Origin of the sequence: Cognatundibacterium rugosum (assembly GCF_014284365.1) — a bacterium.
Taxonomy (GTDB): domain Bacteria; phylum Pseudomonadota; class Gammaproteobacteria; order Burkholderiales; family Burkholderiaceae_D; genus Undibacterium; species Undibacterium rugosum.
On record NZ_JACOGG010000009.1, the window covers coordinates 1 to 57671 of the forward strand.

General features: G+C 52.7%; 49 protein-coding genes. 25 read left to right on the top strand and 24 right to left on the bottom strand.

The annotated features are described in order from the left end of the window. Positions 1-360: 360 nt before the first annotated feature. The 5 genes from H8K47_RS09780 to H8K47_RS09800 all read right to left on the bottom strand — a co-directional run bounded on the left by H8K47_RS09780 (position 361) and on the right by H8K47_RS09800 (position 6731). Entirely contained in the window at positions 361-3174 is a 2814-nt protein-coding gene (locus H8K47_RS09780) for an ATP-binding protein (protein WP_186881225.1), read from the bottom strand. 5 nt (positions 3175-3179) lie between these two features. After that, positions 3180-3890, bottom strand: a complete 711-nt coding sequence (locus tag H8K47_RS09785) for a hypothetical protein (RefSeq protein WP_230410186.1) — start codon at positions 3888-3890, stop codon at positions 3180-3182. Then, positions 3887-5230 (bottom strand): hypothetical protein, encoded by a 1344-nt coding sequence (locus H8K47_RS09790; RefSeq protein ID WP_230405144.1) that lies wholly within the window; start codon positions 5228-5230, stop codon positions 3887-3889. The genes H8K47_RS09785 and H8K47_RS09790 overlap by 4 nt, the downstream gene beginning before the upstream one ends. A gap of 127 nt (positions 5231-5357) precedes the next feature. Further along, the gene (locus tag H8K47_RS09795) at positions 5358-5690 is read right to left on the bottom strand and encodes a hypothetical protein (RefSeq protein WP_186881226.1); all 333 of its coding nucleotides are present in this window, start codon (positions 5688-5690) and stop codon (positions 5358-5360) included. A gap of 117 nt (positions 5691-5807) precedes the next feature. After that, entirely contained in the window at positions 5808-6731 is a 924-nt protein-coding gene (locus H8K47_RS09800) for a LysR family transcriptional regulator (protein WP_186881227.1), read from the bottom strand. Positions 6732-6938: 207 nt separating this feature from the next. Here H8K47_RS09800 and H8K47_RS09805 point away from each other — a divergent pair, with 207 nt between their 5' ends. The 3 genes from H8K47_RS09805 to H8K47_RS09815 all read left to right on the top strand — a co-directional run bounded on the left by H8K47_RS09805 (position 6939) and on the right by H8K47_RS09815 (position 8977). Continuing rightward, complete coding sequence (locus H8K47_RS09805) at positions 6939-7589, top strand: DsbA family protein (protein ID WP_186881228.1); 651 nt, start codon at positions 6939-6941, stop codon at positions 7587-7589. Between the two features lie 221 nt (positions 7590-7810). Continuing rightward, on the top strand, positions 7811-8341 hold the full coding sequence (gene msrA / locus H8K47_RS09810; RefSeq protein ID WP_186881229.1) for a peptide-methionine (S)-S-oxide reductase MsrA: 531 nt from the start codon (positions 7811-7813) through the stop codon (positions 8339-8341). 123 nt (positions 8342-8464) lie between these two features. After that, on the top strand, positions 8465-8977 hold the full coding sequence (locus tag H8K47_RS09815) for a lysozyme (protein WP_186881230.1): 513 nt from the start codon (positions 8465-8467) through the stop codon (positions 8975-8977). A gap of 46 nt (positions 8978-9023) precedes the next feature. Here H8K47_RS09815 and H8K47_RS09820 read toward each other — a convergent pair whose 3' ends face one another. The 6 genes from H8K47_RS09820 to H8K47_RS09845 all read right to left on the bottom strand — a co-directional run bounded on the left by H8K47_RS09820 (position 9024) and on the right by H8K47_RS09845 (position 13294). Then, positions 9024-9545, bottom strand: a complete 522-nt coding sequence (locus H8K47_RS09820; protein ID WP_230405143.1) for an SRPBCC family protein — start codon at positions 9543-9545, stop codon at positions 9024-9026. 145 nt (positions 9546-9690) lie between these two features. Further along, entirely contained in the window at positions 9691-10299 is a 609-nt protein-coding gene (locus H8K47_RS09825; protein WP_212681248.1) for a dual specificity protein phosphatase family protein, read from the bottom strand. Next, positions 10296-10766, bottom strand: a complete 471-nt coding sequence (locus H8K47_RS09830) for a hypothetical protein (RefSeq protein WP_186881232.1) — start codon at positions 10764-10766, stop codon at positions 10296-10298. Before H8K47_RS09830 ends, H8K47_RS09825 begins: the two co-directional genes overlap by 4 nt. A 10-nt stretch (positions 10767-10776) precedes the next feature. Continuing rightward, positions 10777-11904 (bottom strand): MGDG synthase family glycosyltransferase, encoded by a 1128-nt coding sequence (locus tag H8K47_RS09835; protein WP_186881233.1) that lies wholly within the window; start codon positions 11902-11904, stop codon positions 10777-10779. A 170-nt stretch (positions 11905-12074) separates the two neighbouring features. Continuing rightward, entirely contained in the window at positions 12075-12710 is a 636-nt protein-coding gene (gene pdxH / locus H8K47_RS09840) for a pyridoxamine 5'-phosphate oxidase (protein ID WP_186881234.1), read from the bottom strand. A gap of 53 nt (positions 12711-12763) precedes the next feature. Next, positions 12764-13294, bottom strand: a complete 531-nt coding sequence (locus H8K47_RS09845; RefSeq protein ID WP_186881235.1) for a hemerythrin domain-containing protein — start codon at positions 13292-13294, stop codon at positions 12764-12766. 115 nt (positions 13295-13409) lie between these two features. Between H8K47_RS09845 and tcdA the strand changes: the two genes are divergently transcribed. Both tcdA and H8K47_RS09855 read left to right on the top strand, forming a co-directional pair. Then, entirely contained in the window at positions 13410-14213 is an 804-nt protein-coding gene (gene tcdA, locus H8K47_RS09850) for a tRNA cyclic N6-threonylcarbamoyladenosine(37) synthase TcdA (protein ID WP_186881236.1), read from the top strand. A gap of 59 nt (positions 14214-14272) precedes the next feature. After that, complete coding sequence (locus H8K47_RS09855) at positions 14273-14764, top strand: chemotaxis protein CheW (protein ID WP_186881237.1); 492 nt, start codon at positions 14273-14275, stop codon at positions 14762-14764. A 50-nt stretch (positions 14765-14814) separates the two neighbouring features. Here H8K47_RS09855 and H8K47_RS09860 read toward each other — a convergent pair whose 3' ends face one another. The 4 genes from H8K47_RS09860 to H8K47_RS09875 all read right to left on the bottom strand — a co-directional run bounded on the left by H8K47_RS09860 (position 14815) and on the right by H8K47_RS09875 (position 21075). Continuing rightward, the gene (locus H8K47_RS09860; RefSeq protein ID WP_186881238.1) at positions 14815-15585 is read right to left on the bottom strand and encodes an energy transducer TonB; all 771 of its coding nucleotides are present in this window, start codon (positions 15583-15585) and stop codon (positions 14815-14817) included. Between the two features lie 579 nt (positions 15586-16164). Next, the gene (locus H8K47_RS09865) at positions 16165-17205 is read right to left on the bottom strand and encodes a GMP reductase (protein ID WP_186881239.1); all 1041 of its coding nucleotides are present in this window, start codon (positions 17203-17205) and stop codon (positions 16165-16167) included. A gap of 199 nt (positions 17206-17404) precedes the next feature. After that, entirely contained in the window at positions 17405-18334 is a 930-nt protein-coding gene (locus H8K47_RS09870; RefSeq protein ID WP_186881240.1) for a metallophosphoesterase family protein, read from the bottom strand. Between the two features lie 125 nt (positions 18335-18459). Continuing rightward, entirely contained in the window at positions 18460-21075 is a 2616-nt protein-coding gene (locus H8K47_RS09875) for a heavy metal translocating P-type ATPase (protein WP_186881241.1), read from the bottom strand. A gap of 182 nt (positions 21076-21257) precedes the next feature. Here H8K47_RS09875 and H8K47_RS09880 point away from each other — a divergent pair, with 182 nt between their 5' ends. The 8 genes from H8K47_RS09880 to H8K47_RS09915 all read left to right on the top strand — a co-directional run bounded on the left by H8K47_RS09880 (position 21258) and on the right by H8K47_RS09915 (position 29624). Continuing rightward, complete coding sequence (locus H8K47_RS09880; RefSeq protein WP_186881242.1) at positions 21258-21689, top strand: MerR family transcriptional regulator; 432 nt, start codon at positions 21258-21260, stop codon at positions 21687-21689. Between the two features lie 174 nt (positions 21690-21863). Next, positions 21864-22106, top strand: a complete 243-nt coding sequence (locus H8K47_RS09885; protein WP_186881243.1) for a hypothetical protein — start codon at positions 21864-21866, stop codon at positions 22104-22106. 61 nt (positions 22107-22167) lie between these two features. Next, entirely contained in the window at positions 22168-23439 is a 1272-nt protein-coding gene (locus tag H8K47_RS09890; protein ID WP_186881244.1) for an efflux RND transporter periplasmic adaptor subunit, read from the top strand. Between the two features lie 9 nt (positions 23440-23448). Further along, a complete protein-coding gene (locus H8K47_RS09895) occupies positions 23449-24174 on the top strand; it encodes an ABC transporter ATP-binding protein (protein WP_186881245.1) in 726 nt (241 codons plus the stop codon). A gap of 13 nt (positions 24175-24187) precedes the next feature. Next, a complete protein-coding gene (locus H8K47_RS09900) occupies positions 24188-25501 on the top strand; it encodes an ABC transporter permease (protein WP_186881246.1) in 1314 nt (437 codons plus the stop codon). 8 nt (positions 25502-25509) lie between these two features. Beyond that, complete coding sequence (locus H8K47_RS09905; protein WP_186881247.1) at positions 25510-26766, top strand: ABC transporter permease; 1257 nt, start codon at positions 25510-25512, stop codon at positions 26764-26766. Between the two features lie 75 nt (positions 26767-26841). Next, positions 26842-28206 carry a sigma-54-dependent transcriptional regulator gene (locus tag H8K47_RS09910; RefSeq protein WP_186881248.1) on the top strand — a complete coding sequence of 455 codons (1365 nt, stop codon included), beginning with the start codon at positions 26842-26844 and terminating at the stop codon, positions 28204-28206. Further along, complete coding sequence (locus H8K47_RS09915) at positions 28203-29624, top strand: sensor histidine kinase (protein WP_186881249.1); 1422 nt, start codon at positions 28203-28205, stop codon at positions 29622-29624. Before H8K47_RS09910 ends, H8K47_RS09915 begins: the two co-directional genes overlap by 4 nt. A gap of 89 nt (positions 29625-29713) precedes the next feature. Here H8K47_RS09915 and H8K47_RS09920 read toward each other — a convergent pair whose 3' ends face one another. Both H8K47_RS09920 and H8K47_RS09925 read right to left on the bottom strand, forming a co-directional pair. Continuing rightward, positions 29714-30811, bottom strand: a complete 1098-nt coding sequence (locus H8K47_RS09920; RefSeq protein WP_186881250.1) for an alkene reductase — start codon at positions 30809-30811, stop codon at positions 29714-29716. A gap of 172 nt (positions 30812-30983) precedes the next feature. Next, positions 30984-31598, bottom strand: a complete 615-nt coding sequence (locus H8K47_RS09925) for a TetR/AcrR family transcriptional regulator (RefSeq protein WP_186881251.1) — start codon at positions 31596-31598, stop codon at positions 30984-30986. A 200-nt stretch (positions 31599-31798) separates the two neighbouring features. Here H8K47_RS09925 and H8K47_RS09930 point away from each other — a divergent pair, with 200 nt between their 5' ends. The 5 genes from H8K47_RS09930 (at position 31799) to H8K47_RS09950 (ending at position 39694) form a co-directional block, all read left to right on the top strand. Continuing rightward, on the top strand, positions 31799-34111 hold the full coding sequence (locus tag H8K47_RS09930; RefSeq protein WP_186881252.1) for a putative bifunctional diguanylate cyclase/phosphodiesterase: 2313 nt from the start codon (positions 31799-31801) through the stop codon (positions 34109-34111). A 281-nt stretch (positions 34112-34392) separates the two neighbouring features. Next, positions 34393-36315 carry a PrkA family serine protein kinase gene (locus H8K47_RS09935; RefSeq protein ID WP_186881253.1) on the top strand — a complete coding sequence of 641 codons (1923 nt, stop codon included), beginning with the start codon at positions 34393-34395 and terminating at the stop codon, positions 36313-36315. Between the two features lie 145 nt (positions 36316-36460). Then, positions 36461-37732 (top strand): YeaH/YhbH family protein, encoded by a 1272-nt coding sequence (locus tag H8K47_RS09940; protein ID WP_186881254.1) that lies wholly within the window; start codon positions 36461-36463, stop codon positions 37730-37732. 8 nt (positions 37733-37740) lie between these two features. After that, positions 37741-39282 carry a SpoVR family protein gene (locus H8K47_RS09945; RefSeq protein WP_186881255.1) on the top strand — a complete coding sequence of 514 codons (1542 nt, stop codon included), beginning with the start codon at positions 37741-37743 and terminating at the stop codon, positions 39280-39282. Between the two features lie 91 nt (positions 39283-39373). Further along, entirely contained in the window at positions 39374-39694 is a 321-nt protein-coding gene (locus H8K47_RS09950; RefSeq protein WP_186881256.1) for a hypothetical protein, read from the top strand. Here the strand turns inward: H8K47_RS09950 and H8K47_RS09955 are convergent. Further along, positions 39691-41994, bottom strand: a complete 2304-nt coding sequence (locus H8K47_RS09955) for a heavy metal translocating P-type ATPase (protein WP_186881257.1) — start codon at positions 41992-41994, stop codon at positions 39691-39693. The two genes, H8K47_RS09950 and H8K47_RS09955, sit on opposite strands and share 4 nt — an antisense overlap. 108 nt (positions 41995-42102) lie before the next feature. Here H8K47_RS09955 and cadR point away from each other — a divergent pair, with 108 nt between their 5' ends. Beyond that, positions 42103-42555 carry a Cd(II)/Pb(II)-responsive transcriptional regulator gene (cadR, locus tag H8K47_RS09960; protein WP_186881258.1) on the top strand — a complete coding sequence of 151 codons (453 nt, stop codon included), beginning with the start codon at positions 42103-42105 and terminating at the stop codon, positions 42553-42555. On the opposite strand, the gene H8K47_RS09965 is transcribed toward cadR, so the two are convergent. Next, positions 42532-43212, bottom strand: coding sequence for a MarC family protein (locus H8K47_RS09965; protein WP_230405142.1), 681 nt, complete (start codon positions 43210-43212; stop codon positions 42532-42534). The genes cadR and H8K47_RS09965 overlap by 24 nt on opposite strands. A gap of 239 nt (positions 43213-43451) precedes the next feature. Here H8K47_RS09965 and H8K47_RS09970 point away from each other — a divergent pair, with 239 nt between their 5' ends. The 3 genes from H8K47_RS09970 to H8K47_RS09980 all read left to right on the top strand — a co-directional run bounded on the left by H8K47_RS09970 (position 43452) and on the right by H8K47_RS09980 (position 47004). Further along, on the top strand, positions 43452-44033 hold the full coding sequence (locus tag H8K47_RS09970; protein WP_186881259.1) for a GNAT family N-acetyltransferase: 582 nt from the start codon (positions 43452-43454) through the stop codon (positions 44031-44033). Positions 44034-44152: 119 nt separating this feature from the next. Then, complete coding sequence (locus H8K47_RS09975; RefSeq protein WP_186881260.1) at positions 44153-45235, top strand: calcium:cation antiporter; 1083 nt, start codon at positions 44153-44155, stop codon at positions 45233-45235. A 92-nt stretch (positions 45236-45327) separates the two neighbouring features. Then, complete coding sequence (locus H8K47_RS09980; protein WP_186881261.1) at positions 45328-47004, top strand: M28 family peptidase; 1677 nt, start codon at positions 45328-45330, stop codon at positions 47002-47004. A 69-nt stretch (positions 47005-47073) separates the two neighbouring features. Here H8K47_RS09980 and H8K47_RS09985 read toward each other — a convergent pair whose 3' ends face one another. The 4 genes from H8K47_RS09985 to H8K47_RS10000 form a co-directional block, all read right to left on the bottom strand. Beyond that, positions 47074-48507 (bottom strand): PepSY-associated TM helix domain-containing protein, encoded by a 1434-nt coding sequence (locus tag H8K47_RS09985; RefSeq protein WP_186881262.1) that lies wholly within the window; start codon positions 48505-48507, stop codon positions 47074-47076. A gap of 66 nt (positions 48508-48573) precedes the next feature. Beyond that, the gene (locus tag H8K47_RS09990; RefSeq protein ID WP_186881263.1) at positions 48574-50895 is read right to left on the bottom strand and encodes a TonB-dependent receptor; all 2322 of its coding nucleotides are present in this window, start codon (positions 50893-50895) and stop codon (positions 48574-48576) included. A 167-nt stretch (positions 50896-51062) separates the two neighbouring features. Beyond that, entirely contained in the window at positions 51063-53375 is a 2313-nt protein-coding gene (locus H8K47_RS09995; RefSeq protein WP_186881264.1) for a TonB-dependent receptor, read from the bottom strand. Between the two features lie 150 nt (positions 53376-53525). Next, on the bottom strand, positions 53526-53840 hold the full coding sequence (locus H8K47_RS10000; RefSeq protein ID WP_230410187.1) for a DUF2946 family protein: 315 nt from the start codon (positions 53838-53840) through the stop codon (positions 53526-53528). Positions 53841-54176: 336 nt separating this feature from the next. Between H8K47_RS10000 and H8K47_RS10005 the strand changes: the two genes are divergently transcribed. The 3 genes from H8K47_RS10005 (at position 54177) to H8K47_RS10015 (ending at position 57363) form a co-directional block, all read left to right on the top strand. Beyond that, positions 54177-55640, top strand: a complete 1464-nt coding sequence (locus H8K47_RS10005; protein ID WP_408057891.1) for an APC family permease — start codon at positions 54177-54179, stop codon at positions 55638-55640. Positions 55641-55741: 101 nt separating this feature from the next. Continuing rightward, positions 55742-56212 carry a CreA family protein gene (locus H8K47_RS10010; RefSeq protein WP_186881266.1) on the top strand — a complete coding sequence of 157 codons (471 nt, stop codon included), beginning with the start codon at positions 55742-55744 and terminating at the stop codon, positions 56210-56212. A gap of 287 nt (positions 56213-56499) precedes the next feature. Further along, a complete protein-coding gene (locus H8K47_RS10015; RefSeq protein ID WP_186881267.1) occupies positions 56500-57363 on the top strand; it encodes an HDOD domain-containing protein in 864 nt (287 codons plus the stop codon). Positions 57364-57410: 47 nt separating this feature from the next. On the opposite strand, the gene H8K47_RS10020 is transcribed toward H8K47_RS10015, so the two are convergent. Then, a complete protein-coding gene (locus H8K47_RS10020; RefSeq protein ID WP_186881268.1) occupies positions 57411-57608 on the bottom strand; it encodes a hypothetical protein in 198 nt (65 codons plus the stop codon). Between the last annotated feature and the right edge of the window lie 63 nt (positions 57609-57671).

The following is a 57671-nucleotide window of genomic DNA, read 5'->3' on the forward strand; positions in this document are numbered from 1 at the left end:
CCCATCCCGAACAGGACCGTGAAACGACTCTGCGCCAATGATAGTGCTGCAACCAGTGTGAAAGTAGGTTATCGTCAGGCTCCCTTTAAAAACCCCTCGTTACAACCGTAACGGGGGGTTTTGCTTTTTACGCTTTGCTTTGTGCTTTGTGCTTTGCTGTTGGAATTCGGCTGCTACGGCGGCGAATCAAACTCAAGGATGGCAATCAGCTAAAAACAAAACAACAGACAGCCAATAACACAAAGGGAGTACGCTTGCACGTACTCCCTTTGCTGCTTCTGAAGGTTCTTTAATTTGTGTAGTATGACCGGGTTTGTACAGGGCTTGTTAGGCTGATTAAAAGCGAATCACTGAACATACTCAATGAGTTCGCTGTTTACGCTGTAATACAAAGATAGGCTGCGCCCATTCTGACTCTTTTTTCTTTTTGCTGGTGATCAGCGTTAGCTCCGATGGATCATATACATCCGTGTTGTGTGTCAGCGGGGTGGTCATCAAATACTGTGCATCGGTATTTTTAAGGAATTCACCGACCAGCTGGATATTGCGTATATCCAGATGCGCAAAAGGTTCGTCAATAAATACAAAGCCGCCCGAACCATCTTCTGATTTAAGCAGGCCTATTAGCAATATCAGTGATTTCATGACCTGCTGACCACCGGATGCTTCGCCGTCATTCATGCCTATCGGGCCTTTGCCATCGAACTTGAAGCGTACATGCAAACCAGCCTGAGCAAGCTGGATATCATCGTTTTCCAGTTTCACAGGATCGGTATGAACTTCAATACCGGCCAGCTCTCCCAATTGACGGATATTTTTGCTATAGGCTTTGATGGTGTAACGTAGCCTGTCCATGTAGGCAGCGCGTGCGTTGATCGTGGCTTCTATTGCCCGGTTATTTTGATAGCGGCGTTCATCCGTTTCTGCCTGACGTCCTTGTAACAAGGTTTGCAGACGGGTGAACTGATCGACTACTGTCGCATCGGTTTCCCAGTCGTCACGCGCCAGATTATGACTCAGACTGCGGATACGCAGTTCCACCTGATGGACATTTTCATGTTCTGCAACCAGCTCCTGGCGATGGCTGCTACGCTTCCAGGCAGCTGGCAGCTTGTTCCAGGTCTGCCGCATCTGGCGTAAAGTATCGAAGTGATGTTGACGTTCTTCAGTGTGACGTTTTTCCAGCGTGCGGCTTTGTGCTTCGGCATCCGCAATGGCTGCTTTTGCCTGCTCCCACTTCAGTTGTGCCACCGAGCGTTGTTCTGTGGCGGCTTTCAGCAGTGGCGCAATTTCACCTAAGCGGCTACCTACTTCTATCCTTTGTTGTTTCAGTGGCCGGGTATTGCGGCTAGCTTCTTCGAATTCAGCATGCCGCGCACTGAGTTCTTTTGCCGCATCCACGCCTGCCAGACGTGCTTTATAGGCACTGATTTCTCCAGCCAGCTGGCTGATTTGCATCGTCAGCACATCTTCCTGCGATTGCAGGCGTGGCAGGGCTCTTAACAGTGCTTCAAGTCGCTGGCTGCGGCCTGCATTACCAAAGCGGTAGCGTGAGACTTCGACAAATAAAGAGCGGCCACCACGTCGTTCAAAATGATAGGCATCCGGTGTGATCCATTCCTGCTGGCGTGCCAGCTTCATGCCGCTGTCAATTGAATCGACCGTCACGATGCGTTGTAATTGCTCGATCAGCCAGGCGGGTGCCTGGGCAGTGAAGTTGACTACAGAGAGCAGGCTCTTATCCTTGACGACTGGCGCACTGATGCGTTCCGGTACGATGAAGTGATTGTACTTTTGTTTTTCACCGATGCGATAAGCGGCGCTGGCGTCACTGGCCTTGTCCAATAAAATGACGGAGGTATAGGCGCGCAGCACACCCTCGATGGCAGCTTGCCATTTGGTGTCGGTGACCTCCACGATATCGGTCAGCATGCAGTGTGCGATGTCAGCTTCCGACAGTGCACGCCGCATTTGCCGGACATTTTCAGGCTCGGGCATGGAAGACTTACCCTGCAGCGCAGCGATCGTGTCCATGTCGCTCGCGATGCGCTGATTTAAGGTATCGCGTTCCTGCTTGAGGCGGGACAGGCTGGCTTCTTTATTTTCCAGATCGTTGGCGATATGCGCAACATCGGCATCCGCTTCAGCCGCCAGCTTTTGCAGACGGGTTTTCTGTTCGAGCAGGCTTTCCTGAGGCTTGAGTTTGGCATTAATCTGCTGCAGTTTTTCACGCAGCGCGCCTTCTTCTGCTTCCAGCGTAGTTTCGGCGTGTTTGGCTTCACTCAGTAATTGCGCTTGCTGCGCTAATTGCTGACGACGACCCGATAGCGCCTCATCCTGATTTTTCAGAAAACGGCGTGAGGCACGCAGTGACTCGCTGGTGGTCGCTGCTTTCGCCAGATCTTCGTGATATTGCAGTGTAGGTAAAATCGCTTCCTGCAAGTCGCGCTTTTCTTTGGTCAGGCTTTCGTACTGATGGTAGTTCGCGACTTTGAGGCGTAAGCCTTCCAGATTGGTTTTTGCCGCTTCCAGTTCAGTTTCAAATCGTTGCAATTCCAGCTCAGTATCCTGTTGATGATGTTTCGCGTCATCATAGGCATCCAATACCTCTTTATCCCCGAATACCTGAAACACCAGATCCAGTAATTGGCGCGGAGAATACTCACACAATTTATCGGTTTCACCTTGTTCCAGGGCGAGGACCTTGCCCATCGCATTGGACAAGCCTGCATGCGACAGACGTTTGCGATAACTTTCTACGCCCAGCCAGTCATTGGCATCAATAATATCTTCGATCTCGACTTTACCGCCGCGCATCAGATACTGGCGCTTCCAGTCACCGCCATTTTTTTCTATCTTGCAGAATAGTGTGACTTCATCTTCATACAGGCCGGACAGGCGGAAGGGACGATTAGAAATTTGCGGCCCAACCGCGCTGTTATCCACGACAGCGCGCAGCCATGCGGTCTGCTGCCCAGAATGGCGTGCATAGTGTTTATACGAGCGCCCCATCGAACATTCCAGTCCGAACAGGGTACGTAAGGCATCCAGCAGCGTTGTTTTTCCCGATCCGTTTTGGCCGGCAATGGTGATGATTTTGGCATCCAGCGGGATATTCTTAATACGTTGCCAGTAATCCCAATGAACGAGCTCAAGTGATTTGATATGAAACATGATGCTTAATTTTCTTCTGTATCGGTTGAGCCAGATGCATCCGCGTTGGCCACTTGATTGGTGTTCGCGATGATCGTTGCGGGTGTTCGTGCTGCTGGCAAATGGAATATATCCGACAGCGCACCATTGATGATGCGGTCCTTCAGTGTGTCGGTATCCATCAGCAGATCGAGCAAGGGGCCTTCCAGAATCAGATCTGCTTTTCTCTCAACAAAGCCCAACCTGACCAGTTGGCCGAGATTCATATCCATGCGGGTTTTCTTGCCCAGCTTGTCACCGAAGTCGGCCAGCAAAGCACGATAGGAAATGCCAATGGACGTGTCTTCTGCGCGTGGTAATGGTTTCTCTTTGCCGAACATATCGTTCTGATCTTCTTCTGCGAGCTGATGTGCTTCTTGTCGCTCACGTTTGGGCAATATGATCAGCGACCAAAGCACCACCAGTAAGGCAACGCCATCGCGCGCCAGACCAAAATTATTGTTTTGCCAGGTGTCTTTGGTACCGAATACTTTGGATTCACTATCCCGTGTGAGTGCAAGTGTCACATGGTCGGCATATACATTATCGACAAATTTCATGCCACAGGCTTTGAGTCTCGTATCCAGTTCGGCACGAAACAGCTCATCGGATAAGGCGCGTTTAACCAGTTTGTCTTCACGGCGCAAAGTTTGATGCGCGAGCAAACGCGCAATCAGAATTTGTACATCTTCAGTCATGGTGTTTCCTGAATAGGGGAGGCTGCAGTTGGTGCATCGTCTGCGCTTGGTGCTGCGACGAGACTGGCAATGGAAATCGCAGCGAGCTGCGCATCATTGAGTTTCTGCATTTTGTCTTTGGACTGGAATATCAATGGCAGCCGTGCCAGCGTGCCAGTTGCGCCTTGCAAGGCAGATTCGTTGGGATCACCCAGTAAAGGCAGCATCGATGCTCGGTAAGACGCAACGGCGAAGCTGGCGGGCAGCAGCAAATCCTGTAGTGGAATCCCTTTTGCTCCGGGCTGGATATGCTTGAGCAAATCCAGCCAGTGATCGAGTTCATGCAATGCATCATCGTTGTCATTGGCGACAGAAACCGCGTTTTCACCGGCCGGCAGAGCACCGGCCACAGCCGATACCCGGTGACTCAGTAATTCACTTTCTGCCACATCTATCATTTCAGACGGCGTGATAAACAGCGGGGTCACCGGATGTGCCAGAGCCTCATCCGCGAGTGAGGCCAGATCTTCTTTTTGCAGCAACCAGGTCTTGATATCTGTGGTCGACAAACCAGACTGGCCGAGATGCACCCGCTGTCTTTCTATCTGATTCAATGCACGCGAAAACATGCCCTGCATATTCAACAGCGCACTCTGGGCACGTCCTATCGCCTGGGCTGCTTTGTGCGTTGCCGCGTCAGCCCGTTCATCATGGGTGATGGCATGAATGATCTTAGAACCCTTTTCTACCCAGTCACAGGCGGTATGCCATTTTTTTTGTGCTGCCCGCAATTGAAATTCTGAGCCAGATGCGATGGCGTCTGAAAATTCCTCAGTCAGTTCGATCAGTCGTCCCAGTAAATGATGTAATTGTTCGACGGATACACCGCCGACTGCCTGCGCGCCTGCGACTTGCGTGAGCATGTAACTCATCTCTGCCTGGTCATTGTGTTCCTCGACCTGTATCAAAGATTCCAGTGCTGCCATGACATTGCGAGCCGTCGGCGTGATGCGGTAAACCCCGGCGCCGGAATCCCACGCCAGCAGTCCATTACCGCGTAAGCGTGACAGCACGGTTTCGAGTGCATCTGGATCCAGATAGGCCAGTTTGGCATTGATATCGGCACGGGTTAAGGAGGGGGATTCCACATCCGCCGCCAGTTCGCGCAGCACCAGCAGACGCAATAGCACTGCATTAAACCCACCATGAAACAATGCAGTAAATGCCTGTAATACAGGTTGTGCACGTTTAAGGGGGAATACAGCGGAAACGTCGTCGGGTGAAATTCCTGCTTTGAAATACGTCTGCAGAGCGAGGTCATCCCCGGTCTGGACTTGAGCATCGTCACTAAAATTTTGCATACGGCATTTTACCCGCTTGCAAGAGGCTTGAATATTGTTTTAAGTGAAACGTTTTCCTGGTTGGCTGAGCCTGAAGGCGTTCAGAATGCCCATCCAGGCATCCAGCATCTGTGTCGCCGGAATACTGCTATTCCAGTCTGCTGCGCGGATAGCGATAGCTGATCACGCGTTGATGGATGTGTTCTCGCTCTTCCTTTGAGGCACTTAACATACGTTGAACCGCATTGCGGGGAACCCGGAAATAGCGGCGCCGGTTTCCCCGCATATCCATAGTGCGCCATCCATGTGCGGTCAGCCAGTCCCATTGTTCATAGTCGATAGGGACAAACAACTGTATCTTAATTTGTTGATTGATAATCGTTGCACCGAATGCGGGCTTGGGCCCCGGCGGTGGCAGGCTGCGCTGTTGCCGTATCCGAAATAAGCTACGCAGACAATCTTTGATATCTGAGGTGTTCATACCATCCTACAATGCAGAAAAAAGTCTCTGCATTGTAGACGGTTTTATTGTTACAAATGCAATTTGCTTGTAATCCTTTGTAAGTGACGTAATACAATGCACACAGATTTACTCAAATCAGCGTTGGGTTGGTGGCAGCCATACTTTATTTTCCAAAAAACGGGTCAGTGCAACTATCGCCGCCTGCACTTTTGGTGGTTGCAGTTTACGTTTTAATGTTACGGCAAATATCCCCCCGCCATGCAAGCTCCATTCTGGCAGCAAACGTACCAGGCTTCCTTGCTGGATTTCATCAGCGACAGTGAATGAGGGGACTCGTGCAATCGCGTAGGCGTCCAAACACATGGCGACCATCGTGGTCACGCTGTCTGTCATTGCAAATGCAGACATCATAATCTTCTCTTGTGTGCCATGCCGGTGCTGCAAACTGAGCTGACACGGGTCACTCAGTCTGGTCAGGCTGATCATTTTGTGGTTCTCCATCAATTCAGCCGGGGTTTGCGGCACACCGGCCGCGCGCAGATAGACGGGACTGGCGACCAGAATTTCATCGAGATTAGCTAATTTTCGCGCAACCTGGGCAGACTCCCGTAGCCAGCCTGAACGGATAGCCAGATCGATCTGATGTTCCGCCAGATCAATAACCTGATCGGAAACGCGGATATCCAGCATCAGCTGTTTGTGGCTTGATGCCAGCGGGCCAAGCGCAGGCAGAACGATTCTGGTCGCGACGTCTGAGGCACAGGCTATTCTTAAGCGGCCGCTGATCTCACCAGAGTGTTCATGAATAATCTCTTGTGCAGATTCTGCGGTGGACAGCATATCGGCACATTTCTCGTAAAACTCCTGGCCAATTTCTGTCAGTGACAGACTACGTGTTGTTCTGTGCAGCAAGCGCACGCCAAGTTCATCTTCCAGCTGAGTTACTGCAGCACTAATGACTGAGGTCGTCAAATCCTGTGCTCTGGCCGCGGCTGAAAATGAACCGTATCGTACCACTTGCGCAAATATGGCCATGCGGCGTAGTTGGTCAAATTGCATAACACTGTTTCCTTCTTGTGGTAACAGTATCTAAGCTGAGCTAAAAAGATTTGGAAATAGCAAAATAACTTTTTTTGCAATTGTTATCAATTTAATGAAATAAGATTGTTTCGCTATACAGAAAAGAGATTTTCGCTAATACCACTATGTCAGGTATGTTGTATTGCTTACAATCCCTTACATCCTGTTTTCATGGAGACCAGAAGTATGAGCATCAAGCTGCATTTGATTTTTGATCCACTATGCGGATGGTGCTATGCGATGAAGCCTTTCTTACGTGCCAGTCAGGCTTATTTCGAAGATCGTCTGCAATGGGGGTTTCACCCTGGCCTGTTGTTTCCCGAGCCGACTATGATTTCGTCTGAATATCGCGAACACATGCTGAATTCAGATGCAAAAATTGCCGCATTGACAGGCGTTCCATATGGCGAAGCTTATGTTGATAGATTGAAACGGGATCATGCGCTGAATTATCATTCCGTACCACCAGCGGTTGCAGTTTTATCTTGCAGCCAACGCTCAGCAAATCTGGCTTTGCTGATGTTGGAAAAGATTCAATATGCGCATTATGTCGAGGGGCGGAACGTCAGTGACTTGCATGTGTTAGCCTGTTTTTCGGAAGAATTAGACTGTTCGAAAGCAACATTTCTGGATGGTTATGAAAAATCAGCGTCGTTACTCTCAGAGCAAAATAGGGCGCGCCAGGAGTTACAGCACAGCGTAGGAAATAGTGGCTCTCCCAACCTGATACTGGAAATAAATGGCAGCTTGCGCTATCTGAATTCCAGTCTGGCGTACCAGGCACCGCGCCAGTTGATTGGATTGATAGAACGTCAACTGCTGCATCAGCAAACATAATTCAGGTCCATATTCATGGGACTTAGAATGCGGCAACTCGCTGTGTCATCGGATGCTGACAGGATTGCATGCGCGAGTAATTCCATATAGACGAATCAAAGATGCTGACCGCAAGCAAGAAATGACTGCCTCTGTCAGAATAGGTGATCAAGAATGTTTGCGATGATGTGTATATCGTGCATATCGTGCAGATCAGAAGGTCTATCTGGGAGAAAATAGCGATGCGCGAATCAGCGACTTTAGGGGGCGGTTGTTTTTGGTGTTTAGATGCTGTTTACCGGCGTATTCATGGTGTGCTCAGCGTCGAGTCTGGCTATTGTGGCGGACAGGTGCATCAACCCAGCTACGAACAGATATGTACCGGTAAGACCGGGCATGCGGAAGTGGTCAGACTCAGCTTTGATCCAGCCATCATCAGCTATCGCGAGATACTGGAGATATTCTTCTTAATTCATGATCCGACGACATTGAATCGCCAGGGTAATGACGTTGGTACTCAATACCGCTCCGTGATTTACAGTCACAGCCACGAGCAACACGCCATCGCGGAAGCCGTTAAAACTGCAATGGCAGATCACTGGGATGCACCCATCGTGACTGAGCTTGCGATGGCACCCATGTTTTACCCGGCGGAAGCCTACCATCAGGATTATTTTACCCAGCATCCTCAGCAGGGGTATTGTGCATTTGTGGTTGCGCCTAAGGTGAGCAAGGCTCGCCAGGCCTTCCGGAAAATCTGGAAACAGGATTGATATTTTTCGCATTTGAGCATGGGTTTTTGTTAATATTTGCCCGGCGAAACAAGTGCTCTTGTGTCATTCTATTGCGCTGTCGTTACGCCTCTGTATTTTTCTAATTCGGCCGGAGAGTGAGCTATGGCGCTACGCAATGTGAATCAGGTAACCCTTAATCTGGTTCAGAAGTATGAAGGTATTCCAGATGGAAATTCTGCTACCCCGAATATCGATCCCTATCTGGATCCTGTTGGCATCTGGACTATAGGGTGGGGCCATGCAATAACATTTCAGGGGCGTTTTTTAAAAGGCGAAGCGGACCGGGCACAGGTGCTGGCTTTGTATCCGCAAGGCATCACGATGGTGCAAGCACAAAGTCTGTTGCAAAGCGATTTGATGAATGCGGGCCGGGATGTAGCATCGGTGGTCAGTGTCGCGTTGAATGACAACCAGTTTGGCGCCCTGACCAGTTTTACATTTAATCTGGGTATAGGCAATTTGAAGAGCTCGACCTTACTCAAAAAACTGAATCAGGGTGATTATCAGGGCGCTGCTGATGAATTCGGCCGCTGGGTGATGGCTGGAGGGAAGCCCTTCCCTGGTCTGGTTGCACGGCGAGCAGCCGAACGTACCTTATTCCTGACACCCTGTTGAATCATCAAACTGAGCTCAGCAGGCTGACAGGACGACATGGTGCGGGTTAGCGCAGTTTCGCGCGCAGCGCTTCCAGCATTTTCGGGATGCTGTCTTTACTCATGCTGTCGACGATCCAGCCCAGCCCTAACGGAACCGGCCCCGGATCGGTTTCCACTACATAACGTACTACCGTCTTTTGGACATCATTACTGACGCTGCTAAGTGACCAATAACCTTGGGTGTCTGCGATTGTTTCTTCTTGTTTTAAGCCCTCCCAAGGCAGCATTTTCCAACTCAGGTGGCAGTTAGTACCAGTCTGTTTAGGCGTCATCCTGAGTCTGTATTTTTTTGTTTTACCTAAAGGCAGTGACAGTGTGAAATCCACCTGTGAGGCATTGTCATTCAGTTTCACAACGCTGACTTTGCTGGTATTCGGCATAAAAGACGGATAACTGTCATAGGCCAGAATTGCAGCACATACTTGCGCAACGGGTGCATCTATCAGCGTCGCAGCTTCAAATCGCTTAGCGCGGCTGTCTGCTTTGCTTAAATCCAGTAATTGAACTGTATGATTGATTTTGCTCATTTCTATCTGTTCTGCCTGGCTGCTCTGACATAACGAAAACAGGCTGGACACGCCAAGCAGTGCGCGTGTGCATATCATATGCCGGAGCGGGACAGGGGAGCGATGACTATTCATAGAAAAAAGAAGTTAGCTTATGAAGACAGGATCAAGGCAGATTAACACCCTGACGGATTTTTTCTATATCTGCGCGGCGCAGATAATCGGGAATGTTTTTCCACATACTGTGATAGCCGTAGCCACCTTGAGTCAGTTCCTCCAGTGCCTGTTCTTTGGTCCAGGACTGATACAGGATGCGATACATCGCAGTGATCAGGCCGGTACGGTCTGCACCATGCTGGCAGTGCAGTAATACCGGACCCTGTTGCTGCGCGTTGCGCAAAGTACGTAGAGCCAAAATGACATTGTTATCGTTGATATCCCAGGTGTTGATACCGATACGCTGCATGCGTATACCGCTGTTTTTCAGTATCTGTTCATCTGAGTGAAACGCACGCAGGCTCACGACGGTTTTGATCCCCAGGCTTTGCAATGTGGGTAGCAGTTCTGACTGTATCTGCGCACTGCGGTAAAACTGATCATTCACTTTGAATAAATTTGCTGAGGTGTCGACCGCTTGCGCCCATTGTTGCGGACGCTGAGAATCTGTCGACGTTTGAGGTGTTGCCTGGGTTGCGGCGGCATCCTGTTGCAAGCTCAGCAGACTCAGGCACAGCATCAGTATCAGGCCGCAGGTACGCACATCGTAGCGCATCATTTTCTCCGGTACGAAAGATGAAATAAAACAATTGCCACTGCGCTTCCCAACCAGTAATCGACCGGCAAGTTCCACCACCAATGGTGATGCCAGGGCACTGTTTCCGGGCGCAAGGCATGCCAGCCAAAGGCCGGATTCATGATGAACCAGCTTGCATCTTCGATGATCCAAAATACGATGATGCAGGCAATCGTACGTGCCTGCAAGGCCAGGGACCATTGCTGCAGCATGACCATGGGAAAATGAAAAAACATCGCGATCAGCGGAAAGACCCAGGCATGGTAACCAGTCATGGCGCGGCCACCCCAGAACAGATCAAGCAGCCAGTGTTGTTCTATGCGCCAGGTTGGCAAATTCACGGCCCAGCCGGCGCTGCCCTCAATCTGAATTTCTACCTGGGCAAAAAATATCGCCAGCAAGGCAACCCAGCTCAGCGTGAGCAAGACAGAGTTTCGGATAGATGTCATGCGGACTCCGTTACAGCGCAGCTGTTACCGTTGCGAGAACGCGCGCAGCAGCATCCGGTTTGCCCAACGCCTTGGCGCGGGAATGCATTGCACTTAGTCTGGCTGTATCGTCGAGTAAGCGTTTTACGCGATAGGCGAGGCTGATGTCATCGTAGGCTTTGAGTGCCACGCCTTGCTCCAGCAGATAATCTGCATTGCGCTCTTCCTGACCAGGTATCGGCGAGTTCACAATCATAGGCAAGCCCAGCGCCAGACATTCAGAGGTGGTCAGGCCACCGGGCTTAGTAATTACCAGATCAGAGCACGCCATCAGACGCTCAACCTGATTGGTAAAACCTTGGGGGAACAGGCGGCTGGGGTAGCGCGGCACCAGTGTTTGCAAGGCTTGCAGCGCAGTCGCATTTTTTCCAGCCATCACAATCAGTTGAAACCCGGCTTGCTGACTCAGCAAGCGGGCTGCCACCTGATCCAGGCCACCCAAACCAGCACCGCCACCCATCAACAAGATCGTGGTGATATCCGCACGCAAACCGAATTCGGGTGCACAGGCTGTGCGTTCCAGCTTTTGCTGAAATGCGGGCATGATGGGTATGCCGGTAACATGAATTTTTTCAACTGGAATTCCATTTTCCAGCATACGGTCTGCGACTTCCTCACTGGCTGCAAAATAGCCAGTCATATGTTCATGCACCCACATCCGGTGCAAGTCAAAATCAGTCACTTGCACCCAGACCGGGCAATGCAGACGCTGTTTACGTATTTCGCGCGACAACATCTCAGCAGGTAAAAAATGGGTGCAGATAATGGCATCAGCCTGAAATTCTTCTATCGCTTTTAGCAGGCTGCGTGCATTCAGGCGCTCCAGAGCACGACGCAGTTTTTCCGTCGTACTGTCGCTTTGTGCTTCGTTACTCGCATGGTACAGATAGCCCCACAATGCCGGCGCCTTGTTGACCAGTTTGATATAAAAATCGGTATAAATTTTACGAAAGCCTGCAGTCACAAACTGCATCGCATCCAGATGCAGCACATCGAACTGGCTGTCATTCAGCAGCGCTGCGCTGCGTATGGCTTCAGCTGCACGTTGATGTCCGGCGCCCGCAGAGACACTCAGTAAAAGAATTTTTTTCTTACGCATGGCATGCCACCAAAAAGTCGGAATCGGGAAACAGGTGGGCAGAATACCATGCACTTGTCATTATCGCTATTTGGTAAATGCAGGATATCGCGACAAAAAAAGCCTGCCTTGTGACGGGCAGGCTGGTGTGATTTGGACATCACTTGTGCATCTCGGTCGGTGTCAAGTGATCAGGGCTGCAGACGCGAAATGCTCCAGCTGTGATCTGCATTACGGGTGTAGACGATGCGGTCGTGAAAACGAGAGGCGCGGCCCTGCCAGAATTCCAGACGCTCGGGAATCAGGCGATAGCCACCCCAATGTTTCGGACGCGGTGGGTGCTCACCAAATTGCGCGATCACGGCTTGCAGTTGCTGCTCAAGAACTTCGCGGCCAGCCACAGGCTGACTCTGCTGTGATGCATTCGCGCTTTGCCGACTGCCCAGAGGACGGCTGAAAAAATAGCTGTCGTTTTCTTCAGCGGAGATTTTTTCTACCCGGCCTTCGATGCGGACCTGACGTTCCAGTGCCGTCCAGAAAAAAAGCAAGGCCGCATGGGGATTCGTTTCCAGATCAGCACCCTTGGCGCTGTCGTAATTGGTGAACCAGCAAAAACCGCGCTCATCAAACTCCTTGATCAACACGATGCGGGATGAAGGTCGACCCTGAGCATTGACCGTAGCCAGGCTCATGGCATTTGCTTCTGCTGCATCTGCCGTCAAAGCCTGTTGAAACCAGATTCCAAACTGTGCAAACGGATCGGCCTGCACATCGCCCTCGGATAAGCTCGCTTGTCGATAATCCTTACGAATGTCAGCAATAGACATAGATTTCCTTGTTAAATAAAAAATCAGCAATTCTGGCCATCAGGCCGGTTCCGTCAAGTGATGCCACGCCGGGCTTGCATCGATGCACCCAACTGCTTCATTTGCTCTTCGCTCAACACCCTCAAAGCCATCGGTGCGATTTGTGTCTCTTCGATCTGCATATGTGCCTGGTACAGAGTCGTGAAGTCGTCTACATCTGAGGGCGATAAATCATAGCCACTGCCATCTTCCAGTGCTTCCAGCTGAGCCTGCAATCCCTTCCATTGCTGATCCATTTGCGCATGGTGTTGCAAAATAGTATGGCTAAGCTCGCTCAGCAATTCGGCATCTGCACCAGTAACAGTTGCACGCAAGGCTGGTAACAAATCGACTTCTTCATCCTGATGATGCAGCGGCGCAGCTTTGATGAAGTATTTCAGCACTGCTTTGGCAGCTTGCTGCACACTCTCATCCACGCCCCGGTCTGGCAGGTAATTGACTAATTTATCCAGTGTCGCCAGCTGTTTACGGATACGGTCATGGCAATGTTTTAACACAGCGATAGGCGTATCGAAACCGGGTGCAGCATCAAATAAGGTGCTCATAGTGACTCCTTTGGAAGAAGCAAGTTCGCATTATGCAGTAGGTACCTGGTACGTGCTTGCGTCATATCAAGCGCGCTCTTGTAAAATGTAGTCTGAATTCACCATTACTTCAATTATGCAACAAGATTCAGAAATCGACTTTGAACGTCGTTTTGGCGGTGTCGCCCGCTTGTATGGCAGTGCCGGACTGGCACGTTTTCAATCTGCACACATCTGCGTGATCGGCGTTGGCGGCGTGGGTTCCTGGGTGGTGGAGGCACTTGCACGCAGCGCAATCGCTCGTATCACCATGATAGACTTGGATAATGTCGCGGAATCGAATATTAATCGCCAGATTCAGGCCACGACCGAGACATTGGGCAAAGCAAAAATTACTGCGTTGTCGGAAAGAATACGGCTGATAAATCCCACTTGTCAGGTTACAGAACTTGAAGATTTCATTACAGCTGATAATCTGGAGCAAATGCTATCTGGGCCGTTTGATTATGTGATCGATGCGATCGATGATGTGAAAGCAAAGACAGCATTGATCGCATATTGCCGTCAGCACCAGCTTCCTTTGATCACGATAGGTGCGGCCGGTGGACAAACAGATCCGTCGAAAATAGAAATCCGCGACTTATCGCGCACCGAGCAGGAACCGTTGCTGGCGCTGGTACGTAAGCGTTTGCGGCAGAATCACGGCTTCCCACGTGGCACAAAAAACAAGTTCGGGATTGATGCCGTGTTTTCGATGGAAGTGCTGACCATGCCAGAGACGGCCGAGATGTGTGAGGTGAGTAGTGACGCTGCTGATAGTGTGGGTATTACTGGCCTGAATTGCGCGGGGTTTGGATCGTCGGTGGTCGTGACGGCATCATTTGGACTGATGGCTGCGGCGCATGTACTGCGCAAGCTGGCCGGATTAGATCAGAAATAGAGCAGTAACTACGTTAAGCGTAATCTGCACAATGGACTGAACTTTTCAGGAGGGGATCAATGAGTGAAGCCGTATTGCAGGATGAAGCCGCACAAGATGGTACCGATGAACAGGAATATCTGGCCTTTCGTCTGGGACCGGAGGAGTACGGCATACACATTTTACAGACGCAGGAAATCCGTAATCTGGAACCGCTGACCCGGATTGCCAATGCACCGGATTACTTGCGCGGTGTACTGAATCTGCGCGGTGTGATCGTACCCGTGATCGACATGCGCTTACGTTTTGCCACCGGCGAGGCCAGGATGGATGAGGCGACTGTGAATATCATTCTCAATATCCGTGGTCACGTGATTGGTATGATGGTTGACAGCGTATCTGATGTGGTCACGCTCTCTCAGGCCGCCATCAAGCCGCCGCCTGATCTGGGCTCGGTCTTTTCAACTGACTTTATCACCGGTCTGGGTGAAGTGGATCAGCGTATGTTGATTTTGCTGGATATCGATAAACTCATCAGTAGCCCAGAGCTGGGCCTGATACAGCCTGCCTGAGATGCGTGCCGGGCAGCGTGACTGCTGCCCAGCGGGCCACACTGACCTTTTTAATCCAGTTTAAAACTGAATTCTGCAACCGTCGTTTGTGCCTTCGAGACTGGCGCATACTTCCATTGGCCGGCGGCAGCAATGACTTCTTTATCAAATATTTTAGTGGGTCTGGCTTTCAGAATTTCTACCTGTGAGACCCGGCCATCTGTTTCCACATGCAATCTGGCGCTGACGCTGCCTTCCGCGATTCCGGCACGCGCAGCAGCTGTCGGATACTTGGGCTGTACCTTATTCAGCAATTTCAGAGCGGTATTTTGTTCCGGCTCAGGGGCTTTCACAACGGGTGCGGCAACTACAACGGGAGCCGCTTCTGGTGCTTTGGCGGGTGCCGCAGCGGCTGCGGTCTGTACAGGCGCAGGCGAGGCTTGTGCCGGCGCCGGAATTGGGGTTACGGTTTCTTTGATCGTATTGGCCACAGTTTTAGGCGCTACGGTTTTGCTTTCTTGTGCTTTTTTCGCTTCGGCTGCCTGCTTTTCTTTGGCTTCGCGTGCCAGTTTTTCTTCTTGTGCGATTTGGGCTGGCGTTTTCTTCGATGCCTGATCCATCCATTTGGTCACGTCGGCAGTATGTGCATGTTTGACCGGATCTTTGACCAGTCCGGTAGGTTGCGCAATATTGCTGGCGGTGTTGGCCGTACTGGCGGCATCGGCTGCCGGTGCAACAGGTGCAGGATCTTTGGAACAGGCTGATAACAACATACTGCCACACACAAAAACAAGTGCCGGCGCAGCCATGGATGGCCATGCCTTATTGACTAGCTTTTTCATATCTCTCCACCTACAAATTTGGTTTTTTTATTTTTTCAGGAATTCAGCAAAACCACCTCAGGTCCATGATGCGCGTCTGTGCGACCGATTGTCAGCGCTCATTCATGGTGGGTAGTACAGCGTTGCCTCATTCCAGTTCTGAATCTGGCATATCAGCTGAGTCGGCCTTGCAAGGATGAAAACCGGCTCACTGAACGCAATAAGATGCAGAATGCATTCTGTTTATATTGAAACTATGCTGCCACGGAAATTTTCTTATCGCAATATTCAATGAATAACAATTTTCATTCTGGCTCGCCTTCGTGCCTTGTTTTACCTAGCAGGGATCGTGCCAATTAAATATATTGTCTGTGGTAAATTTGCCGCATAGTGAGATGTTGACAGACGGAAGAGCGGGGACGGGCTGGTGCTCGTTATGGGCGCGGGGACAGCAGCATCGTAGTTACGTTTCGGGAAAAAAGAAAAAGCCGTGTTGCATTCTGGTGCAACACGGCTTTCAGGCCTTGAAGGCCGTACGAATTTAGCGCCTCAGCGCTTCGGGTTTGCTCAGGTTCAGCTCCCTAAGCGTATAGTATTGCCTCAGGACTTACCAAAGACCTCGTTCAACTGCTGAGTCACGCGGATGAAGGTGGTACGCTTGGTCAGCTCCTTGAGTTTATGCGCACCCACATAGGTGCAGGCTGAGCGTACGCCACCCAGTATGTCTTGCAGGCTCGCGTCAACAGGACCACGGTAAGGAATCAGCACTTCTTTGCCTTCCGAGGCGCGGTATTTAGCCACACCACCTGCATACTTATCCATTGCAGCGCGGCTGCTCATGCCGTAGAAGCGTTTGAATTGCTGACCATCGCGCTCGACCAGATCACCCGCACATTCATCGTGACCAGCCAGCATACCGCCCAGCATGATGAAGTCGGCGCCGCCACCAAAGGCCTTGGCCAGATCACCCGGCACGACACAGCCACCATCGGCACAAATTTGTCCACCCAGACCGTGGGCAGCGTCCGCGCATTCGATAATCGCCGATAACTGCGGATAGCCAACACCCGTCATTTTGCGTGTGGTACAGACCGAGCCAGGACCGATGCCGACTTTTACGATGTCCGCGCCAGCCAGAATCAGCTCTTCTGTGATGTCTCCCGTTACCACATTGCCTGCCATGATGGTCAGATGTGGGTAGGTATCACGGACTTTTTTCACGAAATGGATGAAGGTTTCGGTGTAGCCATTGGCGACGTCGATGCAGACGTATTCGATCGCATTATGGGCACGCGTCATTACAGTGGTGAATTTTTCAAAATCACTCTGGGTGATGCCCATGGAGTAAAACGCAGTCGATTTTTTTTCCAGCGAGCTGAAATACGCGACCAGGGTATCGACGTCGTAATGCTTATGCAGGGCGACCGATAACTGATGGCCTTCCAGTGCGTGCGCCATTTCTATGGTGCCGGTGGAATCCATATTGGCTGCGATGATAGGAATGCCGTGGTAAGTTTTACGTGAATGGCGGAATACAAATTCACGCGCTAATTCGACTTGGGAACGGGATGTCAGGGTTGAGCGCTTAGGACGTATCAGAACGTCTTTAAAGTCCAGTCTCAGGGTTTCTTCGATGTGCATAACGACTCCGTAATGCGTCTGGCGGACGCGGGAAAAGGCAGTTTTGTCGAGAAGACGAACAAAACCGTTGAGCCGTAGTTCAGTATAGTCCTGAAGCGGCCTTCGTTTGCATCAGATTTATGGATACCGGGTATCACGTATAGCGTATACCCGGCGCAGAGTCATGACTGAATCAACTCAGTTCCAAGTCGGTTTCAACTCAGTGGCAACTGCCTTTGCCTTTGTCGCTGAAGTTACTGTCACCGATAGAAATGAATTCCCATTCATAGGATTTTTCGTGCAAAACCAGCTTCAGTACGCCATGGGTATTGTTGTCACGGATTTCTGTCGTACCTTTAGGGAAAAACATAGGCGTGAGTTTGGCACCGCCTGTGCCAACGACGAAGCTGCGTATGCCGCCTTGTTCATCTCTATCGCCATTGCCATTCATCGGAGCGAAGCGCTCATAGTCGTGGTCGTGCGAAGTCAGCACGATATCCGCTTTGGCATCGGCCAGCATTTTCCAGACTGGCTGCATGAAACTGTTATTGCCGTGTCCGCCGGAGCTGTAAGCCGGATGGTGCCAGAATGCGAGTGTGCATAGCTTTTGATTGCTGCTTAATTCTTCGCGCAGCCACTCGATTTGTTTTTGCATCTGGCTGCCGCTCAGATTGCTGTTGAGCGACAGGAGATGCCATTGTCCTATGCGCTTGCTGTAATAGCCGCGCCGTTCCGGCCCTGCGATGTCACCGAAATAATTGTAATAACCGAGTGCCTTAGGTTGACCGTAGTCATGGTTGCCCGGTGAGGGCAGGGTACGCTCCTTAAAGCGACCCCAGGTCGGATCGTAGCAATTGCTGAATTCTTCCGGCTTGCCAATCGGGTAGGTGTTGTCACCCAGGGTCAGGGCATAGGCATTACTGTCTTTTTCCAGTGCAGCCAGGATCAGATCTGAAGTCCGCGCTGCCATGGTCTCACCTGCTGGCTGCTTACGGCAGTCGGCAATATCACCGGCGATATACAGCGTGAGCGGGTTTTTCAGTTTTTGGGGTTTTCTGATTTGTGCTACTTGGGATGTCTGCTCGTTAGCGTGCAGACTGGTGCTCAGTAACAGGCTGGAAAGCAGGGGAAGTAAATAATACAGTCGCATAATTAAGATCACAGGTACAGGTGGCAGCACGGCAGCGGCTAAGGCTGGCTGCCAAAATGCGTATTTTACCTGAGGCCGCTGGGCAGAACCGGATTCACTCTGCCCGCAGCGGAACTTGGATAGACTTACAGGCGCGCGCGCCGCAAACGCAGTGCATTGGTGATGACAGATACCGAACTCAGGCTCATCGCCGCACTCGCGATCATGGGACTCAGCAAGATGCCACACCATGGGAACAGAACACCGGCCGCAACCGGCACGCCTATCAGGTTATAGGCAAACGCAAAAAACAGGTTTTGACGGATGTTACGCATGCTGAGTTGGGAGAGTTTGCGCGCTTTTGCGATACCGCGTAAATCACCTTTGACCAGAACCACATGCGCACTTTGCATGGCGATGTCGGTACCATTGCCCATGGCGATACCGACGTTTGCCTGTGCTAATGCCGGGGCATCATTAATGCCGTCGCCTGCCATCGCCACCACACTGCCGGTGGCCTGCAATTGCTGCACCATGCGGAATTTATCTTCTGGCCGCACATCTGCGTGGACTTCCCGTATGCCCAGCTGGGTGGCGACCGCGTTGGCAGTGGCGGCATTGTCACCAGTCATCAGGATCAGGCGCAGACCTTGTGCCTGCAAGTCAGCGACCGCTTGCAGGCTGCTGGATTTGATGCTGTCCGCCACGCTGATCAAGGCCAGACATTGCTGACCGACTGCCAGCCCCATCACCGTGTGCGCCTGTTGCTGGGCGAGCTGAGCCTGATGCTGCCAGTAGGTGGTATCAATGCCCTGCGCCTGCAGGTAGCCGAGTTTGCCGAGAATGATAGTCTGACCGGATGCCGTGGCGCGTACACCCATGCCGGTGACAGCTTCAAACTGACTCAGTTGCACCGTTGGCAGGGCTGTATTCAGGCTTACTGATACCACATAGTGCACGATGGCTTGCGCCAGTGGATGTTCGCTCTGGCGCTCCAGTTGCAAAGCCAGGCTGAGCAGTTGTTGGCGATCAGCCGCCGGATGGACCTGGAAGCTTTGCAGACGTGGCTTACCTTCGGTCAGGGTGCCGGTTTTATCGATGATCAGGGTATTGACGCGCTCCAGCAATTGCAGGGCTTCTGCATCTTTAATCAAAATACCTTCGGATGCTCCACGTCCTATGCCAACGGTGACAGAAATCGGCGTTGCCAGTCCCAGTGCACATGGGCAGGCAATGATCAGCACTGACACTGCAGCCATCAGACCGTTAGCCAGTGCGGGTTGTGGGCCGAAAAAGGCCCACAGGCCAAACGCAGCAAGGGCGATGACAATCACCGCTGGTACAAACCAGCCCGCAACTGCATCAGCCAGTTTTTGTACCGGTGCGCGTGAGCGGCCGGCCTGATTCACCATCGCGATGATGCCAGCCAGCAGGGTGTCGCGGCCTACCCGTTCTGCACGCAGGGTGAAGCTGCCTTGTTGATTCAGGGTGCCGGCTGCCACTGTATCGCCCGCCTGTTTGGCTTGCGCTGTGGCTTCGCCGGTAATCATGGATTCATCCACATAAGATTGCCCGTCCTGCACTTTGCCATCGACCGGAATATGGGCACCCGGTTTGACACGCAATACGTCACCGACCTGTACCTGATCCAGTGCCACCTCCTGCTCGCTGCCATCGGGCAGCACGCGTAAAGCCGTGGCGGGTGTCAGCGACAGCAGCGCTTTAATCGCACTGCTGGTTTGAAAACGCGCGCGCAGTTCCAGCACCTGACCCAGCAAGACCAGGCTGATGATGACCGCAGCGGCTTCAAAATACAGCGGCACCATGCCATCCATACGGAAGGCCGGCGGCAGACTGTCGGGGGAAATCAAGGCGACCAGGCTGAACAGATAGGCGCTGCCGGTGCCGACGCCAATCAGGCTGAACATATTCAAATGACGGCTTTGAAATGAGCTGAGTGCGCGTTCAAAAAATGGTCGCCCCAACCACAGCACCACTGGGGTTGCGAGCACAAACTGCAGCCAGTTAAAGACTTGCATACCCAGCAGCCTGTGCATGGACCATGCTGGCACCATATCCAGCATGGTGAGCAGCAGCAGGGGCAGCGCCAGCAGCAGACTGATGCGGAAGCGGCGCGTCATGTCATCGAGTTCGCTGGTGTCTTCATGCATGCTAGCTTCTTTTGGCTCCAGCGCCATGCCGCAGATCGGGCAAATGCCGGGACCGATTTGTTCGATCTCAGGGTCCATAGGACACATATAAACAGCGCCCGGATCTGCCACTGCAGCAGCGGGGCGCTGTGCAGGATCGAGCCAGCGTTGCGGTGACTGACTGAATTTTTGCAGGCAGGACGCACAGCAGAAATAATACGGCTGTCCCGCATGTGTGGTTTGATGGGCAGAGTTGGCGTTGACGCGCATGCCGCAGACTGGATCGGTGTAAGCGCCCAGTGCATCGCTTTGCATCAGGTCCTGGCCGCCGCAGCATGATGATACGCCGCTGGCAGGCGCTGCTGCTGCGCTGGCAGCAGCAGGACTGCTCTGACCCAGTTGTATCACCTTCTTGGTTTTTACGTAGCGCCCTGGCTCAGCCTCGAACCGGCTGACACAGGTCGGGCTGCAGAAATAATAGGCAATGCCTTGAAAACGTGTGGTCTTCTCGCTTTTGGCGACCTGCATGCCGCACACCGGGTCGGTGTATTTTTTTTCATTCTGCTGCGCGGGCTGGTGTGCGCAGCAATCGCCTTGATGCTGATGGTGCATAAGAACTCCTGAGTCTTTGTTTTCTGTCAGGACTTAGGCAAAACAGACGCTGGCGTTGTTGCTTTCGCCCCGCCGTACAGTTGCACTGTCTTCGGCTCCGCGTCTAGCCTGCGCAATTTTTGCGTAAGTCCTGTCTGTATCATAGACTCTGTACCTGAGAACGGAGTCAAGGAGAATTTAAAATGTCAGCTAAGTCAGCGAAATCTGATCAGGATCAACTCACCATCGGCCAGCTAGCGCGCGCAGCGGGAGTGGGGGTCGAGACCATACGCTATTACCAGCGCCGTACTCTGTTACCAGTACCACAGACAAGCAGCGGTTTTCGCACCTATTCCAGTGCATTGGCAGAGCGCATACGCTTCATCAAACGCGCGCAGGAACTGGGCTTCAGTCTGGACGAGATCGGGCATTTACTGATGCTGGAAGAGTGCAATGACAAAAGCGCGATCCGCGATATCGCGCAGGACAGACTGATGCAGGTCAGATCCAAACTGGCGGATTTGCGTCAGATGGAAAGCATGTTGTCGCAACTGATCCATGCCTGCGCCACCGCCTCGCAACAGGCACAATGTCCCATCATCGAGGCCTTAGCCCATCCCTCACCGGACAACTGAACGTCGTCCGCTCAGCTGTCCGCAAGCTGTCCGCACCACTGTCCGCATTGTGTGCGGACACCATCTGCTTTCCTTAGAAAAATATAAATCCTGAATAAAAACAAACACTTGGCGTTTTCCTCTGGCCTGGCACGCATTCTGCAATAGAGTTTGCCAGCACCTGAGGAGAAACAGATGGCACTTTTTGTTGATGTTGAAAACAGTTTGCGGATAACAGCTTGCCTGCGACATCTGATGTCGTTTGTGCTGGCCGCCTGCTGCCTGTTAAGCGGCGTTCATCTGTGGTCGCAGGGCAGTCAGCGCATCACCACTACGCAGTACGTAACGCAAGCGGACAGCAGCGCGGTGCGCCTGGTGACGCATACATGGCACTGGGATGGTCTCATGTTGCAAGTACGTTACATCCGCCGGGCTTAGTCCCGATGCGATACGCAATGCAGTAATAGCCAGAAATTGAATGGAGAGGGATAGAGAAAAAATGGGTATCAGGGATACTTCACAACAGGATATGGCGATAGCCGCACCACGCTGGTGGCGTCAGCGCCGCTGGCAAATGGTTGTGCTGGCAATCGCTTTGCTGGCACTCGCGCTTTATGTCAGTCTGCGTATGCGCAGCGATAGTTCACGTTCATTTTCTATGGCACGCATCAGCGTGGCAGAAGTGAAAACCGGGACGCTGGTGCGCGACGCTGCGGTCAATGGCAGACTGGTCGCTGCCAATAGCCCAAGCTTGTTTGCTGGCAGCGCCGGCACCGTGCAATTACTGGTTAAGGCGGGTGATGCGGTCAGGAAGGGCGATGTGCTGGCTGAATTAGAATCGCCGGATTTACAATCTGAACTCAAGCGTGAACAGGCCATCCTGGATCAGCTGGAAGCCGAAATCGCACGTCAGAAAATCCTGGCACGCAAACAGAAATTGCTGGCAGTCAGAGATGCTGACCAGGCGGAGATCGAGCGGGTTGCGGCTGAGCGTGCCTTTCAGCGTATAGAAAAAGCCGGTGTGGCCGGGGTAGTACAAAAAAATGAATTCCAGCGCGTGCAGGATAACCTTCACAGTGCGGAAATCCGCGCCAGACATGCGTCTCAGGCCAGTTTGCTGGAAAGTGAGGATGTCGATCTGGTGCTGAAATCCAGAATCGCACAATGGCAGCAGCAACGTCTGCACAAGGAAAATCTGGAGCGGCGGGTGGCAGAATTACGCCTGCGGGCACCGGTTGATGGTGTGGTTGGTACGCTGGCTGTGGCCAACCGCAGTGTGGTGACTGCCAATGCTGCACTGATGACGCTGATCGACTTGTCGCAGTTAGAAGTTGAGCTGGAAATTCCGGAAAGCTATGTCGCTGATTTAGGCATAGGGATGCGCGTCGAGCTCGATATCAATGGCATTAAGGCGCAAGGCAAACTATCTGCGATGTCGCCGGAGGTGGTTAAAAATCAGGTGCTGGCACGGGTCCGTTTTGATGCTGAGGTGCCAGCCGGTTTGCGTCAAAGTCAGCGTGTGTCTGCACGTTTACTGATCGAAGAAAAAAAGAATGTCTTACTGGTACAGCGTGGCGCTTTTGTTGAGAGCGAAGGTGGGCGCTATGTGTATGTACTCAAAGACGGTATCGCCACCCGCACCCCGGTGCGCATGGGGGCGACCAGCATTGCAGCAGTTGAATTCATCAGCGGTCTCAAGCCCGGCGATCAGGTGATCATTTCCGGAACTGAGATATTTGAACAAGCCCAGGCTGTCCGCATTCACCCTTAGGAGTTACAGATGTTACGTATGAACGCATTGAGTAAGGTATATCGCACGCATCTGATCGAAACCCACGCTTTACGTGGCTTTGAAATTCATGTGCGCGAAGGCGAATTTGTTACCGTGACCGGGCCATTGGGGTCCGGCAAAACGACCTTTCTGAATATCGCCGGTTTGCTGGAAGACTTCACGGAAGGCGATTATTTTCTGGATGGCGTGAATGTGAAAGGCCTGTCTGACCGTGACCGTACCCGCTTGCGCAATGAGAAGCTGGGCTATATTTTTCAGGGCTTTAATCTGATTCCGGATCTGAATCTGTTCGACAATGTGGATGTGCCTTTACGCTATCGTGGCTTGCCCGCCGATGAGCGCAAACGTCGTATAGAAGAGGCGCTGGCGCAGGTTGGTCTGGCCTCCAGAGCGAAGCATTATCCCGCTGAATTATCGGGTGGACAGCAGCAGCGGGTGGCGATTGCACGCGCGCTGGCCGGTGAACCGAAAGTCCTGATGGCAGATGAACCGACCGGTAATCTCGATACCCAGATGGCACGCAGTGTGATGGAGTTACTCGAAGAGATTAATGCACGTGGCACCACCATACTGATGGTGACCCATGATCCCGAACTGGCGGTGCGTGCCCAAAGAAATGTTCACATCATTGATGGGCAGGTGTCTGATCTGGTGCGCTCATCCCCGACGCTGGTACAGACCGCTATTGCTGGCATTGCCAGCCAGCAGATCTGAGACAGGAGGCAGCATGTTTTCTTATTACCTGTGGCTGGGCTTTCGCAGTTTACGCCGTCATCCCTGGCTGACTGGCCTGATGATACTGATTCTGTCAGTTGGTGTGGCGGCGAGCATGTCTACCCTGACCATATTGCACGTGATGTCCGCTGATCCTATACCGTCTAAGAGTCAGCGCTTGTTCATTCCTGTGCTGGATAACGGCCCGGCGGAAGACTATACGCCGGGTGAGAAACCGCGTGAGAAGCAGTTGTCCTATCAGGATGTGAACAATCTGCTGCACAGCCCCATCGGTCAGCGTCGGGTTGGTCTGTATGGCATTGATGCTGTGATAGAAATGCCGCGCCGTGATCTGGGCGTGTTAGAAATCAATGGTATGGCAGCCAGCCGGGATTTTTTCGGCATGCTGGATGTGCCTTTTTTATTCGGTGGCAGCTGGTCGGAGCAGGATGATAGCAGTGGCCGCGATGTGGTCGTGCTGAGTCGTGCTATCGCTGAAAAAATGTTTGGCAAGACGAATCCGGTAGGCAGTCAGGTGACGATGTGGGGACGTAGTTATCAGGTCAGTGGCGTGATGGATAGCTGGCGCTCTGAGCCTAAGTTCTATCGTTACAATGGCCGAGGTTCCGCCTTCAATGCGGAAGAGCAGTTCATCGTGCCTTTCTATAGCGCGATGCGCAATGAAACGCCGCATGCCGGAAATATGAGTTGTACCGGTAAGCGCGATCCGGGCTGGCAGGCATTATTGCGTTCTGAATGTCTTTGGCTGACGTTCTGGTTTGAAGTGCGCGATGCGGCTGAGCGCAAGCAAGTACAGACCTACCTGGACGGCTATGTGAGTGAACAACAAAAAATGGGACGTTTTCCACGTCATGCTGCCAACAGCCTGTTCAATGTTCCTGAGTGGCTGGTGGAGGTGAAGCTGGTGGGCGATGACGATAAATTATCTGCCTGGCTGGCAGCTGGTTTTTTATTGTTATGCCTGGTGAATACCATCGGTTTGTTGTTGGCAAAATTTTCCAGCCGGGCCGCTGAGATTGGAGTCAGACGCGCATTGGGTGCATCGCGTCGGGATATCTTTTTCCAGGTCTTCATAGAGAGCGGTGTGATCGGCCTGGTTGGTGCGCTAAGCGGCATGCTGTTATCGCTCTTGTTCCTGAAACTGATCGCTTTACAGGCTGGATATCTGCGGGCTGTCGCGCATATGGATTGGCGTATGTTGCTGCTGACGCTGCTGATGTCTGTTGCTGCCGCCTTACTGGCTGGTCTGCTGCCGACCTGGCGTGCCTGTCAGATTTCTCCTGCCCTGCAATTAAAGTCACAGTGAGGCTAACGATGCGTTCTATCCATTCTTATTTTCCATTCAAACCGGTCTTGCTTGCATTGCTCAGGAATAAAACCGGACCATTGCTGGTCGCATTGCAGATTGCCTTAAGTCTGGCGATTTTATCGAACGCGATTTATCTGGTGAATCAACGCCTGACGATGGCGGCACGTCCCAGCGGTATCGCGCAGGAACAGGATGTATTTTATCTGCACATCAGTAATCAGCGTGCTGCCGGGCATGAGGAGCAGCTGGCCATGCAAAAACGCGAGGAACAAGTGATGCGCGCAGTACCCGGCGTATTGGGTGTGGCAAGAACCAATTCCATGCCTATATCGCAATCGGGCAGCTCCACCAATGTTGCGAGTCAGCGCACTGGTCCGGCCACTGAGGGCAATGCGGCCATGTATGTGTCGCCCGGCTCACTGATTCAGGTATTGGGTCTACACCTGACCGAGGGGCGGGATTTTTCAGCACAGGATGTGGTGGAGCTGGATCAGAATGCGGCCAGCGATTTACCGCCGTCGGTGATTATTACTCAGGCTATGGGCAAGCTCTTATTTCCGGACGCCAGTGCTTATCTGGGCAAAGAGTTTTTTTTCGGGCGCGGACCGGGTGCAAATTCGGTGCGTATTATCGGCGTGGTGGAGACGATGCAGACTTCTGGTGCGATGGAAGGTGTGGCTGGGGAAATTTCGGCGCTGATTCCTGTCAGACTGAGTAATGATGCGTATTCTGGCTATGTATTGCGGGCGGAACCGGGCCAGCGCGATCGCGTGATGCAGCAAGTGGAACAGGCTTTGCGTAAGGATAGCGTCACAGCACTGAATATCCGGCAGCGCACGGTGGATGAGATGCGTGAAGGACGTTACCGGCATGCGAAAGGCCTGTCCTGGATGTTGCTGGCAGTCTGTGGCTTGCTGATCCTGGTGACAGCCAGCGGTATCGTGGGCATGTGCAGCCTGGTGGTGAATCAGCGCAGACGGCAGATTGGTGTGCGGCGCGCACTGGGTGCTACCCGCTTGCATATCTTGCTGCATTTTCTGACTGAGAATGCGATGATCAGTTTGCTGGGGGCTGGCATAGGCTGTGTGCTGGCACTGGCGTTGAATCAGTTCCTGGTGCAGCAACTGGAAATCGCGCAGTTACCGCTGATGTATCTGGGTTTGTCAGTTGCCGTATTCCTGATATTGGGCATAGGCGCTGCATGGGCACCTGCGTGGCGGGCAGCGGCTATTGCACCGGCCACTGCTACCCGCAGCGTATGATTGCGCGTAAATAGACGACAGCGCGTCCAGGCAGGATAATAGAACTTCCTGGCCGCTGCCTGCAGAGAATAAACGATGCCTACTGTATTAATTATTGATGACAATCTGTCGGTTGCGACAGCACTTGATGTTTCCTTGTCCTTGCATGATCTGGATTGCGTGATTACCACGTCAACGGAGCAGGGGATGGATTACCTGACAATGCATAGTATTGATCTGGTGATACAGGATATGAACTTCAGCGCTGACACGACTTCAGGTCAGGAGGGAGTCGCGCTGTTCAAACGCATACGCGCGCACAGTCCCGACATGCCGGTGATACTGATGACGGCCTGGACCCATCTGGACATGGCGGTGGAATTGATCAAGGCAGGTGCGGCAGATTACATCGCCAAACCCTGGGATGATCAGCGTCTGATCACGACGGTACGTAATCTGATCGAATTGGGCCAGGCGAACCGGACACTGCAGCGCCGCAACCAGCGCGAACTCCAGCAAAAACAGGCATTGGAGGCAGACTTTGATTTATGCGGTTTGATCTGGCAGGACAGAGCGACCGCTAAGGTGCTGGAAGTGGCTTGCCAGGTAGCGCGTTCTGACGCAGCTATACTGATTACTGGGCCAAACGGGGCGGGCAAAGAGCGGATTGCCGAAATCGTGCAACGTAACTCAGCGGTGTGCGATGGGCCGTTTGTGATACTGAATTGCGGCGCCTTACCGGCCGAGCTGATCGAGGCAGAATTGTTCGGCAGCGAAAGTGGTGCCTATACCGGAGCGATGAAGGCGCGTGAAGGCAAATTTGAAGCGGCAGATGGCGGTACCTTGTTCCTGGATGAAATCGGCAATCTGCCTTTAGCCGGACAGATGAAGTTATTGCGGGTTTTGGAGACCGGGCGTTTTCAACGCTTAGGGGCGAATCGCGAGCGTCAGGTCAGTGTGCGCATCATCAGCGCCACCAATGCGGATTTGCCAGCCATGATCAAAGCAGGTCAGTTCCGCGAGGACCTGTATTACCGGCTGAATGTGATACAGCTGCATTTACCTGCTTTAGCGGCACGGCCTGACGATATTTTGCCGCTGGCACGCGCATTTCTGGGTAAGGACAAACACTTGAGTGAAGCCGCATGCGCTGCTTTGCTTGCGCATAGCTGGCCCGGCAATGTACGGGAATTGAAAAACCTGATGCAAAGGGCGCAGCTGTTGAGCAGTGCTGCGCAGATTACGGTGACGGATCTCGGACTCAGCAGTGCGGTAGCAGCGAAAGGCATCGCTGACAATGAGCCGGATAAAGCAGCGATTGAGCAGGCATTGACACAGGCTGAGGGTGTGATTGCGCAGGCCGCCGCTGCCTTGGGCTTGAGCCGGCAATCTTTGTACCGGCGTATGGATCGTTTCGGTATTCCACGCTTAGGTGCTGGCTCAGGTGCAGGCTCAGCATGAAAGACCAGGAAGCACGGCATCAGCAGCGTACCCGTCACTTTGTCTCCGTGATCTGGCGGCTGTTTGCTGCGTTTGGTAGCCTGCTGCTACTGGGTATTGCGGGGACGGCCTGGATCATGCAGATTAGGCCAGCCCAGCAGTGGCAGCAGCTAGGCTGGCTGGCCTTGTTTGCTGGCCTGATGCTACTGCTCACCATACTGCTGTTCTATACGCTGCTGGCGCCGGTGCTGGCGTTGTTCCGTGCCATCAGTGGGACTGTGCACAGCTATCGCGATGCTGACTATACCTTCAGTCTGTACTGGCCGCATCAGGATGAATTATCGCAATTGGTGGTGGCGCATAATGCGCTGGGTGACACGCTGAGGCAGCAAAGACTGGATCTGGTGCAACGTGAATTGCTGCTCGATACCATGGTGCAGAACACCCCGGTCGCAATGCTGCTGATCGCGGAGCACGGGCATATCGTCTTTGGCAATTTGGCAGCCCGACAATTATTATCCGAAGGAAAAAAACTGGAGGGACTGAGCCTGACCGCTTTGCTGGACACCTTGTCTCCTGCGGTACGTGAAGCGATGGACCGGGGCACGGATGGTTTGTTCACCGTACCTGTACTGAAATTGAATGCCAGTGCGGCGCACGATGCGGAATCAGATCATGCAGAAACGGCAGTCGATGAGGATGACGGTGAGCAGGTCTATCATCTGGCGCGCAGCCAGTTCAGCCTGAACGGCAAGTCGCATGAGCTGATTTTGTTGCGTCATCTGACCACAGAGTTGCGCCGGCAAGAGGTACAGACCTGGAAAAAACTGATACGTGTGATCAGTCATGAACTCAATAATTCATTGGCACCCATCGCTTCATTGGCGCATTCCGGTCAGGAGTTAATGCGGCGCGGACAGACTGCGCGTTTGCCAGCCATATTGGCGATGATGGAGGAAAGGGCGCACCATCTGGAGCAGTTTATATTAGGGTATGCGCGTTTCGCCAAGCTGCCTGCACCCAGGCTGGAAAGCGTGAGCTGGTCGCATTTTTTTGCTGGCTTGCACAATCAGTTTGCATTCGCCGGACCTGAGCACAGTACTGACGACTATGGATTGATGGATGCAGCGCAGATGGAGCAGGTGATGTTGAATTTGCTCAAAAATGCGCATGAGTCCGGGAGTGCCAGCGATGCGATCAGCGTCGAGTTACGACGTTTGCACGAGGGGTGGCGCATTGATGTGTGTGACCGTGGCAGCGGCATGTCGGAGATGGTGATGACGAATGCGCTGGCACCTTTTTACTCGACTAAACGCAGCGGTACCGGACTGGGGCTGGCATTAGCACGAGAAATCATAGAAGCGCATGGTGGCCGCATCATGCTCAATAACCGGCCGGGTGGTGGGTTACAGGTCAGTCTGATATTGCCAGGGCGCTGATTTGAGTCATGCTGCTGTTCCTGCCGCGGGGAGGCAGCAGGAACAGCAGCGACAGCGGTGAACATCAAATCAGCTTTCTCAGCAAGCGCTTAAGCCATGAATGGGTAATCGGTATAACCTTTTTCTTCGCCACCGTAGAAAGTGCTGCGGTCTGGGGTATTCAATTCTGCACCCGCTGCAAAGCGTTCTACCAGGTCCGGGTTGGCGATATAAGGACGACCAAAAGCAACCGCATCAGCCAGGCCACTGGCGATCAGCGCATCGGCTTCAGCAGCCGTGTAACCACCGCAGCAAATCAAGGTGCCGTTAAAGGCTTCGCGCAGCGCATGACGGAAAGTATCGGACAATTCCGCACCACCAGCCCAGTCAGGTTCTGCAATGTGCAGATAGGCGATTTGTCGACGGCTGAATTCGCGTGCCAGGTACAAGGCCATCACTTCTGCTTCGGTATCGGCGATGCCATGTGCGACAAAGTTAGGTGAAATCCGTACCCCCACCCGGTCGGCACCGATTTCAGCAATGGCTGCATCGACGGCTTCCAGTGTCAGACGTGCACGGTTTTCCAGGCTGCCACCATAGGCATCTGTACGCAGATTGCTGTTGGTCGCCATGAATTGCTGTAACAGATAGCCATTTGCAGCATGCACTTCGACCAGATCAAAGCCCGCTTCACGCGCACGGACTGTCGCCTGGCGATATTGTTCGACGATGCCAGGGATTTCCGCCAGCTCCAGCGCGCGTGGCACGTCGGTTTGTACATTGGCTGGCGTACCGTCAGGCTGAACCACGAAACATTGGCTGTTCGCTGCCTGCAATGCAGAAGCGGATACCGGTGCCTGCGCATTTTCCTGCAACAGATGATGCGAAATCCGACCCACGTGCCATAACTGCAGCGCGATCTTGCCAGCTTTGGCATGGACTGCCTGCACCACGTCCGCCCAGCCAGCTTGTTGGGCATCGGTGTAGATACCAGGTGTCCAGGCATAACCCTGGCCCTGGCGTGAAATTTGGCTCGCTTCGGTCACGATCAGACCGGCACTGGCACGCTGTGCATAGTATTCGACGTTCAGTGCACGTGGTACGTCGCCCGGCTGACCAGCGCGTGAGCGCGTCAGTGGTGCCATCACAACACGGTTTTTCAGTGTGGCTTTGCCTGCAGTCACGGGTGTCAGTAATTGATCTAACATGGGATTTCCTTTTCGAAAAAATTAACCGGAAATTAGACCGGTCGTCTAGTTTTTGCTTCAAAAAAAAGGGCCAGGCCCTGTGCTGATGTTCGCCGGTGATTTCAGATGTATTACACGAGGAATCACCGGAGTCGATATCTGTTGGTTACGCTGATGCTTACTACTTACTTGCTTACTGGCTGGATTCCGCCTGTAACAATTGCTGGGTTTGTATCCATGCAGCTTCCAGCGGCGCAGTTTGTAAATAGACTTTCGTCAGCAGCGACGCGCCTACCCATTGACCATACAGCGTGGTGGCCAGATGTTGTACATCCTGATCGCTGCGAAGCTCACCTTGTTGCTTAGCCTCGTCCAGCACCGCAGCAATTAGTTCGATCACTGTTTGCATGCCCTGAGCCAGTGCCAGTCGCATGGTTTGTGACAAATCAGAGACTTCGGCGGCGAGTTTGACTGCCAGACAAAGCTTGTGACATTGCGAATGCTGCGTAGAGCTGAGCCAGAATTCAAAATATTGCAGCAAGCGATTCGCCGGCGTATGACGCTGATCACTAAACACAGTACGCAGTTGTTGGTGGTACTCTTGGAAATAGCGCTCAATGAGGGCAACGCCGAAAGCCTCTTTAGAGGCAAAGTAGTGATAAAACGAACCTTTCGGTACTGCCGCAGCAGACAGAATCTCACTCAGTCCGAGCGCGCTGAACCCTTTGCCCAGTATCAGTTGCTCACCTGTTGCCAGGATGCGCTCACGGGTATCGTTACTATTCAATTTGGATGCGGATGTCGTCATAGTGATATATGATATTAGACCAGTCGTCTAGAGTCAAGAAAAATGAATCAGCGCGGCTAGCCCATGCGCGTGCTAGTATAGAAAAAAATGTAACAATATCTTCGCGAGGTTGGCATTCTTGTGAGAAAATGCAAAATTATTTGTTGGGAAACCTAACATTCCTTGCTCTAACCATCAATCGAAAATTCAGAATACACACTATGTTTCGCTGGCTTTTTTTAAATGAGAATACTCTCGCGCCTGCCGAAAACACAGCCTGGAAAATCAGCACACTCAGAATTATTCTGGTCACCAGTTTTTTGCTGGAAGCCTGGATTGCTGTGCACAGTGCCATCAGTGCTTACGCCCTGGGGCGAACGCAAATTGGATGGCTGGTTGTTTTTTTCTATGTGCTGAAATCTGTCGCGATCTATGTATCTTCGCGCTCTGTGAAGATGAGTGCTGCTTTGCTACTGCTGAATATGTACGGAACGGCGCTGGCCATCATCTCTATGACGCACGATCAGGCGTTGGCCAGATTAGGTTATCTGTTCATGTACACGGTGCCGGTATTTGCCAGTCTGTTTTTTAATGCAAGGGTGGCCTTGGGCTTCATGGCCTTCAATGTGATTCCTTTCACATTTTTGTTCATGGACGTGCAACTGAACCGTAACAGCAGTTTCTTTGGCGATCTGCCTGATGCGCAATTGTACATACACACGCTGTTATTTTTATCGTTGAATATTTGTATTCCACTTGCGGTATTTAGGGTGTTGCATGCGTTGGATAAGATGCTGGTCAGGATTCATGATACCAGCGGTGCGCTTGAAGTCAGTTATGTTCAGTATCGCGAAGTGTTTGAAAATGCAGGCACGGCACTTTTGCTGACGGATGCGTTTGGTCAGATTTTGCAGGCAAATCAGCAAGCCAATTTGCTATTGGGGCGTAATCCGGCAACCGATCAGGAACTCGGCTTATTTGGCTGGCTCGCGATGGAAGGCAGTATTCGTCTGAAAGTAAGTCAGGGTGAGGAAACTGGTGGTGTCAAAACCTCAGCTTACCGTACCCGCGATGGGCGTATGGTAGCACTGGATAATATCTCACAGACTTCGTCCGATCATTACATCGTGGCTTTGCGCGATGTGTCGAATCTGCACAAGATGCAGCATGCTTTGCAGCTCAGCATGGAGCGTGAAGACTATCTGAACAGTCATGATTCCTTAACCAATCTGCCAAATCGTGAGATGTTACGTCAGTATTTGCAGCGCGTGATTGCCAATCATGACGGCAATAATGTGACCGCGCTGGTTTCATTCCGGCTCAATAGTGTGCGGCATGCTAATCAGCAGTTTGGTGCGCATACCGGTGATGTGCTGTTACGTCGCTTCGCCGATGAACTGACCCAGGTATTACCGAAAAGTTGTTTCTGTGCGCGCTTGCGGAGTATTGTGTTTTCCTTCGTGATTGATCAGTTGCGAACAGCGAATGATGTTGTGCAATTCGTCAATCAGGTACGCGAAGCGATGCCTAAAGAACTGCAGGTGAATGACGAAGTATTGCTGGTGCAATTTTCTGCTGGCATTGCGCTGATACGCACAGAAGAAACCGATCCCGATGACTTGATACGACGCAGCGAAGTAGCGCTCGATACGGCGCGCCGTTCCAGTGACCAGAGTGTCACTTTATTTGATGAAGATGACGCCTTCCATATCCGGCGCAATGTGGAAATCGAAGTTGGGATTGTAAATGGCTTAAAACAGGGTGAGTTTTCACTGATGTATCAGCCCAAAGTTGATCACAATGGGCTGATTGCTGGCGTGGAGGCCTTGATACGCTGGGATTCGCCTGGTCTGGGACGCATCGCTCCGGCTGAATTTGTACCAATCGCTGAACGTAGCGGGCTGATACGGCATGTCAGTGATTTTGTGCTGGATCAGGTGTGCGCACAGATTCGTGGCTGGTTAGACGAATTTGCTCAAAGCCCGGTGGTGGCGCTGAATTTGTCGGTCAGCGACATTGCGCGACCAGATCTGATCGCGCTGATAGACAGCTGCTGCGAAAAATATGCAATCAAAACGAGTTATCTGGAATTTGAAATTACAGAAACCGGACTCATCGCCAATGAGAATCAGTCCATTACCCATCTGAATGCCTTGAAAAATCGTGGTTTTGGTATTGCGATTGATGACTTTGGCACCGGCTATTCATCGTTGTCCAAGCTCAGTCATTTTCCTGCACATACCGTCAAGATCGATCGCTCCTTTGTGGCGCAGATAGGCTATAACCGCAAGAGCGAAATGATCATTAAAGCCATCATATCGTTATCCGAAATTCTGAACTGCTCAACCATCGCTGAAGGCGTGGAAAATGAGAGTCAGGAATTATTCCTGAAAGAAGTCGGCTGTGACTATTTCCAGGGGTATTTTTATCATCGTCCACTCGATGTGCCAGCCATGAACCGTTTGCTGGCTCAGCAAAAAATACAACATCGACCGGCTATCATGACGCAGTTTCCAGCCTCGCCACCTGCCTGAGTCATTCAGCGCATATTCTTGCGTTAGTGCTTAAAGTTCCGCAAAAAAAACTAACATCGTATAAGTCCTTTACGCTGTACATACCCTCAATGTGCAGCACATCAGATGCCGGATTTCATACTTAGTTTTATATTTTGTGAAATGCAACAATTTGCCCAACATATTTCTTCAAATTCAACTACACTAAGCTCGTAGTCTGCTGGAAAGTAATGCATATCTCCCGCATTTGCTGCCAGCGCTGTTTGGTCTTTGCAATGTCTTGCTTAACCCAGGAGGTCAGGATGACTATCTTTGACAACTACGCAGCACGTTACGAACGTACCAGGGAAGAAGAGTATTCCATGCAGGAGTACCTTGAACTGTGTAAAAAAGACAGACTCGCCTTTGCTACTGCCGCTGAGCGTATGCTCGCAGCGATTGGCGAACCTGAATTGGTGGATACCCGCCACGATCCGCGCTTATCCCGTATTTTTTCCAACAAATTGATCAAAATTTATCCTGCCTTCCGTGAGTTTTACGGCATGGAAGAAGTGATAGAGCAAGTCGTTTCTTACTTCCGCCATGCCGCGCAGGGATTGGAAGAGCGTAAGCAGATACTGTATTTGCTGGGACCAGTCGGTGGCGGTAAATCCTCCATCGCTGAAAAGCTCAAATCCCTGATGGAAAAAATCCCTTTCTACAGCATCAAGGGATCTCCCGTGAATGAGTCGCCTCTGGGCTTATTCAGTGAAATCGAAGATGGCGCATTGCTGGAAGAGGATTTCGGTATACCACGCCGCTATCTGAAATCCATCCCTAGTCCTTGGGCGGTAAAACGCCTGCATGAATTCAATGGCGACATCAATAAATTCCGTGTTGTTAAACGCTATCCATCCGTGCTCAGACAGATTGCGGTGTCAAAAACCGAGCCCGGGGATGAAAATAATCAGGATATTTCTTCGCTGGTCGGTAAAGTTGATATCCGCAAGCTGGAAGATTATTCTCAGGACGATCCGGATGCTTACAGCTATTCCGGTGGTCTGTGCCTCGCAAATCAGGGCTTGATGGAATTCGTCGAGATGTTCAAGGCGCCGATCAAGGTCTTGCATCCCTTGCTGACCGCGACCCAGGAAGGTAATTTCAAAGGAACCGAAGGTTTTGGCGCGATACCATTTGATGGCGTGATCCTCGCGCACTCGAATGAGTCGGAGTGGAAGGCGTTTAAAAACAATAAAAACAATGAAGCTTTCCTGGATCGTATTTACATCGTGAAAGTGCCTTATTGCCTGCGTATTTCTGATGAAATCAAGATCTATGAAAAACTGGTGTATACCTCTTCACTGGCAGCAGCACCTTGTGCACCGGGTACTCTGAAAATGATGGCGCAGTTTGCGGTATTGTCGCGTTTAAAAGAACCGGAAAATTCCAGTATCTTTAGCAAGATGCTGGTGTATGACGGCGAGAATCTGAAAGATACCGATCCCAAAGCCAAATCACATCAGGAGTACGCCGATTATGCCGGTGTGGATGAAGGCATGAATGGATTGTCGACCCGGTTTGCATTCAAAATTTTATCCAAGGTATTTAACTTCGATAACACCGAGGTCGCGGCCAATCCTGTGCATTTGCTATATGTGCTGGAACAACAGATAGAGCGCGAACAGTTTGCACCGGAAGTAGAGCAAAAATACATCTCGTACATCAAAGAATATCTGGCTCAGCGTTATGCGGAATTCATCGGTAAAGAAATTCAGACCGCTTATCTGGAAAGCTATTCTGAATATGGTCAGAATATTTTTGACCGCTATGTCACCTTCGCTGACTTTTGGATACAGGACCAGGAATTCCGCGATCCCGATACTGGCGAGAGCTTTGACCGGGATGCCTTGAACAATGAACTGGAAAAAATCGAGAAGCCGGCAGGTATTTCGAATCCTAAGGATTTCCGTAACGAGATCGTCAATTTTGTATTGCGTGCGCGTGCCCAGAATGCAGGAAAAAATCCTGCCTGGACCAGCTATGAAAAACTGCGCACTGTGATAGAGAAGAAAATGTTCTCAAACACAGAAGAGTTATTACCGGTGATATCGTTCAATGCGAAGGCCAGTGCGGATGACGCCAATAAACATCAGGAGTTTGTTGAACGTATGGTCAGCAAGGGCTATACCACCAAACAGGTCAGATTGCTGTGCGAGTGGTATTTGCGGGTCAGAAAATCATCCTGATCCTGAAGATATCTGAGGGACTTCACTGACAAAGGGATAGGACTGAGGCCGAACCGTTATCGAGACACAGCGACAAATACAGAAAGTGTGTTTGTCGGGCTGCGCATCAACGGGTCATTCCGGCTCAGTCCTGAGGGAGAATATCTTGGTGCATCTGATCGACCGCCGGGTTCAGGGAAAAAACAAGTCTGCGCCTAATCGTGAGCGTTTTTTACGTCGTTACAAGGGGCAAATCAAAGAAGCTGTTGCGCGTGCAGTCAAAGGCCGTTCTATCACCGACATGGAGAATGGCGAAAGAGTGTCGATACCGGTCAAAGATGTCGGTGAACCTAGTTTTGGCCATGCGCGCGGCGGGGTCTGGGAGGGAGTACATCCCGGCAATGAGCAATACCAGAAAGGGGACCAGATCGCGCGTCCGCAAGGTGGTGGCGGCGGTGGCAAGGGGAAGGGGCAGGGCGGAAACAGCGAAGAAATCAGTGAAGATGATTTTGCATTTCAGCTGAGCCGTGAAGAGTTCATGAACTACTTCTTCGAGGACCTGGAATTGCCGAATATGGTGAAAACCCAGCTCACGTCGACCACGGATTTCAAAAGTCAGCGCGCTGGTTACAAAACCAGTGGAACTGCGTCCAGCCTGCATGTATTGCGTTCTTTGCGCGGCGCGATGGGGCGAAGGATTGCGGTGGGAGGCAAGTCATCGCGACGCTTAAAGCAGGCGCAGGAAGAGCTGGAAGCTGCGCTGGCAGAGCCGGTGCAGGATGGCCTGCGGATTAGCGCACTACGCGAAGAAATCCGTCATTTGCGGACCAGAATCGCCGCGATTCCGTTTCTCGATCCCTTCGATCTGCGCTACAGCAATCGCATCAAAGTTCCCAAGCCAGCCAGCCAGTGTGTGATGTTTTGCCTGCTGGATGTTTCCGGTTCTATGGATGAGCAAAAAAAAGATACTGCGAAGCGCTTCTTTATTTTGCTGTATCTGTTCCTGACACGGGCTTATGAAAAAATAGAGGTGGTGTTTATCCGTCACCATACGACAGCACAGGAAGTGGATGAAAACGCTTTCTTTAATTCGCGTGAATCGGGTGGCACGATTGTCTCGTCGGCCTTAGTCTTGCTGGAGCAAACCATACGCAACCGCTATGCGGCGGGCGACTGGAATGTCTATGTGGCGCAGGCCTCTGATGGCGATAACTGGGACAATGATTCCGTCGCTTGCCGCGATATTTTGCGTCAGCGCATTATGCCCCTGGTGCAGTATTACGCGTACGTCGAAATTACCGACGGAGAACCGCAAAACCTGTGGCTGGAATATGAACGTATTGCCGAGGAATTCGCTCACTTCGCGATGCAAAAAATTGAGAATCCTGCTGATATCTATCCTGTATTCCGGGAGCTGTTTAAAAAACAAACGAATTGAGGCCTGTCATGGACACTCAAACGCAGACTGGCAGAGCCAGACATCCGAATGCCTTACCTGATAAGTCGGAATGGACCTTCGAACTGATAGAACAGGCGCATGAAGAGATACGCCGGGTCGCCGCACAGTTTGGCTTGGATACCTATCCGAATCAGCTGGAAATTATCACCGCCGAGCAAATGATGGATGCCTATGCTTCGGTTGGTATGCCGGTGTCGTACAACCACTGGTCTTTCGGTAAGCATTTTATGTCTACCGAAAAAAGTTATAAGCGCGGACAAATGGGCCTGGCTTACGAGATCGTGATTAACTCCAATCCCTGTATTTCCTATTTGATGGAAGAGAATAGCCTGACCATGCAGGCGTTGGTGATCGCGCATGCTGCATACGGACATAACTCTTTTTTCAAAGGGAATTATCTGTTCCGTACCTGGACCGATGCTGAGGCGATTATCGATTACATGGTATTCGCCAAAAATTATGTCGCGCACTGTGAGCAGCGGTATGGTACTGAGGCGGTGGAGCTGATCCTGGATTCCTGTCACGCCTTGCAGAATTACGGGGTAGACCGCTATAAACGTCCGGCCCGGATTTCCCTGATCGAGGAAAGAGAGCGTCAGACTGAACGCGAAGCTTACCTGCAATCGCAAATCAATGATTTATGGCGCACCTTACCGCGCCGTCCTGAGGTGCAAGAGAATCAGCAGGGGCAGCAGCGCTTTCCGCGTGAGCCGCAGGAAAATCTGCTGTATTTCATCGAGAAATATGCGCCTTTGCTGGAGCCATGGCAGCGTGAAATTGTGCGCATCATCCGTAAAATTTCGCAGTATTTTTATCCCCAACGTCAGACCCAGGTCATGAATGAGGGCTGGGCGACCTTCTGGCATTACACCATACTGTATCAATTGTATGAAGAGGGTGTGGTTGGGGATGGCTTTATGATGGAGTTTTTACAGAGTCATACCAATGTCATTTATCAGCCGCCGGTCAGCAGCCGTTTTTACAGCGGTATTAATCCTTATGCGCTGGGCTTTGCCATGATGCAGGATATACGCCGTATTTGTGAGCATCCTACCGACGAGGACAGAGAATGGTTCCCCGATCTGGCCGGGGCGGACTGGAAAACTTCGCTACAGTTTGCGATGCGTAATTTTAAAGACGAGAGTTTTATTGCACAGTATTTATCGCCTAAGCTGATCCGTGATTTTCACTTTTTTTCGATATTGGATGACGATAACAAAGACAAGCTGAAAATTTCAGCCATTCATGATGAATCCGGTTATCGCTATGTCAGACAACAGCTGGCAGGACAATACAATTTGGGAAACCGCGAGCCGGACATTCAGGTCTGGGCCGTAGATATGCAGGGCGACCGCTCGCTGACCTTGCGCCATCATCAGTATTTACGGCGGCCATTGAATAACCAGACCCATGAAGTCCTCAAGCATGTCGCGCGTTTATGGGGCTTTGATGTGGTACTGGAAACCGTGGATCAGCAAGGTAAGGTTCTGGCGAAACAAGACTGTCGCTGGGAAAAAAGCAGTCGCTGAAGTCAGGTTGTTGCTGAATATCAAAAGCAGGTAGGCGCGCGCGCTGGCTTCGGATAGAATCCAGCAGATCACAATTGATGAAGAGGGCATTATGTATCTGGATCATCCGAAAATCTCGGCGACGAACAGTGAAACTGAACCAGATCGCATCGAGCGTCTGAGCCGTGTTTATGGCTATGCCATCGGCCTGGCTGATGTGGATGGCAATACCGTTTGTATCACCAAAATCGCCAAAATCCACGACCATAAAGGCGTGCTGATGGTAATTTGGTATGAAGCGCCGACCACGCAGGAAAAATCCTATTTCCTGCGTGCCTGGCAAAGCCGGGTCGGGGATGAGTCGACCCAGGTTGAGCACGCGCTGATGTTGCAGGAAGCTTTACCCGTTGCGGATGCAGAAGCGACGAATTAATTCAGTTTTGCCTTCAATAAGCGCAGACCATTGAGCACCACTAAGAGGCTGGTGCCCGTGTCTGCGAATACCGCCATCCACAGGCTGGCATGACCGCTTAATGCCAGTGCAAAAAAGATAAATTTGACGCCCAGTGCAAACGCGATATTTTGCTTGAGTATGCGTGCGGTTTGCTGTGACAGGCGTATAAATTCCGGTATTTTTTGTAAATCATTTTGCATCAGTGCGACGTCTGCCGTTTCCAATGCAGTGTCGCTGCCGGCTGCCATCGCCAAACCGATATGTGCACGTGCCAGCGCCGGTGCATCGTTGATACCATCCCCTGTCATACCTGTCACACCTTGTTGCGCCAATTCTTCAATAATCCGCAGTTTATCGTCCGGTAGTAATTCGCTGCGCACCTGTTGTATGCCAGCTTGCGCAGCAATTGCATTGGCTGTGTGGGCATTGTCGCCGGTCAGCATCAGCACTTGTACCCCCAGTTGCTGTAATTGCTGTATCGCTGCCTGACTGCTGGCACGTAACTGATCCGCAACGGCAAACAGCGCCAGTAATTGTCCTTCACGACACAGCAGTATCACGGTATACCCCTGCTGCTCCAGGGTACTGATTTCTGCGGTGAGTGGCGATGGCGCTATGCTTAATTCCTGTAGCAAGGCCTGATTACCGAGCTGATAGCTGCGCCCATCGACGCTGCCTTGCATGCCGCGTGCACGTCCGATTTCCAGCAGGCTGACCTGTTGCGCCTCCAATACCGGCAGCTCGCAGGCTTGCAGCAGGGCCTGGGCTAAAGGATGGCTGGAATGCGCATCCAGGCTGGCGGCGATCTGTAACGCAGCGGATGCACTGATACCGTCGCTGCGTATGTGCTGCAGTGTGGGCTTACCTTCGGTCAGGGTACCGGTTTTATCGAGAGCCAGATGGCGCAACTGCCGGCCCTGTTCCAGAAATACACCGCCTTTAATCACAATGCCACGACGTGCAGCGGCTGCCAGTCCGCTCACGACAGTGACTGGGGTGGAAATCACCAATGCACAGGGACAGGCAATCACCAGCAGGACCAGCGCACGATACAGGCTGTCATGCCAGCCATGTTGTAACAGTAAAGGCGGCAGCACAGCGAGCAGAATCGCGGCGATAAATACCACGGGTGTGTAGATGGCAGCGAAGCGGTCAACAAAGCCCTGAGTGGGCGCGCGCTGGCTTTGCGCATCTTGTACCGATTGTGCGATGCGTGCCAGCATGGAGCTGCCGGCGTTGGCGGTAACGCGTATTTGCAGCGCCGCACTTTGGTTAATGGTGCCGGCAAAGACCGTATCGCCAGGCTGCTTGGTGACCGGCATACTCTCACCGGTAATGGCGGCCTGATTGACCGAAGACTGCCCCTGTTCCACGACGCCATCGAGCGCGATACGGTCACCGGGGCGGCATAGCAATACGGCACCGACGACGATTTCTGCCGTCGGTGTGCTGAGCCAGCTCGCGTCCGGCTGTTGCAACAGTGCGGTTTCCGGTGCCTGTGCCAGCAAGCTGCTGATGGCATCCCGGGCGCGCTCCAGACTGGCGGCTTCTATCATTTCGGCGATTGCAAACAGGCAGATCACCATTGCCGCTTCCGGCCACTGGCCGATGGCGAAAGCACCGATGACGGCTGCCGTCATCAGTAAATGGATATTCAGTGTGAAATGGCGCAGCGCGATCCAGCCTTTTTTCAGTGTCGGCAGACCGCAAATCAGGATGGAACTCAATGCCATGGCGGCGACCGCCGGCGTTTGATCCGCTTGCTGCCACCAGGTGATGGCTTCAGAGCCAAAGGCCAGCAAGCCACCGATCGCAACCCGCCAGCGCAGTTTGCTGTCGATAGCAGAAACCGGCGTCGGCTGCACCCCGGCTTCCAGCAATTGCGGCTGCATGCCCAGTGCAACTAAGGCTGCGCTGACACGGTCAGTGTCTGGCGTACGCTGATGCACAGTCAGGATGCGGTTCAGTAAATCAAAGTCCAGTCTCAGGATATTACTGTCGCTGGACAATTGTTTGCGTATCAGCGCTTCTTCGGTCGGACAATCCATGGCCGCAATATGATAGCGGCTGCTCACCGCATTGGCGGGAGGCTGCTTGCTGCTCACAGCGTGCGTCGCCGGGGCACAGCAGGCATCGACCTGCTCTGTGTGTTCATGATCATGCTGGTGCGCATGTTCATGTTTGTGCTCATGCTCATGTTTATGTCTATGTGCATGGTCATGCTGATGCGTACATGTGAAACCGGTGGCGTGGGTATGGTCGTGAGTTGATTGCGTCATGTGAGCGTGCCTGTAACGGTAGAATGAAATCAGTGTAGACTCTGGAGTCGCTACAGGGTCAAGCTTTTTTTGCGGATTCAATTTCGGCATTAACACAGGGAGTGCAGTATGCGTATCAGTGAGCTGGCAGCGGCAACCGGGGTCGATCTGGAGACGATTCGGTATTATGAAAAACAGGCCTTGCTGCCTGAGCCTGAGCGTGAGGCGAATGGTTATCGCCGCTATGGCGCACTGCATCTGGAGCGCTTGTCGTTTATCCGGCATTGCCGCGCGCTTGATATGCCTTTGGCCGAAATAAGGCGTCTGGTGGCATTTATGGTGAGTCCGGCTGAGGATTGTGGGGATATTAATTTACTCATCGAACAGCAGATTGCGCGGGTCAGAGCCAGGCTGGCCAGTATGCATGCGCTGGAGAAGCAACTGTGTAGCTTAAGAGCCAGTTGCGATGAAAGACATCAGGGGAAGGAATGCGGCATTCTGCATGAACTGGTCGCCGCAGCGCATGGCGAGGCTTGTGCCTGCCATGCGGATACAGAATCAGCGCGCCAGGTCGCTGAGTAATTCAGATACACCTGCCCAGCCGATTTCTATGCCGATACAGACCAGAATAAACGCTGACAGACGCATCAATACGGTGCCACCGACATCGCCCAGGAACTGGCCCATATTGCGTGCAAAGCGATAGCACAGATAGACCACCAATGTGGTCAGCAGCACACCGATGGCTGATGCGACACTGGTCACCAGCCAGTCGATAGGCTTGCGTGGCATTTGCGTACCGATGGTGATCGAAGCCGCGATCGTGCCGGGACCGACGGTCAGCGGGAAGCTGAAAGGATAAAAACTACGGCGGCGTAATTCTTCCTTGCTCCAGGCACCGGTATGCGACGCAGCAACCGAGTTCAGTAACTTATCCTGGCTCTGGTCATTCAGCAGCTTCCAACCTGCCATGCCGACCACGATGCCACCGGCGATACGCACGATGGGTAAGGAAATGCCGAAAAAATTCAGTACATAAGAACCGACAAAGATGGTGACCATTAACATGAAAAAGCAGTTAACCGCGATCCGTTTCGCCATACGCTTGGCGACATCGGGTTCTTGGGGGCCAGTCATGGACAGGTAAATCGGCGCGATGGCAATCGGATTCACGAGGGGTAATAAGGTGATAGGCACCAGTATCATTGCCTTAAAAAATGCGATCATGGCCAAACTCATAGCAACTCCTAAAAAAAACTTCCGCCGATTATACGTTTACGGCTCAGCATAGGGTAGCTAAAGCGAATTAAAAGCAGGGATTTATTCTGACTTAATATTAAAATAGAACGCGGATGAAAGCGTATAAGCTGCGTACGCTGTCAAGGCTTTGCGCCGGTGTTAACGTGCATCGTGCAGCCGGTATTTCATCCGGGCTGCGATATAACCTGATTACTGAAGAACAGATAATGGACAGAACCATGAGCAAACCTGCCAGCTTTCCTCAGCTCGAGACCGAACGATTTATTTTGCGGCGGATTGTGCCCGCTGATCAGCCCGCGATTTTTGCCGGCTTATCCGACGCAGCGGTCACAGCGTATTACGGCATCAGTTATGACACGCTGGAATCGACCCAGGCACAGATGGACTGGTACGAGCTGGTCTGGAAAACACACATTGGTATCTGGTGGGGCATCGCGGAACGTGAACACCCAGAGCAATTGATAGGAACCTGCGGCTTGCATGAATGGGAACAGGAAGACCATTGTGCAGAAATCGGTTTCTGGTTAACACCTGCATTCTGGCGTCGTGGCGTGATGGCCGAAGTGTTACCGGCTATCCTCGCGTGCTGCTTCCGTAATCTGGGCTTGCACCGCATACAGGCGCTGGTAGAGCCGGACAATGCTGCCAGCTGGCGTCTGGTCGAGCGCCATGGCTTCCGGCTGGAAGGAATATTGCGGGAATGTGAATATAAAAACGGCAAATATCAGGATCTGCGATGTTATTCTTTGCTGGCGCATGAAGCGCAGGAACTCATTGCCCGATTTCCTGTCCCTATTTGATCGTCACGCACATCGCAACACACGTGATGGTGGGGCGCGAGACATACAGCATGTCTGGCACACACCAATCATGACCTCCGCATAGTTCGTTACAAATTATTTGACTGGCCCCTAACTTTATGAAAATTTCTGACAAACTTCCGCGCTGGTCGGTGCTCACACCGCTGGCGGCCTGCCTGATTCTGACGGGCAGTATGGCGTTCAGCTCTGCCTGGTATGCGTTGTTGCTGACTGCCGCTTTATTTGGCGGTGTGCTGACCGCCGTGTTTCATGCTGAAGTGGTGGCACATAAAATCGGCGAACCCTTCGGTACGCTGTTGTTAGCGATCGCGGTCACGCTGATTGAAGTCGCTTTGATTGTGTCGCTGATGTTAGCCGGTGGTGAGACCACGGCCGGGCTGGCCAGGGACACCGTATTCGCGGCGATCATGGTGATCCTGACTGGCATCATAGGGTTATGTTTACTGGTAGGCGGCATCCGCCATCGCGAGCAAAGCTTTGGCCTGCAAGGTGCGAGTACCTCGCTCGCCACACTGGCTGCGTTATCGGTGCTGACACTGGTACTGCCTAACTTCACTTCGACGGTAGCGGGGCCGTATTACAGTGCCAGCCAGCTAGGCTTCATCGCTATCGTCTCCATCGTGTTATACGGGACCTTCGTGCTGGTACAGACGGTTAGGCACCGCGATTACTTTTTACCTGAAAACCATGCTGCTGATGAAGACGTGCATGCGCCGCTGCCATCGGCACGTATGGCCTGGACCAGTCTGGGCCTGCTGCTGGTTTGCCTGATTGCGGTGGTGCTGCTGGCGAAGGCACTGGCTCCGGCACTGGAGTCGGCGGTCGCTGCAGCCGGTGCGCCTAAGGCCTTGGTCGGTATTATCATCGCCATCATCGTGCTGTTGCCGGAAGGGCTGGCCGCACTCAGCGCCGCGCGTGCTAACCGTCTGCAAACCAGTATCAATCTGGCGCTGGGTTCTGCACTGGCGAGCATAGGTCTGACGATACCGGTGGTAGCCGTGATCTCTATTCTGACCGGCTGGCAGCTGTCGCTAGGCATCGACGCCAAAGCCACCGTGCTGTTGCTGTTGTCACTGATCGTGACCACCATCTCGCTGGGGACCGGACGTACCACTATTATGCAAGGCACCATCCATCTGGTGATTTTCGCCGTGTATTTGTTTACTACCATCGTGCCCTGACTTATTCGCAGAGCACGCTCATACTCCTTACTCATTTCGCCCGGTCTGCATGGCCGGGCTTATTCATCCAAGCTATGACTTCAACAAAAATAATGACCCGCTCGCTGGCGCTGTTGCTGGCTTCCACCTGTCTGTTGGGCAGTGCCAGTCAGCAGGCGCTCGCCGCACCCGCCCGCACTGCGACGAACACGACAACGCATGCTGGCGCAGCATTGAGCGAAACCCATTTACGTGCTCATTTATCTTTTCTGGCCGATGATTTGCTGGAAGGCCGGGGTACCGGTCAGCGTGGCGGTGATTTGGCCGTGCGCTATCTGGAAACTCAGGCCGCGCTGATCGGCTTGCAGGTGCTGCCGGGTGATAAAGTGCAGGGCTATCGTCAGGCCGTCGATATCATAGGCAGCCAGACCCTGACGGGCAGTCAGATACACTTTTCTGCTGGCGGCCAAGAATGGACACCCGTGTTGGGTAAAGAGGTCGTATTTGGCTCTTCCGGTGGCCGTCAGCAAGTCAGCTTCTCTGCCCCATTGCTGTTTGTCGGCTATGGCATCCGTGCACCCGAAGAAAACTGGGATGATTTCAAGCAGACCGATGTCAAAGGCAAATTGCTGGTGATGATGGTCAATGATCCGCAGCCCACTGCAGCGGAGCCAAATCGCTTTGGCGGCGCGGCATTGACCTATTATGGCCGCTGGACGTATAAATTCGAAGAAGCTGCCCGCCAGGGCGCGGCCGGGGTGTTACTGATCCATACCAATGCCTCGGCGGCCTATGGCTGGAATGTGCCGCAAACCAGTTTCAGCCACGAACGCTTTAGCTCTCCTGGCATGGGCAATCCGCTCGAAGGCTGGATACAGGAAGAAGCAGCGCGCCGTTTGTTCGCGGCAGCCGGTCAGGATCTGGATCAATTACGCCAACAAGCCGAGCGTCGCGATTTTCAGCCGGTCGCGCTGAAAGCGACGGCACAGGTGGAGGTGCACAATCAAGTGCGCCAGGTAAGGCAGTACAATGTATTGGGCATGGTGCCAGGGACAGATCCTGTGTTGAAATCAGAGGCGGTGATTTACTCGGCGCACTGGGATCATCTGGGTATAGAGACCGATGCCAATGGAAAAAAACAGATCTGGAATGGCGCAGTCGATAATGCATCCGGCAGCGCCGCCTTACTCGAAATGGCAAGGCTCGCTGTGCGCCAGCCAACCCGGCGTACTCAGATTTTCCTGTGGCCAGCTGCCGAAGACCAGTATTTGTTGGGCAGCGCAGCCTATGTGCAGCAGGCACCGTGGCCGCTGGCAAAAACGGCTGCTGATCTGAATCTGGATAGTATGAATTTTGTGGCTGCGACCAAAGACATAGGTATAGCGGGCAGTGAGCGCAGCAGCCTGTATCACAGCGCTGTTAAAGTGGCGAAGGCGATGAAGCTGCGTATCGCACCGACAGTGCCTGATCTGGGCGGTGCGTATTTCCGTGCTGATCACTTTAATTTTGCACGCGCCGGTATCCCGGCGTTCAATGTCGGCTCTGCGGTATTTTCGGGTGATGGGCATTTTGACTTTGATAAAACGCCAGCCGACAGCTATCTGAAAAAAATGCGCGATTTCAAACAGGATTACCACACCGTACGCGATGTTTATCATGCGGACTGGGACCTGAGCGGCATGCTGCAGCAAGCTCTGTTTACACTGAGGCTGGGGCAGGAAGTCGGCAATGCGCCGACCATGCCGGTCTGGAATCGCGGTGAGGCGTTTGGAAAAATTCCGCGTCAGTGAATACTGCTTCATCAGCGCTGAGGCCAGGCTAGGGCCTGACCTCAGTGTTTAACGCTCTGCACTCAGGTCTTAGTGCTGAGGGCGGAGCAGTAAGACACTGGCTTCAATCAGCAACATGAGCAACAGGCTGATGCCGAACACCGGCATGCTGTAGGCAAGGATCGCTGCGACCAGAACCAGCCACCATGGCAGTGCGCGTACGTGGCTGCTCTTTAGCGCAGGTGCCGAGACGCTGGCAGGACGGCGGCGCTGCCACCACATCACATAGCCAGATAACACAGAAAAAATTGCGCTGCATCCTATCGCCAGTAACAGCGCCTGATTCCACCAGCCGAACTCGCCACGATGAAACGGAATGCCAACGGCGGTTGCTTTGGACAGCAGGGGTAATTGATCCCAACCCGCATAATATAGCCGCTGTCCGCTATAGGCATCCAGCACTAGCTGAAAGCGTTTTTCAGGCTGACTGCGATCTTCATTTTCTATACGCCATACACCGCCCGCATGGTTCGGCGGAGTCATGCGCAGACGGATTGCGGGTGCCTGTGCTTTTGCCAGGATGTAGATCTGTTCTGCGCTGAGAGGCTGCTGTCCCTCATTGATGACCGAGGCCAGATCACGCGGCGGCTTAGGCGTGGCTTGCCCGGTTGCGTTTTGCAGAGCGCGGAAATTTTCACCGGTATATTTGGACCAGGTCAGCCCGGTCAGTAATATCGTCAGTGTGAACAGCGCCAACAACACGCTGCTGATGCTATGCCAGTAGCGCCAGCTGGCGCGGCTATGGCCTGCCTGTTTATTGGCTGCCGGCAGTAAGGCCTTGCGCCAGCCAGTGCGGCCACGTGGCCACCACAGATAGAAACCGGTCAGCATCATGATCAGCATCCAGCTGGCACCGAGCTCAATCAGCCAGCGCCAGCCATCGCCTTGCAGCAGACTGGAATGCAGCTTGCGCGACCAGTTCTTAAAGCGCTCCGCATCCGGCAAATTGCCTTGTACGGTCGCTGTGCCGGGATCTACATAGCTGGTGATTTCCTTCGCTGCGCTGTGATGCTCAGTGCTGCTGGTGGCAGATGCAGCACCTGGGCCGGCACCCGGATGGCTGGCATGTGGATCAGCATGCTGATGCATCTGATGGCTAGCTGTTGCGGGATTTGCGGCGGCCGCTTTTGGCATGCCGCGCATTTTTTGTTCACCGAATAAAACCAGACTGGTTTCACCTGGCGTATAGGCTGGTACGATGGCTTTGACCGGTAAGCCAGGCACGGCGGCCCGCGCTGCTGCGAGCTGCTGATCGAGTGGCAATGGCAAACGTATCTGAGCCACGCGATCCAGCTCTGCATGGCGCAGCGCTTCGATTTGTGGCGTAAAGATATACAGTATTCCGGTCAGTGCTGCCAGCAGCACAATAGGCGCAGTCAGTAAGCCTGACCAGAAATGTAGACGCCAGAACAGCCGGTGTAATACCGCGCTGGTGGCATGGCGGGCAGGGGAGTGCGTGTTCATGAGAGTCTCCGAAAAATAGCGCGTAGCGGCCTGTGCTCAATCGCGCTGGCCGCTACATCGATCACATCAGTAGCTATAGCGTATTTCAGCAAACAGACTGCGGCCTGGCAGCGGGTGATATTGATAGGCGAGCTGGTTGCCCACATTATCAATACCGGCAGCCAGTTCCACAGCTTTGGCCGGACGGAAGCGCAAGCGCAGATCCAGCTGGCGTATGCGCGACGAACCACCATAGGTATCCGGAATGATGTCGCTATTGGTCAGTTCATTGTATTGACGTCCTGAATAGCGATAGCTGCCGGCCATATTCCATTGCGCATTCCATTGATAGGCCAGTGTGATATTGGCGCGCCAGTCCGGTATCCGTACCCAGTTTTTTCCTACCGAAGCAGGAAAGCGTTCGTTCTCCAGTATGCGTGACTGATTCCAGGCCAGGTTAGCATTCAAGTCCAGATGCGGGATCAGCCAGTCGTGTACATCGCCAGCCAGCTCGATGCCACGGGTGCGTACCAGACCGACATTTTGTACGTTGGTGATATTCGGGAATACCAGCACATTGGTCTGACTCCAGATGCTATCGCGCACCTTATCCTGATACAGCGATAGGCGCAGGTTGGCCTGATGCAGACGTTTTTCCAGCACCAGTTCAGCCGCATCCGAACGTTCCGGACGTAAGTAGGGATCATTCACCACCAGTGTATTGCCGGATTGCGAACCTTGGAACAGCTCGGCCACGGTAGCAAAACGGGTACCGCGTCCCAGCGATGCGCGCAGGCTCAAGTCATCAGTCGCTTCCCAGCTCAGTGAGAATTTTGGCGACCATGCCTGCAGATGACGGTCGGCATAGCTGACTGCGGGCAGCGGTTTGATTTCCTGATTGCCGTGGCTGGCTTGCCAGTCTTCGTAGCGCAGACCCGCTGTTGCTTTCCAGTCCGGTGCGAAACGCCAGGCATCCTGCAGATACAGCGCGAGCAAACGGGTGTCGCCACCGACCGATTGCGCAGGCTGACTCTGGCCAATACGCCAGTCGCTCAGATTCTGGGTATTCTGTTGCAGGTGATAGTCGTTGGCATGCAGCCCCAGACTTAGTGCATGCTGACCACGCCCCCAGTCATTCGCGACTGGCGTGTAGGTCGCCTGATATTCCATGGTGCGGAAGCGGGTGCCGTCACGCACGGTGGCGGTTCCGCTGCCACCATTCACGGCCAGCGGATCTGCCTGTGCGGCGGTGCGTTGTACGTCTTTGAGTAATTGGTATTGGCTGGCGACCAGGGACTGATTCCAGCCTTCACGGTAACGCGTTTTCAGCGTCAGTCCTGCTTGCAGATTATTTTCCTGGCGGTTGGAGGGCGCGAATGCGTTGGCCGGTACATCAAACACATTGCCATCCTGACTGACCCGGCCCGACCAGATGCTGTTGCCTTGCGCATCTTTCAAAAAGCTGCGGTTCCGGCTCGCACTGTCGTTATACCACCAGGCCAGCATGCCATCGAGCGTCAGTACCGGGCTGAGATCCGCACCCCAGCTCAGTTTGGCCGTGGTTTGTACAGTATGGTCAATCGCACCGCTATTCGCACCGAACACGGCACGACGCTGTCCGGTTGGTGCCAGATCATATTGAATACCGTTGACCGCTGTTACCGGCTTGACGCCAGCCGGTTTGCTGAAGCTGCCATCGGCGGCTGCATTGAGGGCGTAATACTGCATAGGGTGACCGGTTGAGTCCTGGTGGTTCACCAGTAAGCGATACCATAGTCCGGACGCCAGTTTGTCTCCCAGCCTGAACGTGGTCTGGGTATTGGTAAAGGTTTCGCTGTGTCCATAATCACGATAGTCTTCTGATTGCACCGCGATCCGCGCCGAGGCTTCCAGCTTACTGGGTTTGCGCGTCGTCATGATGACGGTGCTGCCGATAGCATTACCCGGAAAAATAGCTGAATAGGGACCATACAGCATATCGACGCGCTCCAGGTCTTCAGGTGCCAGCATATTCCAGCGTGGTGCATCGAAGCGCCCCAGAAAATTCGACAGCAGATAGCCATCCATCAGCACCAGTGCGCGTGCTGCCTGGGTGCTGCCGAAGCTGCGCCCGCTGATCAGCGCATTGCGATCCCCGCTATAGCGTTTGCGGATGCCGGTATTTGGCATGGTGCGCAGCGCATCTTCCGGATTAAATATGTTTTGCTGAGCGCGCAGTTCTTCGTCACTCAGCGTTGCCAGGGTATTCGGTAAATGGGCTGCCAGCGGCGCACGCACTGCGCCTATGGTGACGCTTTGCATTTGTTCGGTGGCGACGCCTTGCGCCAGTGCGCTGCCGCTGAAGATGAGTCCGCTGACGCCGCAGAGCGCGTACAGCATGGGGGACGTGTTGAAAGTATGTTGTTTCATGTTGATTTGATAGTCTGAACGGACATGTGCCTTCCAGCCGTAAACAGGCTGGAAAGCCGCATATCTAGGGCCTGTTAACATTCAAATTACGCATCTCGCAATTTAAATGTTTACAGGCCCAGGGTTTCCAAAAACCTGACGACACCCGGTAGTCAGGTTGCTACACGTCAGAAGTCGAACTTCAGTTCCGCAACGACGCTGCGTTGCGTGTAGGGATGGAAGGCCCAGTATTTTTTATTGTTCAGATTGTCTATCCCAATCGCTGCACTCCACTGGCGTGCGACCTGATAGCGTAAGCGCAGGTCGGCCACCAGAAAGTCGGAGAATCCGAAATAGGTAAACGCGTTGACATCGCTGTTGTCGAGCGCGCTGTATTGCTTGCCGCTGTAGCGGATACCGAGTGAGCTGCTGAATTTGTCAGTGACGCGGTAACTGAGCAAGAGATTCGCGCGCCATTCCGGCACCCGCGGCTGGCGCTTGTTGACGCTGGCCGGGAATTTGTCATTGCGTACGATCACGGAATCGGCATAGGTCAGGCTGGCGGAGATGTCCAGACCCGGCAGCAGCACATCATTATCGGCAAATGCGATTTCCAATCCGGTGGTACGGATGTCGTCTACGTTTTGGATGTTGGTGACATTCGGCGTGACCAGGGTATTGGTCTGGGAATACAGCGCATCGCTGGTACGCTCGTGGAACAGGGTCGTGCGCAATAAGCCACGGCCATCATGCAGGCTGCGTTCTGCGCTCCATTCTGTGGTCCAGGATTTTTCCGGTTTCAGATTCGGATCGTTGTTGACGATGGTGGTATTCGAAATCGTTCCTTGATACAGCTCAGAAACAGTAGGCATACGCACTGCACGGCCCAGCGATGCCTTGTAGGTCCAGTCGCCACCGCTGGCGTAGGCGATAGCGGCTTTTGGAGATACAAAGTTTTCCGAGCGGGAGGCGAAATTCAGCGTGGTGCTGGCATTGGCCAGCGCGCCATTATCTGCCTTCCATTGTTCAAAGCGTGCACCGAGTATGGTTTTCCAGTGTGGACTGATGCGCCAGGCATCCTGCGCATACAGACTTTGCAGGTTGGTGTCGCCACGGAAGGCTGAGAATTGTTTGTCAGCGTTGCCAGCGATCCAGTTGCCGGTATCCGACACCAGGGTTTTCAGGTGATAGGCTTCGCGTTGATAGCCGAATTCCACCGTATGCTGGGTATTCGGACGCCAGATACCTTTCAGTGCCAGGGTATTCCAGCCGGTGCCAGATTGGTCTGTGATGCGACCCGCGCCACCGCTGTCAGCCACTGGAATGGCGACCAGTGGTGAGCGCGCGATATCTTTATTGTAGTCATACAGGCTGGCCGCCACTTCCCAGTCGAACACGCCTTTGCTGCTGCTTTTCAGATTCAGGCCATGGCTCAGATGTTCCAGCCGGTTTTGGCTATTGGATATATCGGTGGCGCTCAGCGTGTATTTTTTACCGTTGATATTCACATCGCCGCTATAGACAGGATTGCCGCTGGCATCGCGCAAATAGCTCTCTACACCGCTGTCCATCTTATTGCGCCAGTAGCCAAAGGTGTAGGCTGCATGCAGCGTCGGGCTGAAGTCATAGGCCAGTTTCACTTTGGCATGGTCCTGGATGGTGTGGTACTGCCCGGTCGCGCCGAGTATCCACCAGTCCTGATTCTGTGGGTTTTTACCGGCGATCGCGCCACTGACTGCTTTACCAGCAGAGCTGGTGACGCCAACTGACATCAGCTTATTGGTAAACGCAATCGGATGACCATCGCTATCGAGCTGATTCAGATTCAGCCACCAGGAAAAATCACCCTGACGGTTACCCAGACTGGCGCTCAGTTGTTTTCCGCTATAGGTCTTGTCTGTACCATACAATTGAAAATTTTCGCTGAAGCCCAGAACTTTGGCATGTGCCTCAAAGGCCTTAGGCATACGGGTACGGTAATCCACCACGGCACCGACAGAATTACCCGGATAGGCTGCAGAGAAGGGGCCGTACAGCACATCGACCCGCTCGATTTCTTCCGGCGTTACCAGGCCCCAGCGTGGTGTAAATGTCGCACCGTTGCCGAGTAAATTCGACAGCAAGATCCCATCGGCATACACCATAGAGCGTGCGCTGTTACCAGTGCCGGAGGCACGGGTCGCCAGTACCGCATGGTTATAGTCACCGACATAGCGTTTGCGTACTAACAGACTAGGCAGATATTTCAGCGCATCTTCAGCATCAATGGCATTGATATTGCGTTCAATTTCTTTGGCTTGTATGCCTTCAATCGTGGTTGGAATTTCGGTTGGCAAGGATGAAGGTCTGTCGCCCTGTACCACGACTTGAGAGGACTTGGCATCCGCTTCAGCGGATAAAGCCAGCGCATAAGTTGGCAAGGCTGGAAAGGCGGCAGCGATGGCAGCGACCAGGGTCGCACGGCGTGCGTTGAAACGCACACGAAAAAAAGAATTTTGCATGATTCAGACAAATAAACAAAAGCAGTACCAGGGTACTTAGGCGGTATGCATGCGGCTGAGGCTCAGCAATCAGGACTGGGCAAGGCAATCAGCCAGGCTGGCGCGTGACGTATCACCGCGCAGCCAGGCATACCGGATTAACACTCATGTTCAACAGTCAGAAGGTGGGCCGCGCGCGGGTAGCGGGGCAGAAACGATAGCTGCCAGTCTGGCAGCCGGGATGGATAGTGTGGCATACGACAAGGCATGTGGTGCCTGCCAGTCTGCGGTATCGAGCACGGTTGGCGGCAAGCCACTGGCGACGCATAAGGGGCAGTCCAGGATATGGGAATTACCGCCCCCACTCTCCGGTTCGCCTTTCACGCTGATCATTTTGTAGCCCGTGCTGGTACAGATCAGTGAGCCGGTCTCTGTTTTGACTAAAGTCGCAGCCATGGCGACACCCAGCGTCAGTACATAAAACATCAGTACTGTGCGCACCAGAAGGTGAAACAAACGGGGTGATATGGACAGGCGGCTCATAGAGTGCGGATTCTAACACCGATGCGCAGGAGCTGGCTGTAGCCGTATTGAGAATTGATGCAAAACTTTGTTCTGCAGCAGCACACGCACAGACAGCTTGCAGGGTTTGTCGTAAAAAACGCATTTTGTATGGCGATATCGCCTACCTGACACATCATCGCCGGGAGTTTTGCGGCTATGATGGCGCTTTTACCGTCATACGCATGACATATTCCGGTGCACCATCCCGTCCTTGAACGCAGGCTGGCTGCACCCGTTAGGCTTTCTGCACAAGGAATTATTTTGAGAAACTTTTTTCAGCAGTTAATGCGCACCCGTCCGGTGGACGCGCCAGAAATTATTGTGGAAGGCCAGTCGCAACATACTTTACATCGCTCGCTGGGTTTGTTTGCACTCACCATGATAGGCGTGGGTGCCACCATCGGTACCGGGATTTTCTTTACGATGGTGGAGGCCGTACCTAAGGCCGGACCATCGGTCATTCTGTCTTTTCTGATCGCTGCGCTGACGGCCGGGCTGACCGCTTTATGCTATTCAGAACTGTCGGCCAGGATTCCGGCTTCCGGTTCTTCGTATTCGTTTGCTTATGCCACGGTCGGTGAATTTGCCGCCTTTGTGGTGGCGGCTTGTTTGTTGCTGGAATACGGTTTGGCGGCCAGCGCGACCGCGATCGGCTGGTCGGCTTATCTGAATAATTTTCTGGAAAATGCACTGGGCTGGCATATTCCGGCGGCCTTGCGTTCGCCCATGATCGTGGCTGGTCCGCAGGGAGCAGAAATTCATGTCGGGCAGTTCAATTTGCCACCCGTGATACTGGTGATCATTTGCTGTTTCCTGTTATTGCGCGGTGCTAAAGAGTCAGCGACCGTCAACGCAGTGATGGTGATGATTAAACTGGTGATCCTGGTATTTTTTTCTGTAATCGCATTTACCGGTTTCCAGGCTGAGCATTTCACGCCTTTTTTTAATACCGATAACAGCAAGGGCCTGGCCGGTATGGCTGGTGTGACAGCAGCAGCCGGTACCGTGTTTTTCTCGTTTATTGGCCTTGATACCGTGGCGACGGCTGGTGCGGAAGTCAAAGATCCTAAGCGCAATGTCCCGCTGGGGATTATGCTGGCGCTGCTGGTGGTGACCGTGTTTTACATGCTGGTGGCGGTGGCTGCCGTTGGCGCGCAACCCGCACATATGTTTGAAGGGCAGGAAGCTGGCTTGGCTGTGATTTTGCAAAACGTGACTGGCAAGAGCTGGCCTGCTTTGATTTTATCGGCGGGTGCGGTGATTTCTGTGTTCAGTGTGACACTGGTGACTATCTATGGCCAAAGCCGTATCTTGTTTGCGATTTCTAAAGATGGTCTGATTCCAGCCTCGTTTCAGGTCGTCAATCCGGTCACACGCGCACCGGTCGTCAACACGGTGCTGGTCTGTCTGGTAGTCGGTATTGTGGCTGGCTTGGTCGATGCAACCTTCCTGTGGGATATGGTGAGTATGGGGACCCTGGTTGCCTTCATCGTGGTCTCGGCCGCGATACCTGTGATCCGTGCTAAAAAGATAGGGCAGGACAATGCCGGTTTTCGCGTGCCATTTGGCCCATACCTGATACCGGGTCTGAGCATATTTGCCTGCCTGTACATCCTCAAAGACCTGTCACCGGCGACCTTTAAGGTATTTTTTATCTGGATGCTGGTTGCGCTGAGTGTTTATTTTTTATACAGTCGCCAGCATTCCCGCTTGAATAAATAAGCGACTACGCAATATAAGAGGGAGGAAAGCAGGCTTTCCTCCTTTTTTAATTTTTTCTAATTTCTTTGATCCCCAGCCTCAATTTCATCAGGACGATAAATATGAAAGCTCAATGGATAGTCATGGCAGCCCTTGCTGGTCACACCATGCTGGCACAAGCCGAAACGGTAGGTAGTGTCGATACTGCATTCAAACTGATCGGCCCTGATCATAAGGTGGTGGTGGAAGCCTATGATGATCCCAAGGTCAACGGCGTGACTTGCTATGTATCGCGTGCCAAGACTGGCGGTATTTCAGGCGGTTTGGGGTTTGCGGAAGATAAGGCCGAAGCGTCGATTGCTTGCCGTCAGGTCGGTCCTATCAGCTTCCCTGGCCCACTTAAGCAACAGGAAGAAGTCTTCAATCAAAGCCTGTCTATTCTGTTTAAAAAGTTAAGAATCGTGCGTATGGTGGACCAGAAGCGTAATGCGCTGGTTTATCTGACTTATTCGGACAAGCTGATCGATGGTTCGCCTAAAAACAGTGTGACTGCGGTGCCAGTAGAGCGCAGTATCACGATTCCGCTCAAGTAAATAAATCGCACAGTAGCCGCGTCACCCGCTCTAGGAGGGCATGCTCCGTTTTGTCTGCCAACAGAGCGTAAGGGCGGGTGACAGAATGTGCCGCATATCCGGAACTCGGTTTAACAGGGGGCAAGCTGCTCGTGCTGCCTGATTCGGCTTAACTCTGGCTGATTACAGGATTTTTCTGTTATTTCCATTTCCGGATAGTAATGTTTGGTTTAGAATGCGTGTTAGCTTGCGCCTGACCCTACACAGACAGGGCAGAAACGCTCAGTTTGATCCCATCTCGCGTTACCATGACTTCAACAACCCAATTATCCGTAGCGAATGAGCAGTCAGTTGACGCACTGATCAAAACGATACGGATACCACCTCGTCCCAGTTTGCTGGCAGATGTGCAGCTTGAACTGGCGAATGTGGACCCCAGCCCGCGCCGCCTGGCTGCGATCATCGCCAATGATGTGGCCATGTCTGCTTCTCTGCTGAAACTGACCAATTCTCCTTTTTTTGGCTTGCGTCTGAAGGCAGGCTCGGTTGAGCATGCAGTACAGTTGCTGGGTTTGCGTCAGTGTGGTTTGTTGATGACGGGGATCATCGCGCGGCAAAGCGTACAGGTTGAGAATGTGAATTTGGTCAAGTTCTGGGATTTTTCGTCTAAACGCGCACAGGCGATGACCCATTTGGCCTGTCGTATGCGGGTCAGCCAGCCGGATCTGGCGCATACCTTTGGTTTATTTTGCGACATTGGTATTCCCTTGTTGCTGGAACGTTTTCCTGACTATCAGAACACGCTGGATATCGCGAATGAAGTGGCCGATGTGAAGTTCACTGATGTTGAACAGGAAAAGCACAACACCAGCCACACCTCGATTGGTGCCCTGATGGCCAGAACCTGGGGCTTGCCTGAGCAGGTCTCTTCTGCCATCCTGCTGCATCATGATTATCAGGTGTTGACCGATGCGGCTACTGACGACTCCGTACGCAGTCTGATTGCCTTATGCCTGGTTGCTGAATTCAGTATCCACAAATACCACGGCCGTGAAAACCTGGCCGAATGGGACAAGGGCGGCCGCCTGGCCTGCGAATTCCTGGGTTTGTCGCATGATGAACTGGAAGACCATTTCGAAGAATTACACGAGATTTTCAATCACGTGCATTGAGTGCAGAGCTGCCCGTGACGTGCTGGCAGGTAGCTTAAAGCTGCCTTCTAACGCCTGCCACCACCCAGGATGCGTGCCGGCAGCATGACGATAGCACGCAGTAATTCAAAAACCCCATCAACCGCAATCCCGAGTAGGCGGAATGGCAGTGTGATGAGCCAGCACACCGGATACAACAACAGGGCGAGCAGTGCCAGTGGCCAGCAGATCACGAACAGGGTGAGCCAGATCAGAAATCCCAACATGTGTGGCTCCGCTCAGGCTAACAATTGCTGTACAAAATTCAGCACAGCGATCACTGCGATGCT

Excerpts from the sequence above, each read along its gene's own strand:
- H8K47_RS09780 (WP_186881225.1), bottom strand. The coding sequence starts at position 3,174 with ATGTTTCATATCAAATCACTTGAGCTCGTTCATTGGGATTACTGGCAA.
- H8K47_RS09785 (WP_230410186.1), bottom strand. The coding sequence starts at position 3,890 with ATGACTGAAGATGTACAAATTCTGATTGCGCGTTTGCTCGCGCATCAA.
- H8K47_RS09790 (WP_230405144.1), bottom strand. The coding sequence starts at position 5,230 with ATGCAAAATTTTAGTGACGATGCTCAAGTCCAGACCGGGGATGACCTC.
- H8K47_RS09795 (WP_186881226.1), bottom strand. The coding sequence starts at position 5,690 with ATGAACACCTCAGATATCAAAGATTGTCTGCGTAGCTTATTTCGGATA.
- H8K47_RS09800 (WP_186881227.1), bottom strand. The coding sequence starts at position 6,731 with ATGCAATTTGACCAACTACGCCGCATGGCCATATTTGCGCAAGTGGTA.
- H8K47_RS09805 (WP_186881228.1), top strand. The coding sequence starts at position 6,939 with ATGAGCATCAAGCTGCATTTGATTTTTGATCCACTATGCGGATGGTGC.
- msrA (WP_186881229.1), top strand. The coding sequence starts at position 7,811 with ATGCGCGAATCAGCGACTTTAGGGGGCGGTTGTTTTTGGTGTTTAGAT.
- H8K47_RS09815 (WP_186881230.1), top strand. The coding sequence starts at position 8,465 with ATGGCGCTACGCAATGTGAATCAGGTAACCCTTAATCTGGTTCAGAAG.
- H8K47_RS09820 (WP_230405143.1), bottom strand. The coding sequence starts at position 9,545 with ATGAGCAAAATCAATCATACAGTTCAATTACTGGATTTAAGCAAAGCA.
- H8K47_RS09825 (WP_212681248.1), bottom strand. The coding sequence starts at position 10,299 with ATGATGCGCTACGATGTGCGTACCTGCGGCCTGATACTGATGCTGTGC.
- H8K47_RS09830 (WP_186881232.1), bottom strand. The coding sequence starts at position 10,766 with ATGACATCTATCCGAAACTCTGTCTTGCTCACGCTGAGCTGGGTTGCC.
- H8K47_RS09835 (WP_186881233.1), bottom strand. The coding sequence starts at position 11,904 with ATGCGTAAGAAAAAAATTCTTTTACTGAGTGTCTCTGCGGGCGCCGGA.
- pdxH (WP_186881234.1), bottom strand. The coding sequence starts at position 12,710 with ATGTCTATTGCTGACATTCGTAAGGATTATCGACAAGCGAGCTTATCC.
- H8K47_RS09845 (WP_186881235.1), bottom strand. The coding sequence starts at position 13,294 with ATGAGCACCTTATTTGATGCTGCACCCGGTTTCGATACGCCTATCGCT.
- tcdA (WP_186881236.1), top strand. The coding sequence starts at position 13,410 with ATGCAACAAGATTCAGAAATCGACTTTGAACGTCGTTTTGGCGGTGTC.
- H8K47_RS09855 (WP_186881237.1), top strand. The coding sequence starts at position 14,273 with ATGAGTGAAGCCGTATTGCAGGATGAAGCCGCACAAGATGGTACCGAT.
- H8K47_RS09860 (WP_186881238.1), bottom strand. The coding sequence starts at position 15,585 with ATGAAAAAGCTAGTCAATAAGGCATGGCCATCCATGGCTGCGCCGGCA.
- H8K47_RS09865 (WP_186881239.1), bottom strand. The coding sequence starts at position 17,205 with ATGCACATCGAAGAAACCCTGAGACTGGACTTTAAAGACGTTCTGATA.
- H8K47_RS09870 (WP_186881240.1), bottom strand. The coding sequence starts at position 18,334 with ATGCGACTGTATTATTTACTTCCCCTGCTTTCCAGCCTGTTACTGAGC.
- H8K47_RS09875 (WP_186881241.1), bottom strand. The coding sequence starts at position 21,075 with ATGCACCATCAGCATCAAGGCGATTGCTGCGCACACCAGCCCGCGCAG.
- H8K47_RS09880 (WP_186881242.1), top strand. The coding sequence starts at position 21,258 with ATGTCAGCTAAGTCAGCGAAATCTGATCAGGATCAACTCACCATCGGC.
- H8K47_RS09885 (WP_186881243.1), top strand. The coding sequence starts at position 21,864 with ATGGCACTTTTTGTTGATGTTGAAAACAGTTTGCGGATAACAGCTTGC.
- H8K47_RS09890 (WP_186881244.1), top strand. The coding sequence starts at position 22,168 with ATGGGTATCAGGGATACTTCACAACAGGATATGGCGATAGCCGCACCA.
- H8K47_RS09895 (WP_186881245.1), top strand. The coding sequence starts at position 23,449 with ATGTTACGTATGAACGCATTGAGTAAGGTATATCGCACGCATCTGATC.
- H8K47_RS09900 (WP_186881246.1), top strand. The coding sequence starts at position 24,188 with ATGTTTTCTTATTACCTGTGGCTGGGCTTTCGCAGTTTACGCCGTCAT.
- H8K47_RS09905 (WP_186881247.1), top strand. The coding sequence starts at position 25,510 with ATGCGTTCTATCCATTCTTATTTTCCATTCAAACCGGTCTTGCTTGCA.
- H8K47_RS09910 (WP_186881248.1), top strand. The coding sequence starts at position 26,842 with ATGCCTACTGTATTAATTATTGATGACAATCTGTCGGTTGCGACAGCA.
- H8K47_RS09915 (WP_186881249.1), top strand. The coding sequence starts at position 28,203 with ATGAAAGACCAGGAAGCACGGCATCAGCAGCGTACCCGTCACTTTGTC.
- H8K47_RS09920 (WP_186881250.1), bottom strand. The coding sequence starts at position 30,811 with ATGTTAGATCAATTACTGACACCCGTGACTGCAGGCAAAGCCACACTG.
- H8K47_RS09925 (WP_186881251.1), bottom strand. The coding sequence starts at position 31,598 with ATGACGACATCCGCATCCAAATTGAATAGTAACGATACCCGTGAGCGC.
- H8K47_RS09930 (WP_186881252.1), top strand. The coding sequence starts at position 31,799 with ATGTTTCGCTGGCTTTTTTTAAATGAGAATACTCTCGCGCCTGCCGAA.
- H8K47_RS09935 (WP_186881253.1), top strand. The coding sequence starts at position 34,393 with ATGACTATCTTTGACAACTACGCAGCACGTTACGAACGTACCAGGGAA.
- H8K47_RS09945 (WP_186881255.1), top strand. The coding sequence starts at position 37,741 with ATGGACACTCAAACGCAGACTGGCAGAGCCAGACATCCGAATGCCTTA.
- H8K47_RS09950 (WP_186881256.1), top strand. The coding sequence starts at position 39,374 with ATGTATCTGGATCATCCGAAAATCTCGGCGACGAACAGTGAAACTGAA.
- H8K47_RS09955 (WP_186881257.1), bottom strand. The coding sequence starts at position 41,994 with ATGACGCAATCAACTCACGACCATACCCACGCCACCGGTTTCACATGT.
- cadR (WP_186881258.1), top strand. The coding sequence starts at position 42,103 with ATGCGTATCAGTGAGCTGGCAGCGGCAACCGGGGTCGATCTGGAGACG.
- H8K47_RS09965 (WP_230405142.1), bottom strand. The coding sequence starts at position 43,212 with ATGAGTTTGGCCATGATCGCATTTTTTAAGGCAATGATACTGGTGCCT.
- H8K47_RS09970 (WP_186881259.1), top strand. The coding sequence starts at position 43,452 with ATGAGCAAACCTGCCAGCTTTCCTCAGCTCGAGACCGAACGATTTATT.
- H8K47_RS09975 (WP_186881260.1), top strand. The coding sequence starts at position 44,153 with ATGAAAATTTCTGACAAACTTCCGCGCTGGTCGGTGCTCACACCGCTG.
- H8K47_RS09980 (WP_186881261.1), top strand. The coding sequence starts at position 45,328 with ATGACCCGCTCGCTGGCGCTGTTGCTGGCTTCCACCTGTCTGTTGGGC.
- H8K47_RS09985 (WP_186881262.1), bottom strand. The coding sequence starts at position 48,507 with ATGAACACGCACTCCCCTGCCCGCCATGCCACCAGCGCGGTATTACAC.
- H8K47_RS09990 (WP_186881263.1), bottom strand. The coding sequence starts at position 50,895 with ATGAAACAACATACTTTCAACACGTCCCCCATGCTGTACGCGCTCTGC.
- H8K47_RS09995 (WP_186881264.1), bottom strand. The coding sequence starts at position 53,375 with ATGCAAAATTCTTTTTTTCGTGTGCGTTTCAACGCACGCCGTGCGACC.
- H8K47_RS10000 (WP_230410187.1), bottom strand. The coding sequence starts at position 53,840 with ATGTTTTATGTACTGACGCTGGGTGTCGCCATGGCTGCGACTTTAGTC.
- H8K47_RS10010 (WP_186881266.1), top strand. The coding sequence starts at position 55,742 with ATGAAAGCTCAATGGATAGTCATGGCAGCCCTTGCTGGTCACACCATG.
- H8K47_RS10015 (WP_186881267.1), top strand. The coding sequence starts at position 56,500 with ATGACTTCAACAACCCAATTATCCGTAGCGAATGAGCAGTCAGTTGAC.
- H8K47_RS10020 (WP_186881268.1), bottom strand. The coding sequence starts at position 57,608 with ATGTTGGGATTTCTGATCTGGCTCACCCTGTTCGTGATCTGCTGGCCA.